At 35.4% G+C, this 57671-nt stretch carries 55 protein-coding genes and 1 other annotated feature (1 of these 56 running past the window's edge); of the genes, 44 read left to right on the top strand and 11 right to left on the bottom strand.

Features of this window, described 5'->3' with window-relative positions; all coding sequences use genetic code 11:
- Window positions 1-127: a binding site (T-box leader), on the top strand (it extends 98 nt beyond the left edge of the window).
- Window positions 128-169: 42 nt separating this feature from the next.
- Window positions 170-2119: a threonine--tRNA ligase gene (gene thrS / locus F8153_RS01910; RefSeq protein ID WP_151864657.1), complete on the top strand. Its 1950-nt coding sequence runs from the start codon at window positions 170-172 to the stop codon at window positions 2117-2119.
- 47 nt (window positions 2120-2166) lie between these two features.
- On the opposite strand, the gene F8153_RS01905 is transcribed toward thrS, so the two are convergent.
- Complete coding sequence (locus F8153_RS01905) at window positions 2167-3369, bottom strand: aminotransferase class III-fold pyridoxal phosphate-dependent enzyme (RefSeq protein ID WP_151864656.1); 1203 nt, start codon at window positions 3367-3369, stop codon at window positions 2167-2169.
- Window positions 3370-3478: 109 nt separating this feature from the next.
- Here F8153_RS01905 and F8153_RS01900 point away from each other — a divergent pair, with 109 nt between their 5' ends.
- From F8153_RS01900 to F8153_RS01870, 7 genes are all read left to right on the top strand, one after another.
- Window positions 3479-4840 carry an aminotransferase-like domain-containing protein gene (locus F8153_RS01900; protein ID WP_151864655.1) on the top strand — a complete coding sequence of 454 codons (1362 nt, stop codon included), beginning with the start codon at window positions 3479-3481 and terminating at the stop codon, window positions 4838-4840.
- An 87-nt stretch (window positions 4841-4927) separates the two neighbouring features.
- The gene (locus F8153_RS01895) at window positions 4928-6136 is read left to right on the top strand and encodes a winged helix-turn-helix domain-containing protein (protein ID WP_151864654.1); all 1209 of its coding nucleotides are present in this window, start codon (window positions 4928-4930) and stop codon (window positions 6134-6136) included.
- Window positions 6137-6152: 16 nt separating this feature from the next.
- The gene (locus F8153_RS01890) at window positions 6153-6362 is read left to right on the top strand and encodes a hypothetical protein (protein WP_151864653.1); all 210 of its coding nucleotides are present in this window, start codon (window positions 6153-6155) and stop codon (window positions 6360-6362) included.
- A 77-nt stretch (window positions 6363-6439) separates the two neighbouring features.
- Window positions 6440-7075, top strand: a complete 636-nt coding sequence (locus F8153_RS01885) for a GyrI-like domain-containing protein (protein WP_151864652.1) — start codon at window positions 6440-6442, stop codon at window positions 7073-7075.
- Window positions 7076-7475: 400 nt separating this feature from the next.
- Entirely contained in the window at window positions 7476-8846 is a 1371-nt protein-coding gene (locus F8153_RS01880; protein ID WP_151864651.1) for a L,D-transpeptidase, read from the top strand.
- Between the two features lie 222 nt (window positions 8847-9068).
- On the top strand, window positions 9069-10019 hold the full coding sequence (locus F8153_RS01875) for a GNAT family N-acetyltransferase (RefSeq protein WP_151864650.1): 951 nt from the start codon (window positions 9069-9071) through the stop codon (window positions 10017-10019).
- 116 nt (window positions 10020-10135) lie between these two features.
- The gene (locus tag F8153_RS01870; RefSeq protein ID WP_151864649.1) at window positions 10136-10387 is read left to right on the top strand and encodes a YkgJ family cysteine cluster protein; all 252 of its coding nucleotides are present in this window, start codon (window positions 10136-10138) and stop codon (window positions 10385-10387) included.
- Between the two features lie 74 nt (window positions 10388-10461).
- Here the strand turns inward: F8153_RS01870 and F8153_RS01865 are convergent, their stop codons facing one another.
- Complete coding sequence (locus tag F8153_RS01865) at window positions 10462-12105, bottom strand: M20/M25/M40 family metallo-hydrolase (protein WP_151864648.1); 1644 nt, start codon at window positions 12103-12105, stop codon at window positions 10462-10464.
- A gap of 311 nt (window positions 12106-12416) precedes the next feature.
- Between F8153_RS01865 and F8153_RS01860 the strand changes: the two genes are divergently transcribed.
- From F8153_RS01860 to F8153_RS01835, 7 genes are all read left to right on the top strand, one after another.
- Entirely contained in the window at window positions 12417-13241 is an 825-nt protein-coding gene (locus F8153_RS01860; protein WP_151864647.1) for a DNA-formamidopyrimidine glycosylase family protein, read from the top strand.
- 251 nt (window positions 13242-13492) lie between these two features.
- The gene (gene pckA / locus F8153_RS01855) at window positions 13493-15088 is read left to right on the top strand and encodes a phosphoenolpyruvate carboxykinase (ATP) (RefSeq protein WP_207707682.1); all 1596 of its coding nucleotides are present in this window, start codon (window positions 13493-13495) and stop codon (window positions 15086-15088) included.
- 335 nt (window positions 15089-15423) lie between these two features.
- On the top strand, window positions 15424-15603 hold the full coding sequence (locus F8153_RS15945; protein WP_192929612.1) for a hypothetical protein: 180 nt from the start codon (window positions 15424-15426) through the stop codon (window positions 15601-15603).
- Window positions 15548-16372, top strand: a complete 825-nt coding sequence (locus F8153_RS01850; protein ID WP_151864646.1) for a polysaccharide deacetylase family protein — start codon at window positions 15548-15550, stop codon at window positions 16370-16372. The genes F8153_RS15945 and F8153_RS01850 overlap by 56 nt, the downstream gene beginning before the upstream one ends.
- A gap of 302 nt (window positions 16373-16674) precedes the next feature.
- A complete protein-coding gene (locus tag F8153_RS01845) occupies window positions 16675-17352 on the top strand; it encodes an XRE family transcriptional regulator (protein WP_151864645.1) in 678 nt (225 codons plus the stop codon).
- 85 nt (window positions 17353-17437) lie between these two features.
- Window positions 17438-18202 carry a MerR family transcriptional regulator gene (locus F8153_RS01840; RefSeq protein ID WP_151864644.1) on the top strand — a complete coding sequence of 255 codons (765 nt, stop codon included), beginning with the start codon at window positions 17438-17440 and terminating at the stop codon, window positions 18200-18202.
- Window positions 18203-18445: 243 nt separating this feature from the next.
- The gene (locus F8153_RS01835; protein WP_151864643.1) at window positions 18446-19120 is read left to right on the top strand and encodes an N-formylglutamate amidohydrolase; all 675 of its coding nucleotides are present in this window, start codon (window positions 18446-18448) and stop codon (window positions 19118-19120) included.
- Window positions 19121-19345: 225 nt separating this feature from the next.
- Here the strand turns inward: F8153_RS01835 and F8153_RS01830 are convergent, their stop codons facing one another.
- The 3 genes from F8153_RS01830 to F8153_RS01820 all read right to left on the bottom strand — a co-directional run bounded on the left by F8153_RS01830 (window position 19346) and on the right by F8153_RS01820 (window position 22945).
- Window positions 19346-20173, bottom strand: a complete 828-nt coding sequence (locus F8153_RS01830; RefSeq protein WP_151864642.1) for a Nif3-like dinuclear metal center hexameric protein — start codon at window positions 20171-20173, stop codon at window positions 19346-19348.
- Between the two features lie 98 nt (window positions 20174-20271).
- Complete coding sequence (locus tag F8153_RS01825; protein ID WP_151864641.1) at window positions 20272-21591, bottom strand: TldD/PmbA family protein; 1320 nt, start codon at window positions 21589-21591, stop codon at window positions 20272-20274.
- A gap of 1 nt (window position 21592) precedes the next feature.
- Complete coding sequence (locus F8153_RS01820) at window positions 21593-22945, bottom strand: TldD/PmbA family protein (protein WP_151864640.1); 1353 nt, start codon at window positions 22943-22945, stop codon at window positions 21593-21595.
- Window positions 22946-23225: 280 nt separating this feature from the next.
- Here F8153_RS01820 and F8153_RS01815 point away from each other — a divergent pair, with 280 nt between their 5' ends.
- The 4 genes from F8153_RS01815 to F8153_RS01800 all read left to right on the top strand — a co-directional run bounded on the left by F8153_RS01815 (window position 23226) and on the right by F8153_RS01800 (window position 26593).
- Complete coding sequence (locus tag F8153_RS01815; RefSeq protein WP_151864639.1) at window positions 23226-24062, top strand: sensor histidine kinase; 837 nt, start codon at window positions 23226-23228, stop codon at window positions 24060-24062.
- Entirely contained in the window at window positions 24062-24775 is a 714-nt protein-coding gene (locus tag F8153_RS01810; protein ID WP_151864638.1) for a LytR/AlgR family response regulator transcription factor, read from the top strand. Before F8153_RS01815 ends, F8153_RS01810 begins: the two co-directional genes overlap by 1 nt.
- Before the next feature lie 155 nt (window positions 24776-24930).
- Complete coding sequence (locus tag F8153_RS01805) at window positions 24931-25836, top strand: ABC transporter ATP-binding protein (protein WP_151864637.1); 906 nt, start codon at window positions 24931-24933, stop codon at window positions 25834-25836.
- On the top strand, window positions 25829-26593 hold the full coding sequence (locus F8153_RS01800) for an ABC transporter permease (protein WP_151864636.1): 765 nt from the start codon (window positions 25829-25831) through the stop codon (window positions 26591-26593). The genes F8153_RS01805 and F8153_RS01800 overlap by 8 nt, the downstream gene beginning before the upstream one ends.
- Before the next feature lie 108 nt (window positions 26594-26701).
- Here the strand turns inward: F8153_RS01800 and F8153_RS01795 are convergent, their stop codons facing one another.
- From F8153_RS01795 to F8153_RS01785, 3 genes are all read right to left on the bottom strand, one after another.
- A complete protein-coding gene (locus F8153_RS01795) occupies window positions 26702-27946 on the bottom strand; it encodes a DUF418 domain-containing protein (protein WP_151864635.1) in 1245 nt (414 codons plus the stop codon).
- 306 nt (window positions 27947-28252) lie between these two features.
- Complete coding sequence (locus tag F8153_RS01790; RefSeq protein WP_151864634.1) at window positions 28253-28744, bottom strand: ferritin-like domain-containing protein; 492 nt, start codon at window positions 28742-28744, stop codon at window positions 28253-28255.
- Window positions 28745-28913: 169 nt separating this feature from the next.
- Window positions 28914-30059 carry a LysM peptidoglycan-binding domain-containing protein gene (locus F8153_RS01785; RefSeq protein ID WP_151864633.1) on the bottom strand — a complete coding sequence of 382 codons (1146 nt, stop codon included), beginning with the start codon at window positions 30057-30059 and terminating at the stop codon, window positions 28914-28916.
- Between the two features lie 235 nt (window positions 30060-30294).
- Between F8153_RS01785 and F8153_RS01780 the strand changes: the two genes are divergently transcribed.
- On the top strand, window positions 30295-30570 hold the full coding sequence (locus tag F8153_RS01780; protein WP_151864632.1) for a hypothetical protein: 276 nt from the start codon (window positions 30295-30297) through the stop codon (window positions 30568-30570).
- Between the two features lie 273 nt (window positions 30571-30843).
- Here F8153_RS01780 and F8153_RS01775 read toward each other — a convergent pair whose 3' ends face one another.
- A complete protein-coding gene (locus F8153_RS01775) occupies window positions 30844-31554 on the bottom strand; it encodes a tropomyosin (RefSeq protein ID WP_151864631.1) in 711 nt (236 codons plus the stop codon).
- A 181-nt stretch (window positions 31555-31735) separates the two neighbouring features.
- On the opposite strand from F8153_RS01775, the gene F8153_RS01770 reads away from it, so the two are divergent.
- From F8153_RS01770 to F8153_RS01745, 6 genes are all read left to right on the top strand, one after another.
- A complete protein-coding gene (locus F8153_RS01770) occupies window positions 31736-32809 on the top strand; it encodes a pyridoxal-phosphate-dependent aminotransferase family protein (RefSeq protein ID WP_151864630.1) in 1074 nt (357 codons plus the stop codon).
- A 10-nt stretch (window positions 32810-32819) separates the two neighbouring features.
- Window positions 32820-33734, top strand: a complete 915-nt coding sequence (locus F8153_RS01765) for a D-2-hydroxyacid dehydrogenase (protein WP_330577589.1) — start codon at window positions 32820-32822, stop codon at window positions 33732-33734.
- A gap of 11 nt (window positions 33735-33745) precedes the next feature.
- The gene (locus F8153_RS01760) at window positions 33746-34993 is read left to right on the top strand and encodes a DUF1015 domain-containing protein (protein ID WP_151864629.1); all 1248 of its coding nucleotides are present in this window, start codon (window positions 33746-33748) and stop codon (window positions 34991-34993) included.
- Window positions 34994-35220: 227 nt separating this feature from the next.
- A complete protein-coding gene (locus F8153_RS01755) occupies window positions 35221-35703 on the top strand; it encodes a MarR family winged helix-turn-helix transcriptional regulator (RefSeq protein WP_151864628.1) in 483 nt (160 codons plus the stop codon).
- Between the two features lie 158 nt (window positions 35704-35861).
- Window positions 35862-36341 (top strand): flavodoxin domain-containing protein, encoded by a 480-nt coding sequence (locus tag F8153_RS01750; RefSeq protein WP_151864627.1) that lies wholly within the window; start codon window positions 35862-35864, stop codon window positions 36339-36341.
- A 16-nt stretch (window positions 36342-36357) separates the two neighbouring features.
- Window positions 36358-37254: a hypothetical protein gene (locus tag F8153_RS01745; RefSeq protein ID WP_151864626.1), complete on the top strand. Its 897-nt coding sequence runs from the start codon at window positions 36358-36360 to the stop codon at window positions 37252-37254.
- Between the two features lie 32 nt (window positions 37255-37286).
- Here the strand turns inward: F8153_RS01745 and F8153_RS01740 are convergent, their stop codons facing one another.
- Both F8153_RS01740 and F8153_RS01735 read right to left on the bottom strand, forming a co-directional pair.
- The gene (locus F8153_RS01740) at window positions 37287-37793 is read right to left on the bottom strand and encodes a lecithin retinol acyltransferase family protein (protein ID WP_151864625.1); all 507 of its coding nucleotides are present in this window, start codon (window positions 37791-37793) and stop codon (window positions 37287-37289) included.
- A gap of 15 nt (window positions 37794-37808) precedes the next feature.
- Entirely contained in the window at window positions 37809-38006 is a 198-nt protein-coding gene (locus tag F8153_RS01735) for a hypothetical protein (protein ID WP_151864624.1), read from the bottom strand.
- A gap of 372 nt (window positions 38007-38378) precedes the next feature.
- Between F8153_RS01735 and F8153_RS01730 the strand changes: the two genes are divergently transcribed.
- The 18 genes from F8153_RS01730 (at window position 38379) to F8153_RS01645 (ending at window position 57560) form a co-directional block, all read left to right on the top strand.
- Window positions 38379-39416, top strand: a complete 1038-nt coding sequence (locus tag F8153_RS01730) for a M42 family metallopeptidase (RefSeq protein WP_151864623.1) — start codon at window positions 38379-38381, stop codon at window positions 39414-39416.
- Window positions 39417-39750: 334 nt separating this feature from the next.
- Window positions 39751-40299 carry an A24 family peptidase gene (locus F8153_RS01725; protein WP_151864622.1) on the top strand — a complete coding sequence of 183 codons (549 nt, stop codon included), beginning with the start codon at window positions 39751-39753 and terminating at the stop codon, window positions 40297-40299.
- Between the two features lie 25 nt (window positions 40300-40324).
- Window positions 40325-41425: an AAA family ATPase gene (locus tag F8153_RS01720; protein ID WP_192929611.1), complete on the top strand. Its 1101-nt coding sequence runs from the start codon at window positions 40325-40327 to the stop codon at window positions 41423-41425.
- A 12-nt stretch (window positions 41426-41437) separates the two neighbouring features.
- Complete coding sequence (locus F8153_RS01715) at window positions 41438-42685, top strand: CpaF family protein (RefSeq protein WP_330577588.1); 1248 nt, start codon at window positions 41438-41440, stop codon at window positions 42683-42685.
- The gene (locus F8153_RS01710; protein WP_243136864.1) at window positions 42654-43601 is read left to right on the top strand and encodes a type II secretion system F family protein; all 948 of its coding nucleotides are present in this window, start codon (window positions 42654-42656) and stop codon (window positions 43599-43601) included. Before F8153_RS01715 ends, F8153_RS01710 begins: the two co-directional genes overlap by 32 nt.
- 3 nt (window positions 43602-43604) lie before the next feature.
- On the top strand, window positions 43605-45068 hold the full coding sequence (locus F8153_RS16370) for a type II secretion system F family protein (RefSeq protein WP_243136863.1): 1464 nt from the start codon (window positions 43605-43607) through the stop codon (window positions 45066-45068).
- 45 nt (window positions 45069-45113) lie between these two features.
- A complete protein-coding gene (locus F8153_RS01700) occupies window positions 45114-45314 on the top strand; it encodes a Flp1 family type IVb pilin (protein ID WP_151864620.1) in 201 nt (66 codons plus the stop codon).
- A gap of 92 nt (window positions 45315-45406) precedes the next feature.
- On the top strand, window positions 45407-46090 hold the full coding sequence (locus tag F8153_RS01695; protein ID WP_151864619.1) for a TadE/TadG family type IV pilus assembly protein: 684 nt from the start codon (window positions 45407-45409) through the stop codon (window positions 46088-46090).
- Window positions 46091-46107: 17 nt separating this feature from the next.
- Window positions 46108-48984, top strand: coding sequence for a DUF5702 domain-containing protein (locus F8153_RS01690; protein WP_151864618.1), 2877 nt, complete (start codon window positions 46108-46110; stop codon window positions 48982-48984).
- A gap of 10 nt (window positions 48985-48994) precedes the next feature.
- Entirely contained in the window at window positions 48995-50338 is a 1344-nt protein-coding gene (locus F8153_RS01685) for a TadE/TadG family type IV pilus assembly protein (RefSeq protein ID WP_151864617.1), read from the top strand.
- 21 nt (window positions 50339-50359) lie between these two features.
- Complete coding sequence (locus F8153_RS01680; RefSeq protein ID WP_151864616.1) at window positions 50360-50968, top strand: prepilin peptidase; 609 nt, start codon at window positions 50360-50362, stop codon at window positions 50966-50968.
- Window positions 50969-51004: 36 nt separating this feature from the next.
- Window positions 51005-52438, top strand: a complete 1434-nt coding sequence (locus F8153_RS01675; RefSeq protein WP_151864615.1) for a DUF6382 domain-containing protein — start codon at window positions 51005-51007, stop codon at window positions 52436-52438.
- A gap of 42 nt (window positions 52439-52480) precedes the next feature.
- A complete protein-coding gene (locus F8153_RS01670) occupies window positions 52481-53320 on the top strand; it encodes a PP2C family protein-serine/threonine phosphatase (RefSeq protein ID WP_151864614.1) in 840 nt (279 codons plus the stop codon).
- 94 nt (window positions 53321-53414) lie between these two features.
- Window positions 53415-54167: a hypothetical protein gene (locus tag F8153_RS01665; protein WP_151864613.1), complete on the top strand. Its 753-nt coding sequence runs from the start codon at window positions 53415-53417 to the stop codon at window positions 54165-54167.
- A 103-nt stretch (window positions 54168-54270) separates the two neighbouring features.
- A complete protein-coding gene (locus F8153_RS01660; RefSeq protein WP_151864612.1) occupies window positions 54271-55425 on the top strand; it encodes a DUF362 domain-containing protein in 1155 nt (384 codons plus the stop codon).
- A gap of 300 nt (window positions 55426-55725) precedes the next feature.
- Window positions 55726-56133, top strand: coding sequence for a type VII toxin-antitoxin system MntA family adenylyltransferase antitoxin (mntA, locus tag F8153_RS01655; RefSeq protein WP_151864611.1), 408 nt, complete (start codon window positions 55726-55728; stop codon window positions 56131-56133).
- Window positions 56114-56548, top strand: coding sequence for a type VII toxin-antitoxin system HepT family RNase toxin (gene hepT / locus F8153_RS01650; protein ID WP_330577587.1), 435 nt, complete (start codon window positions 56114-56116; stop codon window positions 56546-56548). Before mntA ends, hepT begins: the two co-directional genes overlap by 20 nt.
- Window positions 56549-56645: 97 nt before the next feature.
- Window positions 56646-57560, top strand: a complete 915-nt coding sequence (locus F8153_RS01645; protein ID WP_151864609.1) for a DMT family transporter — start codon at window positions 56646-56648, stop codon at window positions 57558-57560.
- Window positions 57561-57671: the final 111 nt, after the last annotated feature.

Here is a 57671-nt window from a genome sequence, read left to right as displayed (position 1 = left end):
ACCCTGAGCTGTGGTGGATTAGTGGCAAAGCCATGAAATATCACCGGTGGGAATCGTTAATATCCGTCAAAGAGGTTTTTACAAAACAATTTGGGTGGAACCGCGAATCATGACATTCGTCCCAGCAGTATGGGATTGAATGTCTTTTAATTTTTTGGAGGTGAAAAAAATGTCAATTAAGGTTACTTTAAAGGATGGATATGTAAGAGAGATTGAAAAGGGTACTACAGTTTATGAAGTGGCAAAGGAAATTAGTGGACGTTTAGGAAAGGAAGCTATGGCGGGTACCATTGATGGAGAGGTGGTGGATCTACGTACTCCGATTACAAAGGATAGTGAATTGAGTATTTTAAGATTCGAGGATGAAGGAGGAAGGGATGCCTTTAGACATACCTCCGCTCATGTCTTAGCTCAAGCCGTTAAAAGGCTTTACCCCAATGCAAAATTGGCCATAGGCCCTGCCATCGATAGAGGCTTCTACTATGATTTTGATGTAGAAAAGCCCTTTAAACCTGAGGAATTGGAAATCATTGAAAAAGAAATGGAAAAGATCATAAGTGAAAAGCTGGATATTGAATACTATCAGCTTCCGAGAGAAGAGGCCATTGACTTTTATAAAGAACAAGAGGAAATTTACAAGGTGGAGTTAATTGAAGGTCTTCCAGAGGATGCGGTTATATCCTTTTATAAGCAAGGGGAATTTACTGACCTTTGTGCCGGACCCCATCTACTTTCTACAGGAGGAATTAAAGGAATTAAGCTTTTAAACGCTACTGGAGCCTATTGGCGGGGTGACGAGAAAAATAAAATCCTTCAAAGAATTTATGGTGTAAGCTTCCCTAAAAAGAGTCAACTGGAAGAGCATTTAGCTATGCTGGAGGAAGCTAAGAAACGAGATCACAACAAAATTGGTAGGGAGCTTGAGCTTTTCACCACTGTTGATGTCATCGGTCAAGGACTGCCATTATTGATGCCTAAAGGAGCTAAGGTTGTTCAGATTCTTCAAAGATTTGTTGAAGATGAAGAGGAAAGACGTGGCTATAAGCTCACCAAAACTCCATTTATGGCAAAGTCAGATCTTTATAAAATCTCTGGCCATTGGAATTTATATAGGGATGGTATGTTTGTGATTCCTGAAGGTGAAGAGGAGGATGATGCCCTTGCCCTTAGACCAATGACTTGCCCCTTCCAATTTTATATTTATAAGGCTAAGCAAAGAAGCTACAGGGATCTTCCAATAAGATTAGCTGAAACCTCAACCCTCTTTAGAAATGAATCCTCTGGAGAAATGCACGGCCTTATAAGGGTAAGGCAATTCACAATATCCGAAGGTCATTTAATGGTAACCCCAGAACAACTGGAAGAGGAGTTTAAGGGTGTAGTGAATCTTGTTGATTATATGATGAATACCATAGGGATTGCAGAGGATGTATCTTATCGTTTCTCAAAGTGGGATCCAAACAACAAGTCAAAATACGTTGGTGATCCAGATCAGTGGGAAACAACTCAGGATACCATGAGGGAAATCCTGAATCACCTAGAATTGGATTATGTTGAAGCTGAGGGAGAAGCGGCCTTCTATGGTCCAAAGCTAGATATCCAATTTAAAAATGTTCATGGAAAGGAAGACACCATCATAACTGTTCAGATAGACTTCTCACTGGCTGACAGATTTGATATGACTTATATCGATAAGGATGGAGAGAAGAAGCGACCCATTATTATCCATAGAACCTCAATAGGATGCTATGAAAGAACCTTGGCGATGCTAATTGAAAAATATGCAGGTAAGTTCCCAACCTGGTTGGCACCGGTTCAAGTAAAGGTTTTACCAATCTCTGATCGCTTTAAGGACTATGCTGGTGATGTGGTAACAAATCTTCAGCGTTCAGGCTTTAGGGTGGAATTAGATGATAGGGCTGAAAAAATCGGATATAAAATCCGTGAAGCTCAGCTGGAAAAGGTACCTTATATGCTAATTGTAGGGGAGAAGGAAGTGGAAGATGGACTTGTGGCTGTAAGAAGCCGTTCTGAGGGAGATTTAGGACAAATGACCTTAGAAGACTATAAAGCCAAAATTACTAAGGAAGTTCAAGATAAAACACTAAATTATCAGTAAAATAAAATGAAGACCTTTAGAGGTCTTCATTTTAATTCCCCCCTACCCTAAGAGGCTAAAATATGCTGAAGGCTTGAGGCCAGGGCATCTACCTCTTGGCTTGTTAAGGTTAATGGTGGATATAAATGTATAAAATTGTGGGCTTCAGAATACCCAGTAAATATCCCATCCTTCAAAAGCCTTTTAAATACCTCCTTTGACCTATGAGGGTCTTCTAATAGAACTACATTCATCATTCCTCTCCCGCGGATTTCCTTAATACCCCCCACCAGCTCCCCTACTTCCCTAAGCTTTTGTCTTAGATAGTTGCCCATTTTATCACTGGCTTCAATAAGATTTTCCTTAACAATTACCTCCACAACTTTTCTTGCAACGATACAGCCCAATGGGTCATCGATATGGGATTGCACATATCTAAAGTCGGAGGCCTCCACTGCAGCAGCCAGCTTTGTAGAAACCAAAAGTCCACTTATGGGATAGCCATTTCCTAATCCTTTACCTAGGGCAATAAAGTCTGGGGATGTCAAGCTGCTATTAAAATAATCATAGTGCTGAAAGCCAAACCATTTACCGGTTCTTCCAAAGCCTGTTGTAACCTCATTTGCGATTACATAACCACCTGCAGCCCGAACTTCCTCAGATAAGTAGGAAATAAACTTTTGAGGTGGGCACAGTACAAGACCTCCCGAATTTCCAGCCTCAAATACAAAGGAGGCTATTTGTGAAAAATCAATATTACTTAACCTTCCACATTCATTGCAACTAATAGCTTTATTACAATTTAAACAACTAATTACATCAAGGTCAGTCCATAGCTGGGGGTTTCTAGGCATTCGTAAATCAGCAGATGCTCCATGATAGGAAATGGATAGGGATAGCTTCATAGTCCTACCTGTAAGAACCTCTGATAATTTTACAGCTAAGGAAACAGCTTCGCTGCCAGAGGATAAAAAAGTACCTTTATAGGGGGATTTAAGCTTTGTAGCTTCTATTAATTCCTTTACTAAAGCATGGGGATGTTCAGTTTCAAAAAATTGATGAAGGTGGGTGAGGAAATCTCCATTGGTTTTAACAGCCTCCATAACCTCCCCTCTATTATTGCCTAGAACTGCAGCCCAACAACCGGATTGAAAATCTATTACTTCTCCATATTCCTTTGTTAAAACTCTACTTCCTAAAGCCTTGATGGCTGTTAAGGAAACCTCAGGACCAACAAACATTCTTAAACGACTATCATTGCTATTTTTCATATTCTTTCCTCCAATATTGCTCTTTTATAAATTAAGTATATAATGGTAAGTATAGTAGTTCAATTTTATTAAATGAAATCTGTACTACTACAGAAGGGGTTTATTAGCCATGGAAAATAGTAAAATAGATATGGTAAAGGATTATATTTTTAATGAAGTTAAAGCAGGTAGAATAAAGAAGGGGCAACGACTACCCAGCTGTAGGGAATTATCAGCCCAGCTATCCATAAATAAAATAACTGTAAACAAAGCCTATAATCAGCTTGAAAGAGACCATAGGGTTTATAGCATCCCTAGGGGTGGCTTTTATTTGGTGGATTCAGATGAAACCTCAACTAACAAAGGCAATGTAGTGGATTTTCAGAATGTTAGACCTGATGATAAGCTTATTCCCTATAGGGAATTTACCCATGCAATTAACAGGGCAGTAGATCTTCACAAGAATTCCCTATTTGGTTATGAAACTCCAGAAGGATTACCCTCCTTAAGAACCACTCTGAAACACCAATTTGAAAAGGATGGGGTTTATACATCAGATGATAAAATCCTCATTACCCATGGGGCTCAACAGGCTATAGCTTTGGTTCTTCAAGCTGTATTCTTAAATTCAAAAGGTAAGCTGCTGGTTGAGGCACCAACCTATAATCTAGTATTAAGGATGGCAAAGCATTTAGGAATCAGTGTGGTGGGGATTAAAAGGATGGCAGATGGCTATGACTACAAGGAAATGGAGAGGCTATTTAAATCAGGAGAAATTGCTGCCTTCTATGTCATACCTAGACATCATAATCCTATGGGGTACTCCCTTAGTGAAAGGGATAAACAAAAGATCGCTGACCTCACAAATAAATATCAGATCCTTGTTATAGAGGACGATTATCTAGCAGACTTAGGCTCAAAAAAAGGATTTTTGCCAATTCATTATTATGACATAAAGAAGACTACGGTCTATATTCGAAGTTTCTCAAAAACCTTTATGCCTGGTATAAGGCTGGGGGCAGCCATTGTCCCTGAAGCTATCCGTCAAGAGATATTAGACCTTAAGCACGTAAGTGATTTAAATACATCTAGAATTCCCCAAGCTGCTCTGGATATTTTTATAAGATCTGGTATGTATCAAAAGCATATAAAAAGAGTGAGAAAATCCTACGAAGCTAAGCTAAGAAAGTCGGCAGAGATCTTTAAGGGATTAAGTCCTAAGGGCCTATACTACCATATTCCTGACCATGGGATATTCATATGGTTAGAGCTACCTAAGGATGTTTATGGATTGGCCCTAGAAAAAAAACTTCTTCAGGTGGGGATTAAAGTAAAGGAGGCATCGGAGTTTTTTCCTGAAGGATGGTTAACAGAAAATCAGTGTCATAACATTTTTATTAGGCTTTGTATATCAGGGGTTGACTATGATGGCTTAGATGCCTTAACCCAACTATTATCAGCTATTAGGCCTGATGAGGCTCCAATATTTTAAAAGGGAGAAGGTATTTTGTCGGTGTTTGAAGGTTATGGTAAAATAAAGTATAATCTGAATCATTAATAGGAATAGAGGGGATAGAATATGAAACAAGTAACACTAACCAATAGGCAAGCCCGTCAATTTATACTATTAAAGCAGGGGCTTTTAGATGATTATATATTCTCGGGAGAAGAGGGAGTGTGTAAGTATATAAAGCAGGCGGGATGTATACAATTTGATCCAATTGATGTTTGCGGAAAGAACCCTGAATTGGTTTTGCAATCAAGGGTAAAGAACTTTACAAAGGAAAGTCTTTATAAGCTTTTGTATATAGAGCGAAGACTTGTGGACTATTTTGATAAGAACATGGCTATTTTCAGTATTGAAGATTGGAAGTATTTTTCAAGACAAAGGGCTGCCCACGAAGATCATACCAGAAGCGTAGAGCAGGTAAAGGAAGTTGAAGATAAAATAATCGCTATGATTCAGGAAAAAGGTCATGTTTCATCAAAGGATCTTAATATTAAAGAAAAGGTGGATTGGTACTGGAGCTCCACCAGCTTAGCTAGAGCCGCACTGGAAACCTTATATTTTAGGGGAGACTTAATTCTACATCATAAAAAAGGTACTATAAAAAGCTATGGCCTTGCGAAGGATTACATTCCCGAAGAGATATTGCAGGCCCAAGATCCAAACAAAACCTTAGAAGACCATTGGAAATGGAGGGTATTAAGGCGTATCGGTGGAGTAGGCCTCCTTTGGAATAAACCATCGGATGCATGGCTGGGTATTGGCGGCTTAAAAGCAGCAAACCGTAATAAAGCCTTTGAGGAGCTTATAAAAGCTGAGAAAGTTACTGAGGTTCATGTTGAAGGTATCACGGAAAGCCTATACTGTTTAAGGGAGGATGCAGCCTTAATGAGTCAGGTTTTAAGTCAAAGGGAATTTTTGCCTCGTACGGAACTCATCGCTCCTTTAGATAATTTAATATGGGATAGAAAACTCATTAAAAAGCTCTTTAATTTTGATTACAAGTGGGAGATTTACACCCCCGAAGCACAAAGAAAGTACGGCTATTATGTGTTGCCTGTTTTACATGGCGATAGGTTCATTGGAAGAATTGAGATTGTTCATAACAAGAAGGAGGAAGAGCTTGTTGTTAAGAACCTTTGGTTAGAGGATTTTATTACAATGTCTAATGAAATTCATGCGGATCTAAGGGACTGTATTCATAGATTCGCCATCTTTCATAATTGTGAAGAGGTTACGATTTTAGAAAATACATTCCTTCAAGGATCTATAAAAATTTAGGAGGATAACACTTACAATGATTATTATGATTAACGGACCCTTTGGTGTAGGTAAAACAACAACGGCATATAAATTACTGAACTCTCTAGATAATAGTATGATTTTTGATCCTGAGGAAGTTGGTTTTATGCTGAGGAACATTATTACAAAGGATATAAGGCATGATGATGAAAAGAAAGATGACAGCAGAATAGGTTATGATAGAGTCAATAAAAAAGATCTATAGATATGTGTATATGACAGATAGTTGTCACTAATCCTTGTTAAACTTGAATTATAGATGAGTTGAAGGGAGAAATAGAAATGAATAAAGTTGATTACAAAAGGGATTTTAAGGAATTATATATGCCAAAGAAAAATCCTTCTATAGTTCATGTGCCACCAATAACCTTTATTACAATTGAGGGTAAGGGAGATCCCAATAGAGAGGAATTTGCCCTTGAAACTGGGGCCCTTTATAGTCTAAGCTATGCTGTGAAAATGTCTTATAAAGGGAAGGATGTTCCTAAAGATTTTTATGATTACACTGTATTTCCCCTAGAAGGAGAATGGGACTTGATTGATAAAGCCCTACCAGCAACTGATAAAAGCAATTTAAAATTTAAGCTTATGATTCGCCAACCAGATTTTTTAACTAAAGATTTATTTGATCGATTCCGGCAGGAAGTAAAAAAGAAAAAGCCCAGTTCTTATCTTGATTCTTTAAGGTTGGAAACTATAAATGAAGGGTTGTGTTGTCAAATCCTCCATATAGGTAGCTATGACCATGAGGCTGAAAGCTTTAAAAAAATGGAAGAATTCTGTGGTGAAAATGGTTATGTTAGAACTAGTAAATGTCATAGAGAAATCTATTTATCCGACCCCCGTAGGATAGAAGCTAGTAAACTAAGAACAATACTCCGTTTCAAAGTGGAGGCTAAGAAGGAGCTTAAAGAATAGTCTAGGAGGACACTTAAATAGCGAGTAACACCTATATTTTAAAACTGAGAAATTCGTTCTCGGGCAAAAGGCAGGGTGAAGTTTAAAAATACAGGCATTTTCAAAACTTACCTTCGGCTCAGACATTGAAAATACTATACTGTCATATGCTGGGGACTATCTCTCAGGGGTTATTGTATCTGTAATTTTCGCCTTCTTTTAATCTTATCTCCACAGATTTCTCATTATTTAATAATATAGGAGTTTAATTTAATCTATACTTTTTTGATGATCTGAAGACCCTTAAAATAGAGGGTCTTTTCTATGTTTAGCGCAAAAAAGGCACAATCTGAAGAATACATAAAAGTGAGTAATTTGAGAAATATAAATATAAGTAAATAAAATATAGAAGGGGATGCTTATGTATAAGAAAATTTCTCTGATTATAATGGCTTTAATACTGATTACAGCAATGGCGTGTAGCCCTAGAGAAAGGCCTAATCCACAAGGAGAACAGCCCAATGAAGATTTACCCAAAGATCGATTAGCTAAATCTAAAAAAGAGGCCGTTGAAGAGAATATCAATGGCTATAATCTTGAAGATGACTTAAGGATTAGTGATATTATTAAAGAGCCAGAGGAACACAGGGTATTACTGATTAGCGAGAAGGAAAAAATGCAGGTATTAGAAAGGGTTAAACCTAAAAAAATCAACACAGTTTTAGAAGAATATAAATCAGATCTTCCAAATGAAATTACCGAAGTCGTGCAGTATACCCAATATGAAATATCCTTTGATTACTTCCTTATAACAGCAGAAAATGGTGCAAAGATCTTAGAAAAGCCTAAGCCTAATTCCACCCTTGTAGCCCAAGGGGAGGAACTGGAAAAGGTATCTCTTCTTCAGAGGGTTGAAGGGGAGGAGATTAATGGATCAAAGATTTGGTACCGGGTAGCCTTTAAAAATGGTAATGGCATAAAGGAGGGGTATATATCCTCAACTGATGGTACTCCTAGAAGCTTCCGTTTCGATAAAATGCAGAATGCTATCAACGAACTGAAACAGCAATTAGCTGAGGGAGAGCTTCATTTTATTAGCAATTATAAGAATGAGAATGGCGCACCTCCTTCAAAGGGGGATGCAGCAGTAGATGAGCATGGATATAGGGTTTATCACAGTGCTCCTGCTTACCAAGAAGCCGATGAGAATAGCGACTTTAGATATATCCCGGATGGTATGCTGGTTAGAATCCTTAATGAAACTGGTGACTATTATCATATATATTCTCCTACATTTGATGGTAACTACTATGTACCCAAGAGATATATCGATCCTGAGAAAAAATTAGATAAACTTAAAGATGTAATTGTTGTGGATAGAAGCCAGCAGAATCAAGCTGCCTTTGAGGTTGTAGATAATGGCCTCAACCTCATATCTTATACCCTATCAACAACTGGAATTAAAGGAGATTTTTCCTTTGTAACCACCCTTGGAAGCTATAAGGCCATTGTTAAAAGAGATCGATTTGAATATCTGAAGAGTGGAACTCAGGAGATAGCAGGATATGCCCCCTTTGCTATTCGCTTCACTGGTGGAGCCTATATCCATGGTGTACCGGTAAAATATGAAGAGAAGGATGGAGAAAAGGTTGATCCAGGAGTCATAGAATATCTTCATACCATTGGTACCTTCCCAAGGTCCAGCATGTGTGTTAGGAATTATACCAGCCATGCAGAATTTCTATATAACTGGATGGATGTTGAAGGCGGAGCTTTTATTATTATTGAATAAAATCATCTATAAATGATTGATCAGTAAAATAATTAATATCAAATGTTTATGGGTAGGAGGAGCTAGTTTTCGTAATGGCTCCTTTACTATGTTTTTAAGGGGAGGAACAGCATCAAGATCATAAAGTTTATTACCTATTTTTAATTATTTATACGGTGGTCATTAATATATAATAGAACTATGATGATTGATAAAGAAATTTAAAAATAAGGGGTGGGAGATTTGAGAATAAAAATTGAATTTGATTCCTTAAGGGAGGAATACATAGATTCTGCTTTAGCACTAGTGCTGGATGCTTATGAAGAGGAAAGAAGGGCAATACCCTATTTACCAGAGGGTAAAGAATTAAAGGATATTTTATATCCACCAATATCTAGATTGTTTTCCAAGGGAACAGGGGCAGTAGCCCTACATAATGGAAGGTTGATTGGTTTCATTGCAGCCTATGAGCTACAAAGACTATGGGGATGGTGTAAGGGTGTTTATTGCCCCCTTTTTGGCCATGGTGCAATAAAAGAGGATAGAAGCAAAATCTATCAAGAGCTATATAAATATGCAGCGGAAAAATGGGTAGAAAAACAGTTAACCAGCCACGCTATAACCCTCCATACCCATGATAAAGAAACCATTGATACTTGGTTTTGGCTGGGCTTTGGTAATAGGTGCGTAGACTCTATACGAAAAACCTCCACAATCAATTCACAGGAGTCAGAAGGAATAATAATCAAAAAAATCGGTATGGATAGCCTCTATGAAATCGTAGAAGTAGAAAAAGCACTAAACCTTTATTTAAGGAAATCACCAATGTTTATGCATCGAGAGGAGGAGGATCCGTTAGAAAATCTAACTGAATGGCTTAAGGAGGAGAATCATCATCTTTGGGCAGCTTATAAAGAGGGTAAGGTAGTAGGACATATGCAGATTCAACCAGATGGTGAATCATTTATTACTTTACATCCTACAGTAATGAATATTACTGGAGCTTATGTTTTAGATAGTGAAAGGGGCTCGGGGATTGCATCCCTTTTATTAGATACCATACAAAAGTGGCAGCTAGACAATGGCTATTCCCTTTGTGGAGTAGATTTTGAATCCTTTAACCTAGATGGCAGTAAGTTCTGGAATCGATATTTTACCCCCTATACCTTTTCCCTTGCAAGAAGGATTGAATAAAGGATTTTTCAATTATTTTCATCTATAAAAGCTACAAGGTAACTATTCTATTTATTTGATATATAATAGTGTATTATATAATATGAGAAGATCATTTAGAGGGTGGAGGAGAATTTATGGAATGTAGGTTAGGATGTGGGGCCTGTTGTATTGCACCATCAATATCTTCTGTTATACCAGGGATGCTTAAAGGGAAGCCTGCAGGAGTTAGATGCATTCAATTAACCTCCGATAATAAGTGTAAATTGTTTAATAAGAAGGAAAGACCGGCAGTTTGTGTTAATCTAAAACCTTCAAAGGAAATGTGTGGTAAGGATGCTAAGGAAGCTTATAAAAATCTTACTTCTTTAGAAAGCCTTACCCGTTAAAATAACATAATAAAGATGGAAAATCCCTTTGGGCCTCAAAGGGATTTTATAATTATATTTATAAATACTCTGAGTTATATATACAGAGCTTTTTCAAAACATTTTTCTATTAAAGCCTTAATAATGGTTGGAATTCGTTCATAGACGTCCTTTGTAAAAACCCGCTCAGTAATCTTGTGGAGATCTTTACCCCATGGCCCTATATTGACCACTGGCATTTGTAGGGTAGAAAGCTCCTTGAAGGGAATGTGATAAATAAAATCCCAGCCAGGACTATTGGCCTTTATGATATCCATATCCTCATTTTTACCTATCCACGATGTATAAGATAAATCTGAGATCCCCATAAAGAATCCGTGGGATTCAAAGGTTAAGTTATATTTTTCCTCTGAGATGCTGTTGATGACCTCCTCAATTGCAAAGGGAAGCTTTGTACTAATGAATTGGTTGTTAATATGGGGGTAGTATGGGCCAGACAGGGCAACAATGATGGCGGGACCCTCTAAATCAATCCATTCAGTTACATACTCTATTAAACGGGTAGTACCTTCAGGTAGAGTAACGATATTCTTCCCCAAGGCTTCTGTAATTTCTTCTAAAAAACACCCATAGCCCTCCATAAAAAGATCTTGATTTTTATTCATAGCCATATTAAATATCATCTCGAAGGTATAAACCTTAGGCTCGATAGAGATTTCTTCTGCTTCAACACCCGTTAAATTACAGTAGTTTTCGTATGCATCCTGGAAGTGAATTAAAGTATCCCTAACGGTTCTCTTAGATAGAGAAACTAATTTATCCATGATCTCCTTTGGAGATCTGGTAAAGGTAAGCCAATTGAAGTAGCCAGTTGCAGCCTCTGGTATGGAAGCATCATAGGCTTTTTTTCTATCTTTAAGATTAACCCAAACTGGTGGTGGAGTGGCTACTCCATGATGGACATCGCAAAGCTCAACGTTTAGCTCGGTTTTTTTCTGTAGGTCTGCCAGCACCAACGACGGATTAAAGCCATTAAAGGGTTCTCCTATATGACTCTTAACACCCTTTACATAAAGAACAGGCATAATCTTCCCAACAGATCCCTCATAAAATATGGCCTTTCCTTTAGTTTGGTTAAAGTAAGGCTCACTGTTGATGGCCAATAGGTATTCTAATTGATGTTCCTCCCTTAAGGAAGTTAGTAAAGAAACACCCTTTAACATCCCCTTTGATAGGGTCTCTTCGTCTGGGACACTGAGTATAAGAATATTTCCATCTAGGTCCCTATCTTCTGAAAAAACAGCGCTTAATACCAACTGTATAGCTGCCCCCGCCTTCATATCAGCAGACCCTCTACCAAAGGTCCATTCTCCAGATTCAAGATCTTTTTTTACTTGAGGGGAGAGCCTTCGTTCTTTAAGGGCCACCTGCAGTTCATCGGGCCTCAAAGCTACAGCCTTTAGTTTTCCATACTCTTCGATATCTATAGCATCATGGTGATGAATTAGTATGACGGTTTTGCTTCCTTTTCCCTTAACCAAAGACCATACAACACTTCTATTATGGGAGTCATCCTCAAGGGGATAAGTGCCACAAAGGTGGCTATTTTCTTGGAAATAGGGCTGTTCTTTAATCCAGCTTAAAATCTGCTCTTCAATATAGGTCTCTCTCTGAGTATTGGTATCACTTTGGGTTGCCAAAAGGCGCAGAAATAATGGGCGGATTCTTTCTTCAAACATTGTAAACACTTCTTTCTATCATTTATTTCTCCAACAAGGTTGGCCTTCTGTTAATTTTACCATATAATCCTTTAAATATCATAGAATCTCCCTTGTTATAGATGAAGCACTGAAAAATCTAATCAATGCTTAATTTATATTTACCCTTGGCATTATTCGATATTCAACAGATAAGGATATAAAATCTAGCTGACTTTGTCATAAAGCTCAGAGGGTAGAAGTCTCTATCCTCTTTTTTACTGAGTAAATACGTGCTACAATAAAGGATGTAAATGGAATTTTTTCATGCAATATTTAAAGGAGGTATGTACATGATTGAATTGCCGGAAGCTGTTGTATTAGCAGAGCAGTTTAACGAAGCTATCTATGGAAAGAAGATCAGTAGGGTTATTGCCAATCATAGTCCCCACAAATTTGCTTGGTATCATGGAGATCCCGAAAGATATCATCAACTTCTCCATGGAAGAATAATTGGTAAAGCCTCTGCCTATGGAAGCTTTGTAGAAATTAATGTAGAGGATGGAGTTGTTTTATTCAGCGAAGGAATCAACTTGCGTTACCACGGAGAAAATGAAAGACCTAAGAAGCATCAGCTGTTAATAGAGTTTGATGATTCCACTGCAATAAGTGGATCTGTTCAAATGTATGGTGGCCTTTGGTGCTTTGAAGAAGGGGAATTTGATAATATCTACTATCAGCAAGCAAAGGAAAAGCCCTCACCACTATCAGATAATTTTGATAAGGACTACTTTGATAGGATAATCTCTGGTACTAAAGCTGAAGGCCTTAGTGCGAAGGCTTTAATTGCAACGGAACAAAGAATTCCAGGCCTTGGCAATGGTGTTCTACAGGACATTCTCTTTAATGCAAAAATTCATCCTAAGAAGAAGCTTAAGGACTTTAGTAGGTTAGATAGAGAGGATTTATACAACTCTATCAAAACTACACTGTCTGAAATAACTGAAGGGGGCGGAAGGGATACAGAAAAGAACTTATATGGCTTTAATGGAGGGTATAAAACAAAGCTCAGTAAGAATACTGTTAATAAACCCTGTTGCCAATGTGGTAGTATAATTACCAAAGGAGCATACATGGGAGGGAGCATATACTTCTGTAGTGGCTGCCAAAGTCTATAGGGTATCTTTACTTCTTTAGTTCTTACAATTTCAAATAGATTCAAATAGAGGGCTAATTTCTAAGGAGATTATAGCCCTTTTTGAGTGGGGGAATTGAATAATAGAAATAGTAAAAATATTTAGACTATTTAGTATAACATTAATAAAATGTAACATATAAGTTGAATATTATATATTGAAATAAATTATTAATGTGCTATACTAATTGATGTAATAATACATACAAAAAACAAATTCTGGGAGGTAATCTTTTGAATAGTTCTATTAAGACCATTAGTCATGATGATTTTAAACCAAAGAAGCTACACTATAATCTTTCTCCTAAACAATTGATTGAGTTTGCTGTAGATAGAGAAGGTGGTTCTATAGCAGAAAATGGAAGTTTATGTATAAATACCGGAGCCTATACAGGAAGATCACCTAAGGACAGATATATAGTTGATGAAGCACTGGTACATGATCATGTAAATTGGGAAAAGGGCAATATCCCTATGGAAACAAGTACCTTTGAGAAACTTTATAATAAGGCTATGGAATACATACAACAAAAAGAGATATTTGTTTTTGATGGTTTTATTGGTACTGATGAAAAATATCGAATGCCCATTAGGGTGATTAATGAATTTGCCTATCAGAATCTTTTTGCCCAGCAGATGTTTGTAAAGGCAACAGCAGAAGAGCTACAGGATATAAGCCCAGAATTTACTGTAATAGCACTACCAGACCTTAAGGCGATACCAGAGATTGATGGTACCAATTCAGAGGTATTTATTATCATTAGCTTTGAGAGAAAAACCGTTCTAATTGGAGGAACAAAATACTCTGGAGAAATTAAAAAATCAATGTTTACTGTGATGAACTATCTATTACCCTTTAAGGATGTACTGCCAATGCATTGCTCAGCCAACATTGGTAAGGAGGGTGACGTAGCCTTGTTCTTTGGATTATCAGGAACAGGAAAAACCACATTATCTGCAGATGAAAATAGAAAATTAATAGGTGATGATGAGCATGGCTGGACAGAGAAAGGTGTATTTAACTTCGAAGGTGGATGCTATGCAAAGTGTATTAATCTATCGCAGGTCTATGAACCCCAAATATGGGATGCCATTAGAGAAGGAGCAATTCTTGAAAATGTTGTGATAGATGAGAAAACAGGTATATTAGATTACAATGATGATCGATATACAGAAAACACCAGAGCAGCTTTTCCTATAAATCATATTGATGATGCTGTTCTTGAAGGGGTTGGAGGCATACCTAAAACCATCGTCTTTTTAACGGCGGATGCAACTGGGGTTTTACCTCCGATTTCAAAGCTATCAAAGGAGCAGGCAATGTATCATTTCTTGTCGGGATACACCAGTAAGTTGGCGGGAACTGAGAGAGGGATAGTTCAGCCTATTGCAACCTTTTCAACCTGTTTTGGTGAACCCTTTATGATCCTTAAACCTCAAGTATATGCAAAGCTTTTGGGAGAAAAAATAGATCGATATAACGTAAATGTATTTCTCGTAAATACTGGCTGGACAGGAGGAGCCTATGGAACAGGCAGCCGGATGAAGATAAAATATACGAGGGCTATGGTTAGAGCAGCAATAGAGGGTCAACTAGATCATGTCAGCTATATAACCGATCCAATTTTTAAACTGCAAATGCCAACAGAATGTCCCAATGTACCCACGGAAATATTAAATCCATCTAATACATGGATGGATATAAGTGAGTATAGTAGGAAAGCAAAGGAACTGGCAAATCGCTTTAATGAAAACTTTATGAAATTTAGAGATGTTTCCAAGGATATTGAACAGGTCAATTATGAATTAATCCACAATAATATTGCTTAAACTCATATAAAATCAACCAGACAATAAAGGGTCTATGGCCTCCGTTGTCTGTTTTTTTATTTAATAGGAAAGTTCTCTTTTTTCCTATTAAATGGGGGATTTTAAGGGGGTAACCCCCTTATAAAAATAAGGAGAGTACAAGGAAGTGTCCTAGAGAACGCATGGGTTCTCTGGAAAACAAAAGCATTTTAACCATAGAAAATTAACGCATGAAATGCTTTTGTTCTTTAAAAAATATTTCCAAGCTATGTTAATGATACACAACCTAAAGCATATATTTATTAAATAGAAACACTAAAATTTTATCTACCATAAAGCTTGGGAAGGAGTTTAATATGCTTAAGAAATATCAATTGCCAATGTTGATATGCCTACTACTGGGAATCATCATACCTACAATTGAAGCCCATACCTTAATAAGTACACCCATAAAGTATCATGAAACTGATATAAAGGGATATGGGGGGGGGAGAAAAAGCAGAAATAATAGATACAGATTACTTTATAGACAATGAAGCAAATGTTGAAGATATTCATAAGGAATTATTGAAAGTTAAAAAGAAGATAAATGAAGATTCAAAGAATGAAGCAGTAGAAGTATCTTTTGATACTGATAATAAAGAAAATCTGGAGATTGGCATAGAAGCTAATGAGTTAGAGGTCATAAAAAAAATTGCCATAAGCTTTGATGATGGCCCTCATCCTAAAATAACTCCGAAAATTTTAGAAGAGTTTCATAAAAGGGGAGCAAAGGCAACTTTTTATGTTGTTGGAGATAGAGTAGAAAGGTATCCTAGTATAGCCTATCAGATCATTAAAGAGGGCCATGAAATTGGTAATCACACGTGGGATCACCCATATTTAACTAAATTGAAGGTAAAGGATATTCAACAGCAGCTAGTAGCAACCCAAGAGATCATTTTTAGAGCCACTGGTAAAAATGCTATATCTATGAGACCACCCTATGGAGCTTTAAACAATCGGGTTAGAGAAGCAATTGATATGCCTATTATCCTTTGGAACATAGATGTTAAGGATTGGATGTATCGAGATTCTGATTATATTAGCAGCTATATTATCAAACATGCTTACGATGGAGCCATTATACTTCTTCATGATATCTATCCCTCAACTGCTGAAGCAATTGGTAGTATATTAGATGATTTAATAGGCAGGGGTTTTCAATTGGTTACCGTTAGTCAGCTATTGGGTATGGAGGAGGAGATAATTGAAGAAACAGTTATCTATAAAGACTTACCCCAACAAAGGTTAATTAGCTTTTAAATGAGATGACAGAGTTCATCCTTCTTTACATGATTGGCACAATGGGATTATTGGAGGAGTGGAGATGAATTATGGAAGGGGGCTGATAGAAATAAAAAGGTGGAGGGCATTTCTGAAGAATTGAAAATGCGGTAGTTTGTTTAAATCTTAAATATTAACCCTTATATTGTTAACTGATTTCATGCTATGGTTTAAAATAACCATAGCATTCTAATTTATCTAGAAAGATTAATGGTTTTAACCAGTATCTAGTCTTGCTATAATAGAGTTAGTATCAATTAAATATCCAACGAGGTGATCAAATGAATCGTTTAGCAGCAATTATTAAAGAAGCCAGATTAAAGGCTAAATTAACTGAAAAACAACTGGCCAAGAAGTGCGGATTATCTGAGGCCTATATTATTCAAATAGAATCTGGGAAAAAAGTTATTAACGAAAAGGCAGCTGAAAATATTCTTAATAAGCTAGGAAAAAAGCTTGAGTCAGTTTACGATCAAATTGAAGCCAAGGAGACACCTGTTAAAGCAAAGGAAATTAAAGAAGAGAAGAAGGAGGCATATACTCCTATAGAGCCAACCCATCAATGGGCCGATGCCTTAGCCAATATTATAAAAAAATTTCCAATCTATGATATTGCTAACAATAAGGTTGTTGGATTTAAGGACTTGCCTGTTATAGATAAGAAAATTGAGGGTTTTCATTGGGAGAAGCTGATGTTTCTTCAAGTTGATAATGATGAAATGGAGGCTCTACGTATTAAAAGGAATGATATTATAACCATTTCCTTAACGAAGGAAATACATAATGGAAGTGTTTATCTCATTGAAGTAAATAAAAAAAGAATCCTAAGACAATTAAGAAGAGAACAAAACAATAGGGTGGTGTTATCCACCGGTGTTAAGGGAGAAAATCCTGTGATTACAGATTTAAACAAAGTTGAGGTAATTGGAAAATGTGTTAAGGTAGAATTTCGCTTTTAATCTCAAACCATTAGATATTTTTGCCTTTTAGTGTTGACCTTAACGTTACGTAAAGGTGTATATTAAAAATAAGGGAGGTGATCAGATGGAGTATACAGTGCAAAAGTTAGGTAAGATGGCGGGGGTCAGCAGCAGAACCTTAAGATACTATGATGAAATTGAAATCCTTAAGCCGGCAAGGATTAATTCATCGGGATACAGAATTTACGGTGAGACAGAGGTTCAACAGCTACAGCAGATATTATTCTTTAGAGAATTAGGGGTAAGTCTGGAGGCCATTAAGGCCATCATAACAGATCCTGAGTTTAATGCCATAGAGGCACTGAGACAACATCATGAAAAGCTCCTAGAAAAAAAATATCAAATAGATGTGCTGATTGCTAATGTGGAAAAGACCATTGAATCAGCAATAGGAGGCTATAAAATGAGTGATAAAGAGAGATTCCAAGGATTTAAGGAGAAAATGATTGAGGATAATGAAAGGAAGTATGGAAAGGAAGTAAGGAAGAAATTCGGCGATGAAGCCATGGATCAGTCAAATAAGCATTTTAAAAATATGACTAAAGAAGAATATGATAAAATGCAAAAATTGGGTGAAGACATACTAAGCACCCTAGCTGAAGCCTTTAAGACAGGGAATCCAGCAGGTAAGCTGGCACAGGAGGTCGCGGAGCTTCATAAGGAATGGCTTACTATGGCCTGGGGCTACTACAATAAAGAAGCCCATGGAGGATTGGCCCAGATGTATGTAGATGATGAAAGATTTACAGCCTACTATGATAAAAACCAGCCTGGGACAGCAGCCTTCTTAAGGGATGCTATTCATATTTACACTGGAATGAAGAAATAAGATTCATATTAACCTACTAAGAGCTTAAAGGCACATCCTTTAGGCTCTTTTTCTATAATAAACTATAAATATGAATTTTGATGTTTTTTCGCTCTTAATTCTTATAATTCTTTTTGCATTCATCTTTAATTCTACATTTATAATAACGAATTACCAATTACTAATTCCATTGTATTTAATCCCTATAACCCAAAGACATATGGGATAAACTAATTAAAATAAAATATCGAAGGGAGGTTATCCTTGATTTACAGCCTAGAGGAGATAATAGAAAAAGCCCTTATCTATGAAAAACAGTTTTCCAATAATCATTACCATGGAAATCCTTACAAAGGAATCTATCAATATATTTCAGGTAAAACACCCATTATTCTTTCTGCTCCCCATGCAGTAAAGCAAATCAGAGATGGGAGATATAAAAAGGCAGATATATTTACGGGTACCATAGGAATTATACTGCAGGAATTAACAGGATGCCACTTAATTTATAGAAGCTATACGGGGGATGGTGATGCCAATAGGGACATTGTATGTCCATATAAAGGATATCTAGCGGAAATTATTAAAGATAAAAATCTTCTATATCTTATAGATTTGCATGGAATGGACAAAAAACATCCTATTGATATTGATATTGGCACCTTAAATGGAAAATCAGCCAGCTGGAGTCTAAAAAAGTTGGTTATAAATAGTTTTTATGAATTTGATATTCATAAAGTTAAATTTGATCATTTATTTGATGCCGATAGTAAGGGGACAGTAACCCAAACAATCTGGCAAAGCCAAGCTATACATTGTATCCAAATGGAGATTAATGGCGCTTATCGAAATATAAAAAACACAAAAAACCATTTAAATTTTTATAGGCTTTTATGTAGCTTAGAAAATTTAATTCTATCTCTTTCAAAGGAGGAATAACAAAAGCATTTCATGCGTTAATTTTCTATGGTTAAAATGCTTTTGTTTTCCAGAGAACCCATGCGTTCTCTAGGACACTTCGTTGTACTCTCCTTATTATTATAAGGGGGAGGGGCCCCTTAAAATCCCCCATTTAATAGGAAAAAAGAGAACTTTCCTATTAAATAAAAAAACCATGAAGCTTAGTTTAATGGCCTCATGGTTTTCTTATGTTCATGTTCTAATTTACTTCGGATCGATTATCCCGCTCATTCTAACAACTTCAATACCTTTGCTTTCTAACTCCTGTAGGAATTCGTTGATACCAACGGAGTCACTGGCCATATGGCCTGCAACTATGATGTTTCCGATATTTTGCTCTCTAACAGCTTTAATTACATCCTCTGGCATATGCATAGCAATGATGGTTCCAACACCAGCTTCAAAGTATGCCTTCATTACATTTGAACCACCGCCTGTACCACCAGCCATGGTAACAAATACTTTTCCTGCAAAATCATCCTTGCTACCTACTCTAATAACTGGCTTTGCTAACGTTCTTTGATACTCTGGAAGGGTTTCTAAGGCGTCAATCACATCCTGAAGCTTGGCCTTTGGATTGTCCTTAAGCTTTTCATCTAACAGCTTTTGCACCTTTTTTTCTGCTAGGATATCTGCTGGGGTATGAATTCCCATAAAAGGCATCTTTAATAGCTTGGCAGCAGAAACTGCTCTGTCATAGTTAGAAACATGTAGACCTCTTTCAACTTCGCCCTTTTTCTCAGTCAATGCCTTTTGAGCTCTGTTTATGGGTACTCCAGCTCTAACCATTGTATTAATTTGGTTTTCCATAACCTTATGTAGGTTAATTCTTGGGCTTCCACCTGTGGGGTGATGGGTGATAACTAAATCTACACCTAAATCCCTTGCCAACAGCATCTCTGCCAATTCCATATCAACACCCATGGCAACCTTTTTAATGTTATCTCCTTCTACAATAATTCCAGAGTCTGCTGGTATTTCTTCTAGTCCTGCTAGCTTCAAAGCTATGTCCATAATTTCCTTGGTATTCATTTCTATTCCTCCTTATAAAAAAACCTATATATAAAAAATTTACTTCTTATTTATTATATGACATTTAGTGGGTATAAATCAAATCTATAAAAAAGGATTTAGCTACCTACAACACTAATGCCGTCAAACAGAACTGCAGGGGAATAGCCCATAGTAAAGAAGACAACATTCATTACCTCTGGTTTTGTGGCCACTTCTTTAATTTTAAGCATATCCTCATATATGTTCCCAGCAACCATTACATCCATAACCTTACCAACAAATTTACCATCCTCAATTAAATAACCCGCTGAAACATTTAGTGAATACTCCCCAGCTGGTATGTTGCCGGTGTGGGTCCCCATAACAGCATCTACGTAAATGCCTTTTTTTATTCCTTTAATAAGCTCAGCATCTGGAAGGGGATTAGCACCCTCAATTACAAAGTTGCTGCTGTCAATTGATGGTTGATCCTCTATATCATTGGAGAAAATGGTTCTTTTAAAGCTATTACCCGTTGCCTTCATCTTCAATTTTTCTTCTGCTGAGGCAGCTACAAGATAGCTTTTTAGAATACCCTTTTCAATTAAATAGGTATCTTTGGTTGGGGTACCTTCGTCATCAAAGGGACAGCTTCCAAAACCATATTCAAGCCTACCATTGTCACGAATGGTGATGATATCTGAAGCAATCTTCTCGCCAAGCTTATTTTCCAGGGGAGATATATTCTTTAATACATTACCAGCATTAACCCCTGACAATAATCTAGTCATCAATGCACCCATTGCCGAGCCACTGAATATTACAGGATAGCTACCAGTGGCAACCTGAACTCTATTTTCGGTGGCTAGGTGTTTTTCAATAATTAGCTTTACATCATCTAAAGACAATTCAATAAACTTAGCTGCCTTCACACGATGGGTTACGGCAATAAAGCCCTGCTTAGATTTTGTCATCAGCAGAATGTAATATCCAGTTTTCTTATACTGATTATCAAAGCCAGCTGAATTGACTATATGAAGATATTCAATAGTTCTATAGATATAAACATCTGGAATAACCTCAGCATTAACAGACTTAAATAGATCTAGTATTCTTAGACCTTCATTTTTGATTTCATCAATGGTAAGGTCTGCAACCTTCTTATCATAGCACTTAACCTCTTCAACAGGTAAATTTTTAAAGGTTAGTGTTTCCTCCTTCTGATACTTACTTGACAGTATAGCTCGATCAATAATAGATTCATCCTCTAGGGAGGTGGCTACTGCACTGCCGCTTCTGCCATCCTTGTTGATTCTTAGTGAAATACCAAGGGTTTTGTGGCCTTTCACCGATTGAATGCTGCCATTGAGGATTGTTAATTGGGTTTTATACTCATCCTTTTTATAGAGCTCAGCCCCATCACACTTTTCTAACACTTTTTTAAATAGGTTTTCCATATTACTTACCCCCTATAGCCATGGATTTAATTCTCATAAAGGGTGAGCCATTACCAGAGCTTATTAATATTTGGCCATCCTTTCCACAACCACCCCTTTTTCTCATATCAATATTGTCACAAATCATATCGATATTCTTAAGGGTGCTAAATAGATTACCTGTTAAAACAATGTCTCTAACCATTTCTTTAATTTCACCATCTTTTATTACATATCCACCCTGTACAGCAAAGGTAAACATTTCACCAGTGGTCTGTCCGCCGGCTGAACCAAATAGGTAGAGGCCATCCTTGGTTGCCGCAATCATTTCTTCAAAGCTATGGGGCCCTTTATCTATATAGATATTTCCCATTCTAACAAGGGGATTGAACTCGTAATTTTTTGCCCTTGCATGACCAGTGACTTCTTCGCCAACATGGCTAGCAGTTTCTCTAGAATGTAGTCTGCCAGTTAAAATTCCATCCTTAATCAAATAGGTTTTCTTTCCCCTTACACCTTCATCATCATAGATATAGCTTCCAGGATAACCTGTCATACCTGGATCATCAATAACATTTAATATGGGAGTAGCAAATTCCTTTCCTAACTCCATAGTTTCCTTTAAGGCGTTACTCCTTAGTAAATTATCAGCTTCACTTAGGTGACCAAAGGCTTCATGGATAAATAAGCCTCCAACCTCGTGGTCCAGAATCACATCATACTTACCACCTTTAATGGGCTTAGCTGAAAGAAGATCAACAGTAATCTGGGCTTTTTTCAGAACCTCTTCCTCTTTGTTGTACATGTCCTCAAAGCTATCGCTACCACCGAAGGCCAGTCGGGTTTGTTGAGTTAAGCCATCCCTTTTAGAGGTGATGGAAAAGGTCATTCCACAAATTAATTGCTCCTGCTCAATATGGGTGCCTTCATTATTTACAAAAACCTTTTGAGAATATTGCTCGTAATATTCGCCTTCAGCAACGGCTATTTCCTCTACTCCCTTAGCCAATGTGCAGTATTTCAATAATAGGTTCTTTTTCTCTTCTATTGAAATAGTCCTTGGATCAATTGAAGGTTTAAGCAATACCTTGTCAACCACTACAGGAACCGGAGCCAGAGTTTTATTGCCGGGAATAAGCCTACTAAAGGCAATACTCTCAGCGATGGCTTGAGGAGCATCCTCCAGCTTATTAAAGGAAAAGGAACCAAAGCCTCCTCCACAAAGGGCTCTTGCGTGGCCTCCCTTTTTATTTGTAACACTAACTTCCTTAACTTCATCATTTTTCACCTTAACAGTGGTGGTGGTTAAGGCTTCAAATCTAATATCCTGATATCCATCATTGCCTAATGACTTCAATAGAAGCTTAGCATCCATTTATTTACTACCTCCTTAAAAAGTAATTTTACACATAAAAATATATTCTTCTAATTTTATAATAATCCTTCTAAAAAAAGAAAATATTTTGCATAGCTAAATTTTAGCAATGGGAATATTGTCAATTGTGTGTACTCATGATAGGTAAATAATAGTATAATGTATTTGTTACTACAATAATCAGGAACTTATATAAGAATCTTTACTGTGATTTATAATTGAAAAACAATAGGTTTTATAACATAATAAGATAAAGCAAAGAAATTTGAGGTGCATTGTGATGAATAGAAGAAATCTACTAATAATATCTTGTTCGGCACAAATCATAATGATCATGGTAATAGCAATTGGCTTAATGGGTTCTGATCATTACCAGATAATTAGAAAATGGTTACATTTATTAATTGGTCTTATTTTTATATTTACCCTCTTTAACTTTTATATTATTTATAGCCAAAATAAAACCATTGAAAAGGAAAAGGAGTTAGCTATAATTAAGACGGAGCTTAAAACAACAGAGGCCTTGATAGATTTGCTAAGGCAACAGGGACATGACCATATTAATCATATTCAAACCGTTACATCTATGCTGATGCTGGAAGAGAATGCTGTAGCCTTAGAGTACCTTCAGGGAATTTCTGCTGGTTATCGCTTTACAGGACACTTTCTGCGATTGGGAAACCCTACACTAACTGCTTTAATAAATACCAAAAAAGAATTGGCCAATAAAAACGGCATAGAGTTTGTTGTTGAGAAGTACTGTAGGGTTAAGTTAAATAAGATTAAACCATGGGATATATCTAGCATAATAGGCAATTTATTGGAAAACTCAATTGAATATATTCTGATGAATGAAGATTTACCTCCTAAAATATTTTTTTCTGTAGAGAATCGTGAGAATATGAAGGGTTATATTTTTAGAATCGGAAATCCATATAAATCATCTGGTATAAACACCGATGTCTTCTTTCAACAGGGATTTTCAACAAAGGAATCTACTGGTAGAGGCTATGGGTTAAATATAGTGATGGAGTTGATAGAAAAATATAAGGGTACAATTAAGATTACTGAATCGGAAGGTAGAATTACCTTCACAGTGGAGGTTGATGATGAATAATGATTAATGTACTGATCTGCGATGATGATATCTATACAGTAAAGGTTCTAAAAAAACTGGTTGAGGAAAGTAATGGGGTTAAGGAGATATATATAGCTACAAATGGAGAAGAGGCTGTGGAGATTATTAAAAATCGTGAAGTGGATGTAGCATTTTTGGATATTGATATGCCTAAGATGGATGGGCTAGAAGCAGCCAGGCTGATGATATACATTAATGAGGATATAAAAATTGTCTTTATCACTGCATTTCGTCACTATGCCTTTGATTCCTATGAAATTCGTGCTTATGATTATATTCTTAAACCAATTGATTTTTCTAGAGTAAAAGAAAATATCCAAAAAATTATAGAAGAGTCAACTGATGATAAAATGGAAAAGTCCCTTAAAGAGAATAATTTGCTGATTATTAAGGAGAAACAAGAATACTTTCTGATTAATATGGACGAAATCAATTATATTGAGAAAGATAAAAAACAGCTGATTGTTCATACAATTGATAGAAAGTATTATACCTCCTTAGGGTTATCAGAGATAGAAGAAAGGCTTAATCAATCCTTCCTTAGAACTCATAAATCCTACATAGTAAACCTTAAAAACATCGATAAAATAGCTCCCTATGGCGATTCCTCATATATTATTTACTTTAAGGAGGCTGAACCCATCGACAATGCATTAATTACCAAGGAACGAATTCATTTATTAAAGGGTTGAATAAATCTAATCTGCATAAGCAGATTTTTTTTCGGTATTATAATCCCTTATTTAGGGATTGAAAGATGGGTATTGGGGATTGAAAAATATTAACGGTTCCTACAATAAATGATATGATTATTTCAGATGAGATAACTACATGGAGGTGTTGAAAATTGAAGGAAATAATCAGTATTAAGGATGTATCAAAAAAATTTGGTGATAAAACTGCCCTAAAGGATATTAGCTTTGATGTCAATATGGGAGAAATCATAGGAATAGTAGGACACAATGGAGCTGGGAAAACTACTTTGATTAACTGCATGGTAGATATCTACCAACCAGATAAAGGAAATATTGATTTTATTTTTGATAAGAAAAGTCTATACGATCATATCGGAGTGCAAATGCAAAATAGCTATTTTGAACCAAGATCGAAGGTTATAGATATATGTAAGCTTTATAAGAAATTAACCAATAGTGATGCCAACATCTTAGAGCTATTAGAGGAATTTGAATTAAAAGATGAAGCCAAAAATAATATCAGTAATCTTTCTGGAGGAAAAAAACAAAGATTGGCAATTCTTTTAACCCTTATCCATCAGCCAGAGGTTGTATTTTTAGATGAGTTAACATCGGGCCTAGACCCTGTTGCTAGAAGAAGGGTTTGGGAGGTCCTTAAGCTAGTTAATAAGAAAAAGGCTACTACAATTATTTTAACTAGCCACTTTTTGGATGAAATTGAATACTTGGCAGATAGAATATTAATATTAAATAAAGGTGAAATGGCCTACATGGGTACAGTTGGTGATTCTATTGAAAGGTATTCTGATGGTGAAAAGGTAATTGAATTTCAAATTAAGGATGAAAGGGCATCCTTTAAACTGGCCAAATACAATGCAGTAGAGTTACCAGGTAATCGATATCAAATAAAAACAAAAGATGATGAGAGGGTTTTAAAGGGATTAATTGATGATGCAGGAATTCGAAATTTAATTGTAAAATCTCCAACCCTAGAGGATGTATTTTTAAAGATAGCAGGCTACAGGTTGGATTCAGAAGGGAGGATTGTAAATGAATAAGTTAGGAGCTTTGTGCTTTTATCAATTTAAGCTGCAGCTTAGGGATTATGTGAATATGTTTTTTGTTGTAGCATTTCCAGTGCTCATGTTTATCATATTTGGGAGTATATTAGATGGATTGTTGCATTATGATGGAATATCTAATGCTATAGATTATTTATTGCCATCCTATATACCCATAGTAATCACCAATACAGCTGTATTAATATTTGGTACATTACTGGTGAATCATAAGGAACACAACTTCTTTATAAAATATAAACTTCTAGGCTTCAAGCCAGTACATGTGGCATTTGCGTTGTTTTTCTCAGTTTTGATTTTTCAATTTTTAGGAATTGCTGCTTTAATCTTAACTGCCGTATTAACTAACGATATTGCTTTACCTATTAATAATCTTCATAATGTACTGATCATAATGATTACAATCAATATCTTTCAATTTGCTCTGGCTTTTTTCTTAAGTACAGTTTTTAATAAAAGTGCTGTCTATCAAACAGTTGCCTTAATTATATTCTATTTTCAGATGTTTTTAGGGGGAATGACCTTTCCACCAGAAATGTTTACTGAAACCATAACGAAAATGACTGAAATTTTTAATCCCATAATCCATGGTTTATACGTAATTCGGGGAGTATGGGTTGAAGGAAAAAGCATTTTAGATTTTCCTTTAGAAATGATGATTCTTTTGGGTGTTAGCTGTGGGTTATTAGTATTGGGATCAAAACTTTTCAACTGGAACTCATTGAATACTAAGTAACTGATCAGTATCCAAGATTTCCATCAGGTAGGAGCATATACTGGATTTAAAAGGGGTCTAAGCTGTGAATGTAACAGCCTAGACCCCTATATTTATTGTTAAACCCTTTTATTTTGATAAGCCTCCGTAGGTTAATTGCCGCCAAATCCACTCAAAGGGACCATACTTAAACCTGTTGAGCCAAAGCTTGCTTGTAACGATTTGCACTGAGTATATAACTAGAGTAAATAGAATCCCAGTAGCTAATCCTACCTTATTTACTAATCCTAAGCCATGTCCATAGTATATCAGTGAAGCAATGGTGCACTGTACCAAATAATTGGTTAATGCCATTTGTCCAATATAGCCCAGGGGTGATAATAGCTTTTTAAAGCTAGCTTTTCTATATAGTAACATGAGGCTGGTTACATAGAACATTGATAAGAATATAGTTGCAATTTCCTTGAAGAAATGGAATGCTCCTGCAGAAAGAATTGGGTTTAGCGAAATCACACTAAATTCTATTAGGACATACACTATTGTCGAAAGAATACCAATTAATCCACCAACCCTCCATACCTTCTTTATAAAGATTTGATTTCCTTCGATATCTTTAAAAATCTTTCTTTTACCAACATACAAGCCTATTAAAAACATTCCTAAAATCTTAGGGATCATAAATATTAGATAAAAGACAATATAGAAAGCTTCTTCACCCAACCGATATCTAATGATTTCTAAGAAGCTACCATTCTGGTAAACATCAATGGATTTATCAGCCATATGCCTATAGGAAGCCATTTGAGCATCATATAAATCTGAGCTTAAATTCTCAAGCAAGGCGTTTGACACAGATGAAAGTACCATAAATAGTGTCGAAATGATTAATAAGGCAATTAGCCAATTTCTAATGGTTTTATAGCTACAGTTTTTAAATGGTAACAATAAAAATCCTACTACTCCATAAACATGTAGAATATCTCCATACCAAACAAGAGAGAAGTGAATTATACCAAATAATAAAAGAAAAAAAGATCTTTTGACAAAAAGCTTATTAGGTGAAACTCCCTTAGCCTCAGCCCTTTCCATAAAAATATAAAAGCCTAAACCAAACAAGAAGGAAAAAATCGTATAAAACTTCCCCTCTCCAAGAATTTGGATAAAGAGGGTGGCTAACCTATCAGATAGTAATTCTAGATTTAGGGGATTAGATAAGGGACCTATTGATGCTAGTTCGGAAAAAAGTGTGCTATTGAAGGCTGCAAGGTTTACCAGCAATACTCCCAAAAGTGCAAAGCCCCGAACAATATCCAATTCCCTTATACGCTCTCCCTTTGATATAGGCTCAGCCTTGGTTGTCTCAGTATTAATCAAAATAAAACCTCCCTTGAATTTTTTTATATGTGTTAACTATATTATACCAAAATTATCAATTAAAAGCTTGGGGAAATCGATAAAAAATTATCAAATATCAACATAGAAAAATAGCTGGTTTATTGCTCAGAGGTTGTTGAGAAGGTCGACAAAATCCAGACTGTTCAAAAACTGTTAGAGTCGAGAGGCAAAAAAAACCAGCGGTTGCAGCGTATACAAAAATACGCAAGGGTGCTGGGTTTTTGCAGCAACAAAGAATATGATAGTTTTTCAACAGTCTAAGAGCAGGTTTATTTTACCTGCTCTTTAAAAGGGTGCAAAGCTCTGTTGTGTCCACCAGTCTTCTTTATATTTATTATATTCAGCTAAAAATTGTTCTAAATGTACCTTTTCCCATTTTATAAGTAAGTCATAAAGCTTTTTTGCCTCGGAGTAGCTAGAATTGTTTTTTGCTTCCTCATAGAATTTTATAGAATCCTTCTCTAGCTGTATACCAATACCAAAAACCGACATTGCTAAGCTGGTGTAACCATCCTTCACCTTTTCCCATTTATAAATATTCGGGGAGGGGGGATTTACTAAAAATGCTAAAGTAAAATCATCTCCGTTGGCGTTCTTAATTTTTTCAAAGAGCTCCTTTAAATATTCTGCATGCATTAGCTCTTCATTGGCAAGGGTTAAAAATGCCTCCTTACTATTGGCATTATCTGCTTGGTTGGCTGCTAATTTATAAAATTCATAACCCTCAACCTCATTGATTATTGCTTGTTTAATAGCCTCTAACTCCGCTCTAAGCATCAATATCATCCTTTCTAAAATAAAGTATGTTAAAATACCTATTTTAATTTAATACCCCAGAAAGGCGGAGACTACCATATATTTATCATAATAAATTGATAAAAATCTATGGGTAATAAAACATATAAGAAAGGGTCTAATTTAATAGACCCTTTCTTATACCATTACTTTAGGACATAGGTATACAAATTCTTTGACCAATCTGAAGATTGTCTGGATTCACATTGGGGTTAGCCCTTCTGATGGCATCTACAGTTGTATTAAATCTTCTAGCTAGGCTAAAGAAGGTATCTCCAGCTTGAATTGTATAAGCCTCTGTTCCATTGGGGCATGCTGGAGGAGTTGGAGAACCTGGCATACAAATTACCTGACCTATTTGTAAATTATCTGGATTCACATTGGGGTTTGCCCTCCTGATGGCATCTACAGTTGTATTAAATCTTATAGATAAATTATAGAAGGTATCCCCTGCTTTAATTGTATAGGGGTTTGTTCCAATAGGGCAGGTTGTTGGTGGTGGTGTTGGGGGACCTGGTATACAAATCACCTGGCCTATCTGAAGATTATCTGGATTCACATTAGGGTTAGCCCTTCTGATGGCGTCGACAGTTGTATTAAACCTTATGGCTAAATTGTAGAAGGTATCACCTGCCTGAATTGTATAGGGGTTTGTTCCATTGGGGCAGGTAGTGGGTGGTGGTGTTGGGGCGCAGGTTACTCCCATTGCTGTCCAAGTATCAACTCCTACTATACCGTCAGCTGTTAAGCCTTTACTCTCTTGAAAGGCTATAACTGCAGCTTCCGTTCTTGGGCCAAAGATGCCATCAATTGGGCCAGGATCGAAGCCTGCATTTACCAGTAAACGCTGCAACCTTTCAACATCTGGTCCTCTGTTGGTTCTTCGTAAGGTTGGGCATGGTACTGGAGTTGGCAGTACTGGAGGTGGTGTAACTGGTCTAGGGATACAAATTACCTGTCCAATAAACAATCTATCAGGATTTACTTGGGGGTTAGCTACCAAAAGAGCATCTAAAGAAACATTGTTTGCTCGAGCAATAGAATAGAAGGTATCCCCTGCTTTAATGGTGTATGGAACTGTACCAACTGGGCATGTAACTGGTGGTGGTGGAGCAGGCATACAAATCCTTTGACCTACCATAAGCATACATGGATTAATATTTGGATTGGCAGCAAAGATAGCATCAACTGTTGTATTGAATCTGATTGCTAGACTATAAAAATTATCTCCTGGCTGTATAATATATGGGGTTGTGCCAGGGGGACAGTGCATATGCATATGACTGTAATAATACATAAATTAATCTCCTCCTTGTAATAATTTGGGTATACTATGATGCTATAGTATAATATAGTATATTCTTATGCTATGGATTGGTTCTATGGATTTTTTATAAAGAATTGGAGTTGAATTAATTGAAAAATTTTGGCGACATTCTATATAATTGTAGCAATAACTGAATATGGGTGAATATCTTTACAAAAAAAAAGGGACTAGGTCAAATATGTTGTAGGTATAATGAGGATTATGATTGAAAGCCTTTTCAGGAGATTGTAAAGAATGTAAGGAATTTATTGACTATTTAGAGGGCTTTCTTAATACCTTAAAGCAGCATAATATGGATGAAAATATCTATAAGGATTATCATAAGAGATTTAAGATTATTATTGTACATTTAAACAAGAAGCATAATCTAGTATCTGAAGGCTTTTATGCAGGCCTTTATATGTCCATAGGGATGTCGGTGGGATTACTTATTGGTTCGGCGAAGGATGCCACCCTTAAGAAAAAAGGTTTAACCATATAGATTAGCTAAAAAGAAGTAAAGGGAACCTCTAGGTTCCCTTTACTTTTTAATAGGAAAGTTCTCTTTTTTCCTATTAAATGGGGGATTTTAAGGGGCCCCTCCCCCTTATAAAAATAAGGAGAGGTGAGTTGTGTCACGAATAAGTGACACTATGCTACGAACGGCGTTGAGACGGTGAGACGACCGAAAACGAAGTGTCCTAGAGAACGCATGGGTTCTCTGGAAAACAAAAGCATTTTAACCATAGAAAATTAACGCATGAAATGCTTTTGTTCATACAGTCCATTGACCGTGGATTATTCCGATTAAGTACCAGGTTCCGCCATATTCCTCAAAGACTAGCTTGAGGCTTCTCCAATCTATCCCTTCATATTGTGGATCAATGCCCTCAAAGTGAAATTCCACAAAGGAGGCATCTGGATACACTTCATTGAGGTTATCTATGATATTACCTTCACCTATACTGGTGTTGTTGCCTATTAAGTGGGGACTTATAAAGTCCTCATCATAGATGAACTTATGATAGTACTCTTCGATGGTTAATTCAATTGGTTCGCCACTACCATCATAATTCCCCCAGGTATAGATTTCTTCATTTTGGAAGGCCCCTTTAACCTCTTCTGGTGAAAGCACAACATCCTCTTCCTTATCTATATAAAAATAAGGGCTAAATCTCACCCCTTTACTGGGATGTACCATTTCTGAAAGGATGTCCATATTTTTGTCCTTAAGTAATTCAACAGTATATAAAGCATTATACAGTAATCTACCGGTGTAATTTTCCTTTAATTGACCTTTAAGCTCTGCAACCTCAACCTCCAGGTCTTCCTTTTCTTGTGTTAGGTCTGTAATAATCTGATCCTTTTCCTTTAAATCCTCCTCGGCATTTCCGTCACCTGTTGTACACCCATAGATGGTAATGGGTATAATTAAAAGAATCGATACCAATACTAATATTTTAAGCTTCTTATTTATCACCTCCATAATATTTTATACCCAATAATCTAAAAGTTTATGCTTAATTTTATAGGAAGATGAGAATCATATGCTAAACTACCGATCTTTTCATTAAAAGTTATTTTAATTTTGTACTATTTAGGGTAAAATGAAATTGGTTAAAAAATAAGTGTAATCATTAAAAAAATAATAATAAGGAGGCTTTATGATGCAAAAGAAACTTTTTATTCCTGGTCCAGTAACCGTTGCAGAGGACGTATTAGAAAAAATGTCAACCCAAATGATCGGACATCGGACTAAAGATGCATCTGTATTACAACGAAGTATATCCGACAAGATGCGGAAATTAATGTACACCAAAAATGAAATTTTACTATCAACTTCATCAGGTAGCGGATTAATGGAAGGTGCCATTAGATCCTGCACAAGAAAAAGAGCTGCAGTTTTCTCAGTAGGAGCCTTTGGTGATCGCTGGTATAAAATGGCTAAGGCCAATGGTGTACCAGCTGATAAATTCTCCTCAGAGCTTGGAAAGCCTACAACCCCAGAAATGGTAGAGGAAGCTTTAGCCACCGGAAAGTATGATTTAATCACTATAACCCATAATGAAACCTCTACAGGAATTATGAATCCTGTAGAAGAAATAGCGGAGGTAGTTAAAAAATATCCAGAGGTAATCTTCTGTCTTGATACAGTAAGCTCCTTGGCAGGAACGAAAATACCAGTTGATGAGCTAGGGGTAGATATTTGTATTACTTCAACTCAAAAATGTTTAGGTTTACCTCCAGGATTAGCAATCTGTTCATTCTCTCAAAAGGCACTAGATGCTGCAAGACAGGTTGAGAACAGAGGCTTATACTTTGACTTAGTAGATCTTTATGATTACATTCAGAAAAAGGATTATCAATATCCATCAACTCCAAGCTTATCCCATATGTATGCCCTAGATTATCAGTTGGATAGAATAATGGAAGAAGGCTTAGATAATCGATTTGCAAGACATTTAGAGATGGCTAAATATGTTCGTTCATGGGCAAATAAGCATTTTGAAATGCTTGCAGAAGAAAAATATGCCTCCAATACTTTAACAACGGTAAAGAATACAAAGGAAATTAGCGTAAAAGACCTAAATAATAAGCTTGGCGAAAAAGGTTATATGATCTCCAATGGCTATGGTGACTTAAAGGATGTAACCTTCCGAATTGCCCATATGGCAGATACAACCTTGGATGAGATAAAAGAATTATTAAATATTATAGAGGAAATCTTAAACCTAAAATAGGGGGGAAGAGATGATGGCAAGAATACTTATTTCAGACGGTATGGAACAAAGTGCAATGGAAACCCTTAGAGCCGCAGGTCATCAGCTTGTAGAAGAATTTTACGAGGCAGATGTACTAAAGGATAAGATTAAGGAGTTTGATTGTATCGTAGTTAGATCAGCTACAAAGGTTAGAAAACCAATTATAGATGCAGCCCTAGAAACCAAACAACTGAAGTTAATTATTCGTGGCGGCGTTGGAGTAGATAATATCGATGTTGAGTATGCTATGGAAAATGGTATACAAGTTAGAAATACACCTTTAGCCAGTAGTGCTTCAGTGGCAGAGTTAGCCATTGGTCATATGTTTGCCCTTGCAAGACATATTCATATTGCCAACGTAACCATGAGACAAGGAAAATGGGAAAAGAAAAAGTATGAAGGAATTGAGCTTAATGGTAAAACCCTTGGATTAATCGGTTTTGGCCGTATAGCGAAGGAAACAGCTAAGAGGGCTAAGGCTTTAGGAATGAAGGTCCTTTACACCAATAGATCTGGCAAAGTAGAGGGTGCAGATGAATATACCTACATGCCTTTTAATGAATTGATTGCAACTGCAGATTTTATTTCTTTACATATCCCAGCTGGTTCAGATGGTAAGCCTGTTCTGGGAAGAGAAGAGTTTCAAATGATGAAGGATGGAGTATATATCGTAAACACAGCCCGTGGCGGAGTGGTTTGCGAAAAGTCATTGGTGGAAGCCCTTGATTCAGGCAAGGTTGCAGCTGCAGCTGTAGATGTTTTCGAAGTGGAGCCCACTAAAAATGAAGCTTTATATACCCACGACAAAGTATCTCTAACACCTCACATTGGAGCATCCACCGCTGAGGCTCAAACCAGAATCGGTGAGGAAATTGTAGAGATCATAACAAACTTTTTTAAGTAGGAGGATGAACAATGGCAGTAGTAAGACCCTTTAAGGGAGTAAGGCCAAACCCTGCTTTAGCAGATAAGGTTGCAGCCCTTCCCTATGATGTTATGAATACTGAAGAGGCTAGGGAAATGGCCAAAGGTAACCCCTATAGCTTTCTTCATGTTAGCAGATCGGAAATAGACCTTGACGAAAACACCAATCCCTATGATGAGGTGGTTTATATAAAGGCTGCTGAGAATTTAAAAAACATGATGGCTGAAGGAGTTTTAATTCAGGATGAGATTCCAAAGTATTATATTTATAGACAAATCATGGATGGTAGAAGTCAAACAGGCTTAGTTGCTTGTTCATCAATTGATGAATACCTAGATGACACAATTAAAAAGCATGAGTTTACCAGACCTGAAAAGGAAGTAGATAGAATTAATCACTTCGACTATTGTAATGCCAATACTGAGCCAGTATTTTTTGCCTACAGAGCAAAAGAAGAAATAAATGAGATCATTAACAAATGGGTTAATGACCATAAGCCAGTATATGACTTTACCTCTGATGACGGAATCTCCCATATCCTATGGGTTATGGATGATGTTGAAAAGATAGCAGAATTAGAGAATCTTTTCAAGAAGGTGGACTATCTATACATTGCAGATGGCCATCACAGAACGGCATCAGCTGTTAAAATAGGCTTAAAGAGAAGGGAAGAAAACCCCAATTATAAAGGTGATGAAGAGTTTAACTTCCTTATGACGGTTATATTCCCTGATGAAGAGCTAATGATTATGGACTACAATAGAGTTGTTAAGGATTTAAATGGAAACACTCTGGAGGAGTTTTTAAAGAAGGTTGAAAAGGCCTTCACCATTGAGGAGTGGAAGGGGAATGAAGCCTATAGCCCCGAGGGAAGACATACCTTTGGGATGTTTGTTGAAGATCAATGGTATAAGCTTACGGCAAAACCCGAAATAATTAACGAAGAGGATTTTGTAGAAAGATTAGATGTATCTATTCTACAGAAGAATCTACTTAACCCTATTTTAGGAATAGAAAATCCTAGAACCGATAAAAGGATTGATTTTGTTGGTGGAATAAGGGGCTTAAAGGAGCTAGAAAGAAGAACTAAAAAAGACATGAAGATTGCCTTTTCCTTATATCCACCATCAATGGCAGAGCTATTTGCTATTGCTGACATTGGTGAGGTAATGCCACCAAAGTCCACTTGGTTTGAGCCTAAGCTAAGGAGTGGATTATTTATCCATCTATTAGGCTAGTACGAAACATCCTATAATTGTAAGAACTAGTTATAAGAGCCTCCATATTTGGAGGCTTTTGTTTTATTTAAAATATTTTCTAAAAACACTTGACAGGATTATAACAATGTAATATATTACATATATAAGTAACATGTTACATAATTTAATTTAAGATAGCAACCCCAAAAGAATCCCCTGATGAAATAATAAAAAAGGCTTTTGATGGGTTTAGGAAGGGAGGCTTTATGTATAGCTTAGATACTTTAGAAAAACAAACCAATATATTTGGAAGTCTATTGTTAATACCCAATAAGCTGCAAATCATATTGGATCTAGCATTAGCAAAATATGATTTAACAGCAAAGCAATGGTTTTTAACAGCAGTAATTCATGAATTTTTTAAGGAGCCACCAACCCTTGGAGAGGTGGCAGAGGTAATGGGAAGCTCCCATCAGAATGTAAAGCAATTAGCTTCAAAGCTACAGCAAAAAGGTTTTCTGGAGCTTGAAAAGGATCATAAGGACGGTAGAGTATTACGATTAAAGCTTACCGACAAAGTTGCTGAGGTTGCTAAAATCAGACATGAGGAAACACTGTCGTTTTTCAAGAAATTTTTTAGCGATTTTACTGCAGAAGAGATTAATTGCCTCCACGATGGAATCTATAAGCTTTATGACAAGACTTTGATTATTGAAAAGGAACTGAAAGGGAATGGAGAGAGGGAATAAGTAATAAGGAATAGGTAATAGGTTAAAAGCTTGAAAAATTAAAATTATAAGATATGAAGCATAAAGAAGCTATGAAATTTGCTTATCAAATTTCTACATAAATTCAACATTCAACATTCTAAATTCTTCATTATTTTTTAAAGGGAGGAATATTGATTATGAAAACATTAATTGTTTATGGAACAAAGTATGGATGTACTGAAGGCTGTGCTAAGGATTTAGCTAAAGAGGTAACTGGTGAAGTTGAGCTTTGCAACTTAAAAAATAGTAAACCTGCAGACTTAGAAAAGTATGACAAAGTAATTATTGGTGGATCAATAGTTATGGGAGGCATACAAAAGGAAGTAACGGAGTTTTGCTCTACAAACTTAGAAACCTTAAAGGGTAAGAAGCTTGGTTTGTTCATCTGCTGCATGAGGGATGGAGAGACTGCAGAAACTCAATTTAATTCTGCCTTCCCAAAGGAACTAGTTGAAGCAGCCACAATAAAGGGCTATTTTGGTGGGGAATTTATATTAAAGAAAATGACCTTTATAGATAAGCTAATTGTCAAGAAGGTCGCAAAGGTTAGTAGTGATACTTCAAATATTCTCAAAGAAAATATTCATAAATTTGCTGAAAAAATGAATATAGCATAGTAAGAGGGGATTAGAGATGAAAAATCAAAAAATAATTACGATTTTAGTTTTATGTTGCGTGTTGGCCGCTGCGGTTTCTGCATCTACTGCCTTGATATCTTTAATAACAAGCGAAAAGGGTGGAGAATATGAGTTTATATCCCTTCATGGAGAAAAGGTTTTAATTTTTGGAAGAAGTCTGTACGGAAATAACTCCGTGGCAATGGTTGCACAGGGGGCACCCCATGATCTGGTGATGCTGGTTTTGGTAATACCTTTGTTATTATTATCCTTATACTTAGCGAGAAGGGGTTCCCTAAAGGGAAGATTGCTTATGAGTGGCATATTGGGCTTTGTAGCATTTACCTATTTACTATATCTAACATTGCCTATGTATAATAGATTATATCTACTATGGATTATTGCAGCCTCAACTAGCTTCTTTGCTTTAATATTAACCTTATTGGGCTTTGATCTAGAGAAAGTCAAAAACTCCTTTACAGATAAGCTGCCAGTTAAGGTGGTAGGGGGATTTATCATATTTCAAGCTACAATGGTGGCGCTATTATGGCTACAAAGGCTTTTACCAAGCTTTTTAAATGGATCAGTTCCAGTGGGAATGGAGCATTATACTACACTACCTGTTCAAGGCTTAGATTTAGCCTTTCCTTTACCCTTATCAATAGTAGCTGGAGTATTGCTCATCATGAAAAAGCCAGTAGGTTATCTTCTTGCATCAGCCTATACAGGATTTTTAACGGTATTAATGCCTACTCTAACAGGAAAGATTATTGGAATGATGTTTATCGGTGTAAATCCTGGGCCTCCATTGGTGATTATGCCTACCTTTGCCTTAATTTCGGTAATACTACTGATAATTGTTTTTAAAGATATAGATAAAAAGCAGAAATTAAGACAATCAGCAATCAATTAAAAAAAAATAGAAGTCCTATATGGACTTCTATTTTAATATAAATTATTAAATAATATAAGTGCAATTGCAGTAGTAACTCTTTTCAAAGCTCTTCTGGGTAAACCCATTAATGAATCTGCTCTATTTCCCCAATATGCCTGCTGTGATACCCTTTCACCATTAACACACCATGAAGCAAAATGCTCGCAGTTGTTTTTAAATGGATGATAGCCTCCAAATTTAGTATTTAGTTTACTGTAGGCTCGTTTTACAATACGGTCTCTAGTAAATCTATAGGTCATTTCATGATCTACTTCACATATTCCTCCCTTTAAGAACTCCTCCATAGTTACCTTGCGGATGGAGCCATAGGGATAACGTGTAATACTATCGCAGATGAAATGTATAACATAGCCATCCTCTACCTCTACACCGTAGTGCTTGTATGGCATTGTACGAGCAATTAGTTCATCAAGTAAAACCGTGTACTCATTTCTTCTGCTATTGAAGGATTTAAACCACAAGGGCTTTCTTAAAACGAAAAGCACATCACCCTTCATAAATATATGCGCCTCCTATTCTCCAGTCCTTCCACGCATCAATGTTGACTTTTTAGCTTGCTGACTTTTCACTTTGTTGTTACCAAAGGAAGAGTTGTGTTTTGCTGCGCTATTTTTTTGATTTTGCTTCTTCTTTTCTAGCTGTTCCTTCATGGCATCCATAAGGTTTATTTTCTTTTTACCTTCAGCAGAATCTATCGTATTATTTGTCATTTCTCTAAACCCCTCTTTACTAAGAATATAATCACATACTAATTATAATACAGAGATTATGAGAATACAATAATTACCTTAATCTAGTTATATTGATAAAAGTTGAAAAAAATAAAGTTTATTTTACCACTTCGTAGGGCCAGCTCATGATTCCACCCAAGTCATATACATTTTTATAGCCCATAGATATTATTATAGCACTATTAAATCAATATGAAATTAGCGGAATTTTACATTTTAATAAACAGTGGTTATAACAAAAAATTAATAGTTCTATTCCAATTATTTTGACAATCTTGAAGGAATATATAAGTTAAAATTGAATTACTAAAAGGGTTCAATTGAAATGATGTGATTTTAGGAGGGAGTAAGATGAATTTAACCATTAATAAGGATTTTGTTTTAGAGACTGCTGAAAAGCTATTGAAGTTTCATAGCCCCACCGGATTTTGCTTCGATATTATGAAGCTAATAGCCTCCTGGGCTAAAGAATTTGGATATGCCTTTGAGAGCACCAACAAAGGCTGTGGAATCATAACCATACCGGGAAAGAGGACTGAAAAGGTGATTGGACTATCTGCCCATGTGGATACCTTAGGGGCGATGGTAAGATCCATCACTGGATCAGGAACTCTGAAGTTTACACTAATTGGAGGCCCAATAGTTCCCACTTTAGACGGTGAATACTGTCAGATTAGAACTAGAGATGGAAGGATTTATACAGGGACCTTTTTAAGTACCAGCCCATCAACCCACGTATATGATGATGCCAAAACTAAAAAAAGAGACCCCGAAAATATGGAAATCAGAATCGATAGCAAGGTCTCCAGCAAGGATGAGGTGAAGGCCTTAGGCATAGCCCCAGGAGATTTTATTTTTATTGAGCCTAAAACCACCATTACAGAAGCAGGCTTTATTAAATCTAGATTTTTAGATGACAAGGCCAGTGTAGCCTGCCTGATTGGTTTAATGGAGATTCTTAGCAAAGAAAAGCTACAGCCTAACTATACCACTAAGATTTTCATATCAACCTATGAAGAGGTTGGCCATGGAAGCTCCTATATTCCTGCTGATATCACAGAAATCATTGCAGTGGATATGGGCTGTATTGGAGATGATTTGAATTGTACCGAGTATGATGTTTCCATATGTGCTAAGGATTCCTCAGGGCCCTATGACTTTAATATGACCAGTCAACTAATAAAGCTGGCTCAAGAAAACAATCTTAAATTTGCAGTAGACATCTATCCCTTCTATGGATCTGATGTTTCTGCAGCCCTCCATGGGGGGAATGATATTAGAGGTGCTTTAATAGGCCCAGGGGTACATGCCTCCCATGGTATGGAAAGAACCCATTATGATGGCCTAGAAAACACCATAAAGCTACTATATCTATATTTAACTAATTAAACAACATATAATAAATTCGTGTCGGTTGTTTACGAAGAATATAAGTCAGCAGAGGATGCTATGGTTACCCAAGCATTACTTACCCATGGACAGTAATTAAAATTGATTCACCCCTAGAAATTAACGTTACTAAGGCTGAATAAGAACAAAAAAATATCAAACATAAAAAGCACCTAATGATTGAAAATTAGGTGCTTTATACATTATATGTCGAAAATTGACAATCGATTTATTGGTAAAATTTATAAAATTATAGAGGAAAAATTATGAAATTGTTGAAAATGTTTATAATTTATTATATTTAATTCCAAATTCCATCATGAAAGGTTAAATTATGATCAGATTTTATATAACTTTCGTATTAGTTCTTTTAGCATGTATGGGGGACGTTAAAACCTATAAGGTAAAGAATTCACTAACCATACCCTTTGCCATTCTTGGAGGAGCCATAAACATCTTAGACCATGGGACAAAGGGCTTAGTTGACTCTGTTTTAGGGATTTTGCTTCCAATAGTTATTCTTTTTATCTTGTTTGTCCTTAGAATGCTGGGGGCTGGAGATATAAAACTGTTTGCAGCCATAGGTAGCATTTTAGGGATAAAGATGGTATTTAATGTGATGATTTACTCCTTTATTGCGGGGGGAATCATTGCGTTTTTATTAATTTTATTAAGAAAAAATGGGCTAAAGAGAATTAGGCATTTCCTTCTATATATGAAGTTGTGTCTCTTCAGTAGGTACCTATTACCCTATGAAGATTTTGAAAAAAAGGATGATGGCAAATTTAAATTTACCATTGCAATATTGATGGGGCTGTTAACAACATTATTTCTACACCTATATACCCCACACTCCCTTAATATACTAAATGAAATCCTATAAAAGCCATTTAGGAGGGCTGAAGTCTATGAAAAAGATTAACTTAGTTCTAGCTGACAATGACGAAGGTTATGTAGAGGCCTTTACAAACTTTTTACTAAATAATTATCAACATCAATTTAATGTGAGTTTCTTTACTTCAAGGGACCATTTAAATAAATTTCTGGAAAATGAGATAGCCTCTATTGACATTTTGCTAATTAGTGTGGATATGTTAAGCAATACGGCAAGTAAAAGGGAGATAGGCACCATAGCTGTCCTATCGGAGATAAAATCCCAGAAAACATACAAAAACTACAAAACCATATTTAAATACCAATCAGGTGAAATACTGGTTAGTGAAGTATTGAATATCCTTTCTGAAGGAGAAGATGACAAATTATTCATAAGGGGGAATAGTTCAACTAAGATTACAGGTGTATATTCTCCTATTGGAGGGGGAGGAAAAACTACTATAGCCGTTGGACTCTCTTCTTTATATGCAAAGGAAGGGAAGAAGACTCTATACTTAAACCTTGAAGATATTCCATCTACCTCTGGATATTTTGACTGTAGTACTCAACAAAACATGTCAAACTTAATCTATTATCTTAAGGAGAAGGATAAAAATCTATCCTTAAAGATTCATAATATAAAAGCTATTGATGCCACAACAGGAATTGAATATATTGCCCCTTGTGATAATCTTCAAGAGATGGAGGAGCTCTTGCCCCAGGACGTTGAGTATCTTTTATCAGAACTAAAGATCAGTAACTTCTTTGATGAAATTATAATCGATATGTCAAGCAGATTTTGCCATAGAAATTGCAAACTCTTAAAGCTTTCAGATGAAATACTCTATATTACAAACCAAAGTCCAGTTTTTAATTCTAAACTTGAGACATTGAATAATTTAATGATGATTGATGAATTACAGGAAATTCTTATAGTAAGAAAAATCATCAATATTATAAATAAATACAATCCAAATAACGCTGCAATTGAAGATTGCTATGTGGAGGGGCAAAAAATGTCTGTTAGGATTCCTAGAATAAACAATTTACTTAAAAGGCATGAGAATAGATTTGTAGTAAAAACGGATAATGAATTGGGTTATGCCCTTAATTCAATCATAAAAGACCAGAGCTGATGGAGGAAGGAAGTGATATTATTGGATTTACCTGAATTGGAGGATACTATACAAGAGGTTAAAGCCACTGTTCGAGATCGTGTAGACCTAAGTAAGGATATAAGTGATGAAGAAGTAATGGAATTTATAATCAATATTGTATTTGAGAAGTCAAAGAAAAAACCCTTAAGTGTCAAGGATAAGCAATACATTGTAAATATGGTTTTCAACTCCATGCGGAAATTAGATATCCTTCAGCCAATAATAGAGGATCAAGATGTGACAGAAATTATGGTGAATGGTCATAACTGTATTTTTGTAGAAAGAAATGGACGAACATACCAGATTAATCAACAATTTGAAAGCCAAAGAAAGCTTGAAGATGTCATACAGTCCATCGTTGCTAAGGTTAATAGAGCCGTTAATGAAACATCGCCGATGGTGGATGCAAGATTAGAGGATGGTTCAAGGGTTAACGTAGTCCTTCCCCCTATCGCATTAAATGGGCCGATACTCACCATTCGTAAGTTTCCCAACAAGCCCATTACCATAAAAGACTTGGTGGCATTTGGTTCAATTAATGAGGAGATTGCTGAGGTGTTAGAAAGACTGGTAAAGGCCAGGTTTAATATTTTTATAAGTGGAGGGACGGGTTCGGGAAAAACTACATTTTTAAATGCCCTATCAAACTTCATTCCCCATGATGAAAGGATCATTACCATTGAAGACTCCGCTGAGTTACAAATATTAAATGTTAAAAACATCGTTAAGCTTGAAACACGTAATGCCAATGTTGAAGGTAAGGGTGCAATTACAATACGGGATTTAATAAAAACCTCCTTACGTATGAGGCCAGATAGAATTATCGTAGGAGAGGTGAGGGGAGCTGAGGCAATTGACATGCTTCAAGCTATGAATACCGGTCATGATGGGTCCCTTTCAACAGGACATGCTAATTCTTCAAGGGATATTCTTAGTAGACTAGAAACAATGGTGCTAGCGGGGGCGCAGCTTCCCTTAGAGGCCATTCGTCAACAGATTACATCAGCTATAGACATTGTTATTCACCTTGCAAGAATTAGGGATAAATCGAGAAAGCTGATGGAAATATCAGAGGTTGTAGCTTATAACAAGGGAGAGATTATTCTTAATCCCCTATATTATTTTAAAGAAGAGGGGGAAACAAAGGAAAAGAAAATAATCGGCTCCTTTATCCGTACAGAGAATGAATTAAAAAATAACCATAAACTTGAAATGGCAGGATTATCTAAAGAATTTTGAGGTGAAAAACATGAGATTAACTGTGGCTTTATTAATAATCGGAGGAGTTATTTTATTCAGCATCATAATCCTTCTTATGTATGACAAAAAAAGCATAAGTAAGCCCATGAGAGATGTTGATAGAAATCCATATAAAGAAGATAAGGATCATGTTATATCCTCTAATCAAAAACCTATTGATTATGATCATTATATAATGACCACCTATGAAAGGTTGAAATATATTGTCATTGCAGCAATAGTAATTTTTGTAATAGGCTACATTTTTTATAGAAGTATCGTCTTTGCAGCAGTACTGACACCCATGGCCTTGCTTTACCCAAAGTATAAAGTAAAGGAAATCATCAAAGATCGAAAAAAGGAACTAGCTATGCAATTTAAAGAGGCCCTATATGCTCTTTCGTCATCCTTAACTGCAGGAAAATCAATCGAAGTAGCCTTTAAAGATACATTAAAGGATTTGTCTATATTATATCCCAGTCCCGAAACCTATATAAATAAAGAGCTTGCTTATATCATTAGGAAAATAGAAATGAATGAAACAGTAGAAGAGGCATTACTAGCCTTAGCTAAAAGAGCTCACATAGAAGAAATTGATAGCTTTACCGATGTTTTTATAACCTGCAAAAGAACTGGTGGAAACATCATTGAAGTTATTAAAAATACCGCCCAGGTCCTTGGAGATAAAATTGAATTTCGTAATGATATAAATGTTATGCTTGCTCAAAGAAAATTTGAACAAAAGGTCTTGAATTTAATCCCTATTTTCTTAATCCTCCTTTTATCCTACATGTCAGCTGACTATATGGAACCGGTTTTTACTACGATAATCGGAAAAATTGTAATGACGATTTCAATTCTTTTATTATTGGTAGGTTTTATGATTTCAAAAAAGATTATGGATATTGAGGTGTAACAAATGGTTTTCATTTTTATAATATTGACATTGGCAATAATAGCAATCCATTTTATTTCGAAGGATCGATATAAAGAAACCGTTGAGGGTATTGATCAAAAGGATTTTCAACTAAAGAAGTTTTTACATATAGGCTTATATTTGCTAGAGATCACTAAGTACAAATATAACACCCCCTATGATAAAAGATTGAAAAGCAACCTTGGAGAATTATATGGAGCTAGAAGTTCAGCCTTCTATCTTAAAATCCACTGGGCCAACACCTTAACTTTAGTATTCATGATTCTTTTATTAGCATCACTAGTTGGTATCAGTTTTATTGGTAATGAAGGTAGTCCAGAAGATTTAAGGGATAACACCATTGAAAGACCAGATTTTGGTGAAGGGGACAGGAAGCTTCAATTAGTGGCCACCTTCAAGTCTAAGGAGGGAGAAAAAACCGAAGAGGTTTCCGTTGTGGTAAAGGAGGAATCTCCTACAGATGAAGAGGCTGTAACTGCTGCTATCAAAAAACTATCACCCAAGATTATTTTAGGTAAAAACCCAAGCTTAAACGATGTCACTTCAGAACTGAATTTCATAAAAGAGATTCCAGAATTAGGTGTAAAAATCAACTGGAGGTCTAGTAAGCCTGAGGTAATTAATGAAATGGGAGCTATTTCATCTAACAATAATAATGGTAAAGAGGTGGTAATAACTGCTATTCTTTTCAAAGGGAATTCTATTGCTGAAAAGCAATTTAAGCTAGTGGTTAAGGATTTAAATCTAAATCAGAGACCATCCCCCACACCGAAGGAGGAGGCTGTAAATATTATCAACTCTCAGATGGAGGACTATTCCAACACCCTGGTAACCTTGCCTTCAAACCTCAAAGAAAATAGTACTACATATATAAATTGGGCTGTAGCTAGCAAGAAGGATTCTTCTATATTAAACTTGATATTCTTTCTGACTGTGGTTATTGCTGGCATTATATATGCTTTAAATAATGAGGTGAAGGAAAAGCTGAAGAAAAGAAACCTTCTTATTCAAATAGACTTTCCAGATTTTTTAAATAAATTTATATTGCTCATTAATGCAGGGATGAATGTGCCTAGAGCATTGGAGAAAATCATTGGAGATACCCAAAGTGATAGACCCCTCTATAGAGAATTAAAATTAACCTATAGTGAGATTAAGGCTGGTAAGTCTGAACTTCAAGCCTATGAAGATTTCGCCATCAGATGTAAAACAACCGAGATCACAAAATTTGTATCAACCCTGATTCAAAATCTAAAGAAGGGAAATACAGAATTAACCCATATATTAAAGCTTCATGTAGTAGAATGCTGGAATTTAAGGAAAAGCATTGCCAAGCAGTTGGGGGAAGAGGCATCAACAAAGCTTCTATTCCCAATAATGATTATGTTTATAGCAATTCTTTTAATAGTTCTAACACCAGCGGTTTTAACTCTATCTAGTATGTAGGAAGGTTTGATTAGAGTTTTCATTGACTTGAGGGGAGGTGAAGGTATGCTAAAACTAATGAAAAGCTTTTGGCTTGAAGAAGATGGATTAGGTACAGTAGAGATTGTATTAATTATTGCTGTATTAGTAGCTTTAGCCTTGATATTCAAAAATGCAATTATTGGTTTTGTAAGGAGAATATTAGATAACATTCTGGGCAAGGAATCGGAATTTCTTCAAGAGAGTCTAGAAAATGAAGGAAATTAGAAAAGGCTGTTTTTTTCCATGTCTGTGGTGACTACCTACTGGGAAGCATATAAGTTTTTTTATATGCTTCCTAAATAAAGGATGGTTCTGTGATGAAGAAAGATTGGATTACAAAGCATTTTATATATATTGATAAAACATCAACAAGGGGAAGTATTACTGTTGAAGCTGCCCTGATATTTCCATTAGTCTTCTGTGTCATTGTATTTACCATGTATATCGTTTTTTTTCTGTATCAATATGCCTACCTGCAGGCTTCAGCCAACTATATTGCAGGCAAAACAGCAAGTCAGTGGAAGTATTTACTGGAAGATACTACTGTGGAAGATATTCAAGAGTCGGCTCCCTTAATCTATCATCGACCCAGCCTATATTGGCGTTTATATGATTTTACAAAGAATGCAAAAGTCAACCTTATGACTCAATATAATGATTTGGAAATCAATAAGCATCGTCTAATTAGTAAGGCTAGCGGGGAAAACTTTCCGGTTATTTTTCAAAATAGTTTACTGTCAAACAGGATCATAGTCTCTTATGAAGAGGTGTATAAAACACCTATTGATGCTATTACGAATCTTTTAGGGGTAAATAATCTGTTTAAAATTCAGATTAAGGCCCAGTCAACAATTAATGACCCTGCTGAAGGAATAAGAAATATGGACTTTGCCTTAGATATGCTTCAAAAAAATGAAAGGGCTAAAGACCTTCATGATCAGTATTTTGAAAGGGTTGAAGCTGTAAAGGATGATGTTAAGGAGTTCTTGAATTCAAACTAGAGACAAGGGGGGCCAATATGTACAAAAGGGGGCAACGAGGGGCAATTTCAGTTTACTTAAGCATTGTTTTTATAGCTCTAATCATCTTAACTGGGGTTATTGTCGATGGTGCCAGAATAAGAGTAGCAGAGGCCCATCTAAATCAAGCAGCAACTAGTGTAGCCCTATCAATATTGTCAGAATATGAAGGAGACTTAAAAGATTATTATGGTATTTTTGCTGTAAATTTAAGTGAATTGGAAGATTTAGACGAAAGCCTAATGTATTACTTTAATAACAGCCTTAACCCTTCATGGAATTTATTTGGGAATAGTCCCTCAGATTCAAGATATCTTGATTTTTTTGACTATCAAATAGATTTTCTAGAGGTGAATTATGTAAGTTCCAATACCCTCCTTAATACAGACTTAATGACCTATCAAATTTTAGATTACATGAAGTATAGAGCTCCTGTTCAAATGGGAGAGGAGTTTCTAAGTAAGCTAGACCTTATTACTAAGGTAGGGAACACCTCAGAGCTTTTGAAAAGTAAAATTAAAGTAGAGGAGAAGTTAAGTGAGGTTTCAGATTTACAGCTATTACTTCACCTTGAGATTAATGGACCCTACGATGAGACTGGTAAAAGTCTAGATATTAATGGCATGGAGGTGCAGGAAATCATAAGAAGTGTCCACAAAGATGAAAATTATCCTATATTACTGAAGGATTATTATATTAAAAATTTCAATCAAGATCCTAGATTGGGTGACAATGCTTTCTACGATTATTTTAATACTATTAAGGAGTTAGAAAATAACTTAACTAGAGAGAAGGAGAAGGAAGAGAAACTTGATAAGCTGCTAAAGGATATCAATAAAGAAATAGAAAGACGTCAGAAACAAGAGTTAGATGGGGGAAACTCAGATGAAGAGGAGGATTCCTCATTAAGGGCTTTAGAAGACCAGTATCAAAACCTTCAAGATGAGTTGGAGAATATTAGGGCTCGTATTATAGAAAACAAAGAAACCATCCAGCAGCAATATGATGAAATATTTTTAACTCTTAATCAATATATAGAAGTTTGTAAAAAATCTAAGGTTACGGCTGATAAACTCTTGGTAAAGCTAGAGAATGTTAAAGAAAGCAATGAAGAATTATTAGGGAAGGTTCAAAATGCAACAGATGTTATTGAGGATATAAAAAGTAAAGTTAAAGAGGAAGGTAAAAGCTATCAGAAACTTTATAGTCAAGATAACGATGGCAAAGATCGTATTTCCCACATAAAAAGTAAATTAGATGAAAAGGTAAGAATTCTTGGGGATTTCAAGTCTTTAATTGAGATAATTCAACCCTCAAATATTTTTAGCATGTCAATATCGGAGCTATCCTTTATTAACTACTACGATTTAACATCCAGCATCACATCTACTATGAGGAATTATGAAAGCTATAAAATAAATTATGCTATTCAGTTTGAACTAGCTGAAAACCTTGATGAATACAAAAGCTATGACAATAGGAAGGAAGTTAGCAAGAAGATTAAAATTCAAGAAGATGAAGAGGTGATGGATATTCTATTATCCGATGGGGGAGCTATTGCCTTAGATTTACCCTCCAAAAGCCAAGAGTTAGATTCTGATAAATTAGGTACTCCAGACTTTACCTCTAAAGCTACTAGAACGGAATTTCTAATGGAGGCACTGGATTTTATGACTGAATTACCCAAAAGGATGAGTCTTCAGGCAATGGACAATATCTACATAAACGAATATGCCCTTGGCACCTTTAATAATGCAGTAAGACATAGCAGTAATAATAAAAAAACAGACCCACTCTTAAGACCAGAGGTCTTTAGCAAATATCATAGAGACAGTTACTTCAGTTATGAAGTAGAATATCTTTTGCAGGGAAGGGATTCTCAAAATACTAATTTATCCCTTACAAAGGGGGAGATCCTTCTCTATAGATTTGGTTTAAATTTATTGCATCTATATGCCAATAGTGATAAGCTTGCCACTGCCTCAGCTGTGGCAACGGCAGTGGCTGGCTGGTGGACCTTTGGTGCAGGGATGCCAATAGCTAAAACCCTGATTTTGTGTGGATGGGCAATGGCTGAATCCATCCTAGATCTAGAAGATTTAATGAAGGGGGAAAGGGTTCCCTTTTTTAAAATGAAAAATGAATGGAAGCTAGATTTAAGAAATGCAATAGACAATGCTGTTAGAGAGGGTGTTAAAAGAACTACGGATTATGCTATTGATGGTGTCCATGGTTTAATAGATCAGACCCATGATTATGTAGATGATAAAATAGACGGTTGGATTGATGATGCTGTTACCTTGGCAGTTCATGAAGCAACAGAGCTGGATGAAAAGATTGAAAAAAAATTAAATAATGACATCCAGAAGGCTATTTATCAAAAGGTAGGTGAGTTATTATCTAATGAAGCGGATAAAAGCTTTGAAAAAATTCATTCCATTAGACAACAGGTGAAAGAAGAATTGTCCCATCAGATAGAGGGCTTTAAAGCTCATCTAAAGGAAGAGATGGAGGCCCTTGCCAGTGAAGGTACAGAGGCTATTCAGAATAAGGTAGATGAGATATTTAAAGAAAATAACATTGTTTCTGATAAGGGTGGAAGTGATTATAAGCTAAGCATATTAAGCTTTTCATACCATGATTATTTGAGGTTATTTTTGTTATTTAGAGGTAATGAGAAAAAGGTGAAAAGAATTCAAGATCTGATACAAGTTAATATGAATACAAACCTAAAGGAATTATATAGTGTTATTGAATTGAAAACGGAGGCTTCGATTAAATATCTTTTCCTTACCCGACCCTTCATGGCAAAATCCTTAGATTTTAATGAGAACCGACACAAGCTGAAACCTGTTGTGATCTATAAAGGTTATTAGAGGAGATAATATGAGATCTTTAAGAAATGAAAAGGGTTCATTAACTGTAGAAGCTGCTTTGGTACTTCCAATATTTATTTGTGTTATTATGACACTGGCCCTACTTATTAAAGTGGCATATGTCCATAGTATTGTTCAGCATGCCATAACGGAAACAGCCCATGAAATAGCATCAAATAGCTATATATACCATGTTTCAGGGTTGGCAGATATTGAAGAATCCATCGGAGAAGGTTTAGACTCTAACGCTGAAGGGGCTAAGGAAGACATCAATAGGCTAACAGAAGCTTATAGTAATATCATCAATAATGCTGCCATAGGCTCAAATAATACTTTTTCTGGATTCAATGAAGTTAAGGATCATATTGAAAATGGTGATATTTTAGGTGCAATTGAAGAAATTAAAGAAGTAATAGTGAATGTAGAAATACTGATAGAGTCTACTGCCAGTCAGGCTGAAAAATTCATGGAGGTAATTGATTCTGTGATTGAAGATCCCCAAAGTAAAATGATTTCTGCTGGAAGCATCATAGGGCAGCAGCTTTTTAACCAGCTTAAGACAGCATTGGGGAATGCAGTAGCAAAAACTCTCATGAGAAAGCACATATTAGACTCTGATGACCAAAGCTTAGAGGAAAGATTAAAGGAATTGAATATTAAAGAGTTGGATTTTAGTAAATCAAGATACTTTGTTAAGGAGAATTATACTGATGGGATTATAGATCTTGTGGTTACCTATAAGTTGGATATTCCCTTTCCCATAAAGATTGTGGATGACTTTAACATCCTTCAGCGGGTCACTGTAAGGGCATGGATGGCGGGTAAAAATTCAGAATTGTTATCTGAAGAATTCCCGCAGGAACTGCAGGTTCAAAAGGAAATAGTTGATGAAATCATTAATATTGATATGGATATATGGGATTTACCAAACTTCGATAGAGCAGAAATCATAAATAATTTATTGGGTGACCCTAATCTTTTTAATATTAAGCTAATAGATAAAATGGACAGTAATCAAGTAGTTAGCATAACAAGCTGTAGAACCACCGATAATAGTTACATTGCTTCGGCATTATATGATCGTATTAAAAAGGATATAGAGGATATGGCTAATTTTATTGAAGCGACTGTAAACATAGATGGTGAGAAAGTAGAAATAAAACCTAAGACAAAGGATGAAGATGAGAACTCAGATGGTGTATTTTACTATGATTCAAAGAAGCTCAACTTTGTTATACCAGATTCTCAATTATCGGAAGAACAGCTGCAGTCAGTGTATAATGCTAAGGAATATGCTAAAGAAAAGAATATTGAGCTAATTATTACAGTTATTAAAAGAAAAAAGGGAAACTAACTTGCCAAAGGGAGGATTACAATGCAGCAAATAATGATTATTTTTCTAAGTCTTATTGTAGGCATTTTAATGAATATCTGTAGCTTAAATATTCATATCTTCAAAGAACAAAGCCTTACACGAAGGGAGACTTTTCTATTTTTATTTCTACTATCATTCATAATGATAGCTTACCAATGGTTATATAAAACTTATGGCTACACCATAAAATTTTTATTTATGGCCTTATTGTTTGCAACGTTAACGGCGATATCAATAGAAGACTATAGAAGTAAAATTATTCCAGACCTATTAATTATTGTTGGAATGATTATAGGGTTCATCCTGATTCCTTTTATCAACAATATTTATTTACTTGACCATTTAGCTACTGGGGTTATTGGAGGAGGACTGATTGCCATATTTTCAGTAATTTCAAAAGGCGCAATAGGTTTGGGAGATGCTAAGCTAACTGCCTTAATTGGACTGTATATGGGAATGATGGGTGCTTTAGTAGTGATTTTAACTGCCACCTTTATCTGTGGTATTTTTGGTTTAATTCTATTAACTTTTAAGATTAAAAATCGAAAGAGTACAATACCCTTTGCTCCCTTTGTTTTATTATCCTTTATAATATTTAATTTTGTATAGTTCATTGATAAATCTTTATTTTTAGGGGGGACAAATGTGGCATATAATCAAATTGATCAATCATTCTTTACCTATGAAAGGGATGCTACAACTAGTTATTTAGTCTTAAAGGTAGATCGTATGGAGAAAATCATCAGTCATCAAGTTGAGATGATTAGTAATAATCTTATTCCATCAATACTTCCCATACATACTAGAGTGAAGAATAATGAAACCTTTTTATATTACAATGTAACATCTAAACAAAATCTTTCTCAGGCCTTAAAAAGAAAAAAACTGACGAGGGATGAATTTTTAAGAGTTTTAGAAGGAATGTCAAAGGGAATTTTGGAATCTAGTAATTATTTTTTATCCGATAAAGCCTTTCTTATAGATGCAGAATACATCTATGTAAATCCGGAAGATTATCAAATTTATTTTGTGTATCTACCAATTACATTATTGGATTATAATCTTCAAAATCCTATTAAAACCTTAGTAAATCTATTAATAGCCCATATTAATCCAACTGAAAATTTAGAGGATCATATTATCCATAGAGTTCTTATGGCTGTAAATGATGAAGATTTTAATGTAAAGGAGTTTAATAAATTAATCATAGAATTACAGAATAATAGCTGGAGTAGAAGCTTTAATTCAACATCTCAAAAGGATAAAGAAGAGATTAGATTAAAAAATACTCATTCTGATAGCATTTGTATAAAGGATGAGGAGGGCAATCAAAGCTATAAGGCTAAAACCCCTGAAAACTGTCTAGAAGGATTATATAGTAAAAAAGTATTTCCTTTGAAATATAAGCTTATAGTAGTATTATATCAATTACTCATCATGGTGATGGGGCTTATAATCGGTATTGAGATGGGTGTTTTTAAGGCTGAAACCTTTGAAATCACCACCCTGTTGGGTATAGTAATTTTGATTGCTACTGCTGAATACTTTTTTTTCGCTAGGATCCTAACTAAGGAGAAAAGAGTAGAAAAAAAAATTGCAAAAGCAGAAAAAGAGGAAAAAAAGAAGTCAAGGTTCTTGAACTATAACATGAACAAAAAAGAAATCCTAAGTCAACCCTCTATAAATAGTCGGTTATTAATGGAAGGAATAAATGATTCGACGGATGTGATTATTGATTCTCTAAGTAATGATACCATGATTATTGATGCAGATAGTTATACCAACCCTTACTTAACAGCAGTGAAGGATGGAACTATAGAAAAAATTGTAATTTCAAAATCATCCTTTATAATAGGGAAGCTGAAGGATCAAGTTGATTATCTTTTAATGTATAAATCCATTAGTCGAATCCATGCAGAGATTTCTAGGGTTGAAGGAAGATATTATATCAAGGATTTAAACTCCAAAAACGGTACCTTTGTAAACGGTAATAGAATTGATAGTAACAAAGAATATTTGTTGGAGGATGGTACTTATGTTAAATTTGCCGACAGAGAGTTTCTTTTCAGACAAGATTAATCACTAATACTATCCTAATTTATATCAAAGAAGGAGTATGAAATGACAAAGAAAAGCTATTTAATAGGAGCTTTATGTGATAGAGGTTTGGTTAAAAATATAAATCAAGATAGAATACTTGTCAAGATTGGTGAGGAGGATGAGGGGGATTTTGGTCTTTTCGTAATTGCAGATGGCATGGGTGGACTAACTGCAGGCGATGTAGCCAGTAGCATTGCTGTTGAAAGCTTTAAAGAGTGGTGGAATAAAGATTTTATCAGGTTTTTACCTGTAATAAAGGATGATTTTTATCTTCTAAACTTAGAGTTTCAACGGTTATTTGAAGGAATCAATGAGAATATTATTAGCTACGGAAATAAAATTGGGAATAGAGTAGGTACAACCTTATCAGCTCTCCTTATCTATAGAAGCAATTATATTATTTGTCATATAGGTGATAGTAGAATTTATCAGATAGACAAGGACCTATCACAACTAACCTTAGACCATTCGTGGGTTGGAGAGGAAGTAAGAAAGGGGAATTTAACAACAGAAGAGGCAAAAAAACACCCTAAAAGAAACATGTTAACCCAATGTCTTGGAGCAAATGCTAACTTTTCCCCCTTTTGTCATAGGGGGAAAGTGACTGATGACACTAGATTTTTAATGTGTAGCGATGGATTCTACTCCCTTTTAAAGGATAAAGAGATATTAGAAAAGCTTAAGGGTAGATTTAAAGAGGAAGAAGAGGTACAAGAAAGTATTAGAGCTTTATTTGAAATGGTTAAATGTAGGGGGGCAACAGATAATATATCTGCCATATTTATTGTGCCACAAATAGAGGAAGAAACAACAGACTTTATATCTAATTTAGTTAATAAAATAACAAGAAAATCCCTTTAATACTTTACAATTTTGATTATTATTGTAAATAGAACAAATTCAAAAAACAGGTTTAGCTGAGAATAAGAACTCTTTAGTAAAAGGAGCTTCAATAATGAATATAAAAAAGATTTTAGTTCTAGTATTGTGCTTTTTAATATTTGTAACTGTATACCACTTTTACCGAATGAAAATGATAACCAGCCTACTATCGGACTATGAAGTTGAAAATAGTTCATTGGATAGTGAGTTAGCGTCATTACAAAGTAAAATCATATCAATAGAAGAAAGATACAATAAATTAGATGAAGAATTTATGGAACAAAATTATAAATATAGAGCTTATGAGGCTCTCAATGACAGGTACCAATATTTTTTAATTAATCAGCTTGAGAATTTTTCGAACTCAAATATTAGCAAAATTAAAGTAAATGGTTTAAATCTTGGTGATGATATATCTAAAGTAGTTAAAATTTGGGGTGAAAATTATACGGAATCTATCGGAATAGATGATGCTCATGGGAAATATACGCATATATATTGGAAATACCAAGATGGCACACAGATTACTCTCGATCCTATATTCGTTTCTGGAATAATATATCAAAATCCTAAGTACTCATCTAATTTAGGGGTACAAATTGGTGACCTAGCATTTGATGCCATCTCCAATTGTGACGGCTTATATAAAAAATTTACTAGCCCCCATACTAACAAAGATTTAGTAGGCTGGTATATAGTAGATAATGAATTTATACTAATACTACATTTTGCAATGGAGGGTGGAAGATATCAAAATAATATTGCAATTGATTCAGAGACAAAAGTTCAAAAAATAGAAATAGTAAAATTAAATATTCTAGATTAAGAGACTATAATAAATCCCGTTTAATATTCTACAATTTTGATTATTATTGAAAATAGATTAAAATAACCATAGAAGGTATTTTACATAAAGGAGTAGGATTCAAGTGAGTAAGGTAATCATTCAAGGGTGCAAGAATTATGATCTAGAAAATTTAATAGAGAAGCTCAACAATGGAATGGAAAAACTAGGAGGCTGGAATCAATTTGTTGGTCCAGGGGATATCGTTTTACTAAAGCCTAATCTAATAGGGCCTAAATCCTCAGATTCGGCAGCGATTACCCATAGTGAGTTTCTTAGAGCTATGGTGAGGATCCTGAAGGGAAAGGGCTGTATAGTATGGATAGGGGATAGCTCTGGTGGTGCCATTGCAGGTATTGCTCCTACTGCTCAAAGCTTTAAGGTAAGTGGCTATGAAAGGGTAGCAGAGGAAGAAGGAGCAATCATCAAGAATTTTGACAGTGAAGGGGTTGTGGAGGTACAGCCTAAGGGCAAGTTTCAAGAAAAGATGTATTTGGCAAAGCCTATTTTTGATGCCGATGTTGTAATAAACCTTCCTAAGCTGAAGACCCACTCGGCTGGAATATACACAGGAGCTGTTAAAAATGTTTTTGGATGTATTCCAGGCTTAAGAAAGGCCAAGTATCATAAAATGGCTCCTAATCCAGAGGATTTCGGAGAAATACTTGCAGATATCCACCAGGCTTCAAAGCTTCACCTACATATAATGGATGGTATTATTGCCATGGAGGGGGAAGGCCCAACGGCAGGTAGTGCTTATAGAGGAGGTAAAATTTTAATTAGTAAAGACCCCTTAGCTCTAGATGCTGTAGCGATTAAAATGCTTGGAATAGAGATGGAGGATGTTCCAATATTAAAAGCGTCAATAAAAAGGGGAGTAGGGGAAGGTAGCTTAGAAAACATCACCATAGAGGGAGATTATACTACCATCCCTAAATTGGAGAATTTTAAGCTTCCAAAGAGGTTTAGAAGTAATAAAAGAAGAAATTATAATGCCTTGATTAAGGTTATAGATTTCTTTGAGACCCGACCCAAGGTTAACCTGAAAAAATGTAAGGATTGCAATCTATGTGTAGAAAGCTGCCCAGTGGAAGCCATCGATAAGGCTACCAAGAAAATTGATTATCCTATCTGCATAGAATGCATGTGCTGTCATGAGCTATGTATTCACCAAGCTGTTGATTTAAAAAAGGAGAAGTTTTTAGCCAATTTAGTGGCTGGACTTAGTCAAAGAAGGTAGACTGATGAAAAACTACCATCTACTTCGTTACATCAAAAGAGTCGGTATTCTTACGTATTTCTGTATACGTTTCGATGGCCGACTTTTCTTGTTTAATAGGAAAGCTCTCTTTTTTCCTATTAAATGGGGGATTTTAAGGTTAGCTTAAGGATTTTTTTAATTATTTAATTTGGTAAATGTATTCAATCATAAAACATTGATTTAAGTAGAAAATATTGTGTATACTTGAAATAGGATAATAAATATTTAAAAACTATTTTTACATTCAATAATTTTAAATCTTATTATGGGGTGTCAACAATGCATCTATCTGTTAAAGTAAAAGAAAGAATTATAGATTTTTTACGTAAAGAACTCAATCCAAAGTTTATTTATCTCTTTGGCTCCTTTGCTTCGGGTAAAGGACGTGATGATAGTGACATTGATCTAGCGATATACACCGATGAAATAATTAGTCAATATAAGCTTTTCTTAGCGGCTAATAACCTTGCTTATGAAGTGAAAAGAGATGTCCAAATTGTACATCTTAAGGATATTAGTACAGTTTTTGCTGCACAAATTATGGGAACAAGAGAAGTTCTGTTCTGCGAAGATCAATTAAAGATGGACAATTATAATATTCGTATATTAAAGGATTATATAAAGCTTAATGAGGAGCGAAAAGTAGTATTAGATGTCCTTGAAAGGAATGAAAAAGTATATGGTTAATGATGTATTGCTCAATAAGATCAGTATCATAGAAAATTGTCTCGAAAGGGTAAGAGAAGTTTATAATAATAATCCAGATACCTTAAAGGATTATACTAAACAGGATTCCATTGTTTTAAATATTCAAAGGGCAGTAGAAGCAACAATTGATATTGCAATGTTCTTGGTTGCAAAAAAAAGGCTTGGAATACCCCAAAATAGTAGAGATGCATTTGAAGCCTTGCATAAAAATTGTATAATTGATGATATGATGCTAGCCAAAATAAAGCCAATGATCGGTTTTAGATATATTGCAGTACATAATTACCAAAAACTAAATTTAGAAATATTACAAAAAGTAGTAGAGAACCATTTAGAAGATTTTGAAGGTTTCATTCAATTAATATATGGGATGAGTAATAATAATGATGAATAGAGTAATTTTTATACCTACTGCAATCTTTGCTATCTATGCAACATAAAATAAAGATTTATTTAATTATATAAATCCCTTGTAATGAAATTAAAGTGGGGTGATTGCCATAAAAAACTATCATAAGGGATTATGCTTTATCATTTTTTCAGCCATGGCCTTTGGGGTAATGCCCATATTTGCAAAGTTCGCCTATGGAGGTGGCATAAGTGCTCCAGCACTATTGAGTCTTCGATTTATAATGGCAGGACTGCTTTTATTTATCTACTTAAAGATTTCTAAGATAAACTGGAGGGTAAGTTATAAGGATTTATGGAATTTGTTTTTATTGGGTGGGGTTTTCTATTCTGCAACCTCCATATTCTATTTTTCTTCTATAAAATATATCCATATATCTCTAACGGTTTTGTTAATGTATACCCACCCTATGATGGTGGCAATTCTTTCAGCTATCTTTAATAAAGAAAGAGTCACATTAAAGATGGTTATTGCTATGCTTATTGCCTTTATAGGATTAGCATTAATATTAGGAGATTCCTTTGCGACAAGATTAAGTAGCTTAGGAATCACCTTGGCTATTGCTTCTGCTATTTCCTATTCACTCTACATTTTTGTAAGCAGTAGGGTAGTCAAAGCGGTACAATCTATTGTGGCTACAGCCTATATATCAGTTTTTGCCTCCTTTGGAATGCTTATAATTGGATTATTTCAAAGGGACCTAATCTTTAAACTAAACAAGACAGTTATTCCTCCCTTGTTGGGTTTAATCTTTATTTGTACCATATTAGCAATTCTATTCTTCTTAAGGGGAGTGGAAATACTAGGACCAACAAAGGCAACAATCATCAGTATGTTTGAACCTGTATTTGCTGCGGGGTTTTCATTAACTCTATTTAAGGAAAAGCTTACTTTTTTACAGTTGACTGGGGGAATCTTGGTTCTTTGTGGAGCACTAATGGTTATAGCGTTAAAGGGCTATGATATAGAAGATGTCCATGAAAGTGCAAATGCATAATTAAAGTAGAGGGATTTCCTTGAAGTATTCAATCAAGAAATAAAATATTTTAATTGACGATATACAATTGCATAGCTTAAGTAATAAACAACAAAAGCATTTCATGCGTTA

The sequence above is a fragment of the Alkaliphilus serpentinus genome (assembly GCF_009017255.1).
Classification (GTDB): Bacteria; Bacillota; Clostridia; order Peptostreptococcales; family Natronincolaceae; genus Alkaliphilus_D; species Alkaliphilus_D serpentinus.
This window is presented reverse-complemented; position numbering and strand designations above follow the sequence as displayed.

Coding starts and splice junctions, on each gene's coding strand:
- F8153_RS01670 (WP_151864614.1), top strand. CDS start 52,481: ATGACAAAGAAAAGCTATTTAATAGGAGCTTTATGTGATAGAGGTTTG.
- F8153_RS01815 (WP_151864639.1), top strand. CDS start 23,226: ATGAATAGAAGAAATCTACTAATAATATCTTGTTCGGCACAAATCATA.
- F8153_RS01745 (WP_151864626.1), top strand. CDS start 36,358: ATGAAAAATCAAAAAATAATTACGATTTTAGTTTTATGTTGCGTGTTG.
- F8153_RS01685 (WP_151864617.1), top strand. CDS start 48,995: ATGAGATCTTTAAGAAATGAAAAGGGTTCATTAACTGTAGAAGCTGCT.
- F8153_RS01665 (WP_151864613.1), top strand. CDS start 53,415: ATGAATATAAAAAAGATTTTAGTTCTAGTATTGTGCTTTTTAATATTT.
- F8153_RS01820 (WP_151864640.1), bottom strand. CDS start 22,945: ATGGATGCTAAGCTTCTATTGAAGTCATTAGGCAATGATGGATATCAG.
- F8153_RS01720 (WP_192929611.1), top strand. CDS start 40,325: ATGAAAAAGATTAACTTAGTTCTAGCTGACAATGACGAAGGTTATGTA.
- F8153_RS01905 (WP_151864656.1), bottom strand. CDS start 3,369: ATGAAAAATAGCAATGATAGTCGTTTAAGAATGTTTGTTGGTCCTGAG.
- F8153_RS01870 (WP_151864649.1), top strand. CDS start 10,136: ATGGAATGTAGGTTAGGATGTGGGGCCTGTTGTATTGCACCATCAATA.
- F8153_RS01880 (WP_151864651.1), top strand. CDS start 7,476: ATGTATAAGAAAATTTCTCTGATTATAATGGCTTTAATACTGATTACA.
- F8153_RS01695 (WP_151864619.1), top strand. CDS start 45,407: ATGAAGAAAGATTGGATTACAAAGCATTTTATATATATTGATAAAACA.
- hepT (WP_330577587.1), top strand. CDS start 56,114: ATGAAAAAGTATATGGTTAATGATGTATTGCTCAATAAGATCAGTATC.
- F8153_RS16370 (WP_243136863.1), top strand. CDS start 43,605: ATGGTTTTCATTTTTATAATATTGACATTGGCAATAATAGCAATCCAT.
- mntA (WP_151864611.1), top strand. CDS start 55,726: ATGCATCTATCTGTTAAAGTAAAAGAAAGAATTATAGATTTTTTACGT.
- F8153_RS01730 (WP_151864623.1), top strand. CDS start 38,379: ATGAATTTAACCATTAATAAGGATTTTGTTTTAGAGACTGCTGAAAAG.
- F8153_RS01755 (WP_151864628.1), top strand. CDS start 35,221: ATGTATAGCTTAGATACTTTAGAAAAACAAACCAATATATTTGGAAGT.
- F8153_RS01700 (WP_151864620.1), top strand. CDS start 45,114: ATGCTAAAACTAATGAAAAGCTTTTGGCTTGAAGAAGATGGATTAGGT.
- F8153_RS01735 (WP_151864624.1), bottom strand. CDS start 38,006: ATGACAAATAATACGATAGATTCTGCTGAAGGTAAAAAGAAAATAAAC.
- thrS (WP_151864657.1), top strand. CDS start 170: ATGTCAATTAAGGTTACTTTAAAGGATGGATATGTAAGAGAGATTGAA.
- F8153_RS01830 (WP_151864642.1), bottom strand. CDS start 20,173: ATGAATACCAAGGAAATTATGGACATAGCTTTGAAGCTAGCAGGACTA.
- F8153_RS01785 (WP_151864633.1), bottom strand. CDS start 30,059: ATGTATTATTACAGTCATATGCATATGCACTGTCCCCCTGGCACAACC.
- F8153_RS01740 (WP_151864625.1), bottom strand. CDS start 37,793: ATGAAGGGTGATGTGCTTTTCGTTTTAAGAAAGCCCTTGTGGTTTAAA.
- F8153_RS01845 (WP_151864645.1), top strand. CDS start 16,675: ATGAATCGTTTAGCAGCAATTATTAAAGAAGCCAGATTAAAGGCTAAA.
- F8153_RS01900 (WP_151864655.1), top strand. CDS start 3,479: ATGGAAAATAGTAAAATAGATATGGTAAAGGATTATATTTTTAATGAA.
- F8153_RS01850 (WP_151864646.1), top strand. CDS start 15,548: ATGGGGGGGGGAGAAAAAGCAGAAATAATAGATACAGATTACTTTATA.
- F8153_RS01790 (WP_151864634.1), bottom strand. CDS start 28,744: ATGCTTAGAGCGGAGTTAGAGGCTATTAAACAAGCAATAATCAATGAG.
- F8153_RS01765 (WP_330577589.1), top strand. CDS start 32,820: ATGATGGCAAGAATACTTATTTCAGACGGTATGGAACAAAGTGCAATG.
- F8153_RS01725 (WP_151864622.1), top strand. CDS start 39,751: ATGATCAGATTTTATATAACTTTCGTATTAGTTCTTTTAGCATGTATG.
- F8153_RS01775 (WP_151864631.1), bottom strand. CDS start 31,554: ATGGAGGTGATAAATAAGAAGCTTAAAATATTAGTATTGGTATCGATT.
- F8153_RS01800 (WP_151864636.1), top strand. CDS start 25,829: ATGAATAAGTTAGGAGCTTTGTGCTTTTATCAATTTAAGCTGCAGCTT.
- F8153_RS15945 (WP_192929612.1), top strand. CDS start 15,424: ATGCTTAAGAAATATCAATTGCCAATGTTGATATGCCTACTACTGGGA.
- F8153_RS01760 (WP_151864629.1), top strand. CDS start 33,746: ATGGCAGTAGTAAGACCCTTTAAGGGAGTAAGGCCAAACCCTGCTTTA.
- F8153_RS01895 (WP_151864654.1), top strand. CDS start 4,928: ATGAAACAAGTAACACTAACCAATAGGCAAGCCCGTCAATTTATACTA.
- F8153_RS01860 (WP_151864647.1), top strand. CDS start 12,417: ATGATTGAATTGCCGGAAGCTGTTGTATTAGCAGAGCAGTTTAACGAA.
- F8153_RS01750 (WP_151864627.1), top strand. CDS start 35,862: ATGAAAACATTAATTGTTTATGGAACAAAGTATGGATGTACTGAAGGC.
- F8153_RS01690 (WP_151864618.1), top strand. CDS start 46,108: ATGTACAAAAGGGGGCAACGAGGGGCAATTTCAGTTTACTTAAGCATT.
- F8153_RS01890 (WP_151864653.1), top strand. CDS start 6,153: ATGATTATTATGATTAACGGACCCTTTGGTGTAGGTAAAACAACAACG.
- F8153_RS01885 (WP_151864652.1), top strand. CDS start 6,440: ATGAATAAAGTTGATTACAAAAGGGATTTTAAGGAATTATATATGCCA.
- F8153_RS01680 (WP_151864616.1), top strand. CDS start 50,360: ATGCAGCAAATAATGATTATTTTTCTAAGTCTTATTGTAGGCATTTTA.
- F8153_RS01825 (WP_151864641.1), bottom strand. CDS start 21,591: ATGGAAAACCTATTTAAAAAAGTGTTAGAAAAGTGTGATGGGGCTGAG.
- F8153_RS01810 (WP_151864638.1), top strand. CDS start 24,062: ATGATTAATGTACTGATCTGCGATGATGATATCTATACAGTAAAGGTT.
- F8153_RS01865 (WP_151864648.1), bottom strand. CDS start 12,105: ATGTTTGAAGAAAGAATCCGCCCATTATTTCTGCGCCTTTTGGCAACC.
- F8153_RS01770 (WP_151864630.1), top strand. CDS start 31,736: ATGCAAAAGAAACTTTTTATTCCTGGTCCAGTAACCGTTGCAGAGGAC.
- F8153_RS01840 (WP_151864644.1), top strand. CDS start 17,438: ATGGAGTATACAGTGCAAAAGTTAGGTAAGATGGCGGGGGTCAGCAGC.